The following is a 56898-nucleotide window of genomic DNA, read 5'->3' as shown; positions in this document are numbered from 1 at the left end:
TCGGCGATCACCTCGTTCTTCTCGTTGTCCTTGAGGACAAAGCGGCCGCTCTGCTCCGAGAGCACGGAGACGTCGGCATCCATGCCGACCTTGAGCGCACCGATCTCCCCGCTGCGGCCGAGCATCTTTGCGGGATTGGAGGTGACCATCGGCACCACCTGCTCCAGCGACAGGCCGAGCGCCATCATCGAGCTCATCGCCTGGACCAGGCTGAACTTGGCCTGGCCGGCGAAGGGATGGTTCTCCTCGTCCTCGTGCTGATCCGGCGTTCCCGCCGGCGCGGGCACATGGGTGTTGTAACCGTGAATGTCGGCGCCGAGCGTGGTCGGAACGATGCCGGCGGCGATCGCCTTCTTGGCCAGCCGGTAGGAGAAATGGCTGCCGTGACCGACATCGACCTTCAGGCCGCGGTCGAGCGCTGCCTGGATCACCGGATGCACCTCACCCTCACGATTGACGAAACCGCCGGGATGGCGCGTGAACGGATGGGCCAGGATGTCGCCCTCGCGCAGAAGCGGGATCACGCGCGTCAGGATCGTATCGGCATCCTCGCCGTTGGCGCCGCTCTCGGGCAGGCCCCAGAGCTGGCCGAAATGCACATAGACCGGCAGATCGGCGCGCTTGCCGATCTCAGCCGCCATCTCGATGACGCGGATGCCCCAGCGCGCGAAGCCGCCGATCTCGGCATGCGCCTTGATGCCGCGCACGATGTCGAGATTGGTCGTCGCCGCCTTGACGGTCGCGTCGATGTCGACGCCGTCGGGGCTGTAGAGCTGCGGATAGAAATGCCCCTCGAGGCCGCCAACGAGATAGGCGGACAGGAACGCGTAGACGCGCGAGGCGGCGGACTCCGCGATGAAGTGACGGAAGCCGGGCAGCGTCATGCAGGACGGACCACCCTGATCGACCAGCGTCGTTACACCCGACTGCACGCCGACCATGTCGGGATTCATGCCGAAGCGGCCGGAGACATATTGATAGACATGGGCGTGCGTATCGATCAGCCCGGGCAGCACCAGCTTGCCGCCGACGTCGACGACGTCCCTGGCGCTGGTCGGCAGAATGTCGGACGCGACCGCCGCAATCTTGCCGTTGCGGATCGCGACATCCTTGATGCCATCGACGCCGGAGGCCGGACAAATCACGCGACCGCCTCGCAGCAGAAGGTCGAAGCTGGCAGTGACGGACATGACGCTCTCCTCTTCTTGCGAGGGCGACGGCTTCGTCCCCTCGAATTACGAAGCATGCTTCGCATTTTGACATTACGAAGCATGCTTCGCATTTTGACAAAAGCAAGCATCGTGCCATGATCCCGATGTGGCAGGCGCACTCGAATCGAGCTAAGCGCGGCAGGGTTTCGGCTTGGGAGAGTGTGCATTGCGGCAGGCGAAGACACGGCGCGGCGGGACGAGGCACCGCCCCTGGCCCTTGTCGGAACGGCCCGGCTATCTGATCCGCCGGCTGCACCAGATCCACGTCGCGCTGTTTCAGGAAGCCTGCGGCGAATTCGAGGTCACGCCGCTGCAATACAGCCTGCTCTCGGCGCTGGCGGTGCGTGAAACCGCCGATCAGACCACTTTGGCGGCCGATATCGCCCTCGATCGCACCACGACGACCGGCGCCCTGAAGCGGCTCGCCGCCCGAAACCTGGTCGAGCGTGCGGTGAACAAGGACGATCGCCGGGCCCGGCTGTGCCGACTGACACCGGCCGGAGCCGCGCTGCTGGTTAGAATCGAGGGTGCGGCGCGGCGGGCGCATCGTGCGACGCTCGGCGATCTGAGCCAGCGGGAGCAGGCGCTTTTCATCGAAATGATGCAGCGCATCGTGGCCGGCCATCCCAGTCGCGACAGCGCTACTGCCGTATTCGATTAGGAGCCAGTGCTGCGCTTTTGAGTTGGGCTGCTCAATTTATCATCGTACCGCTGCCCGGCCGAGCAACATCGCCCGCCTCTCGCCGGCGCGGCAGACGTGCCGAAGCGTACTCACGCGCAACATCGGCCAGCGCTTGAAAACGCAATCGCATCCGGCGCGATGCGCATGACCTCCGCATCGACGCCCGCCCGCCCGGCTGCCCCGCTATTCCATGGCACGATTTATGCTGCGGTGATGCGAAGTGTGCTTCGTATCGGGGGATGTCATGACGGATTCCGAACTTCGCGCTGATCTTCACAGCATCGAGCCAATTCCCGACGCGGACCGGGACTCCAGCGGGCCGCAGCAGATGTGGATCTGGGCCGGCGCCAACATCGCGCCGGTGAACTGGGCGCTCGGCGCGCTCGGCATCATCCTCAAGCTCGGCCTGATGGAGACGATCGCGGTCATCGTGCTCGGCAACATCGTGGGCTGCGCGATCTTCGCGACCTTCACGGTGATGGGACACAAGACCGGCGTCAACCAGATGGTGCTGAGCCGGTCCGCCTTCGGCGTGCGCGGCGCCTACCTGCCGAGCATCCTGATGTTCCTGATGACGCTGGGCTGGATCGGCGTCAACACCTACTTCCCGGTGAAGGTCTCGATGGGCATCCTCGACCAGTTCGGCGTGCCCGACACATGGCTGATCGAGATGATCGTCATCACGCTGGTGATGGCGGTGCAGGTGCTGATCGGGATCTACGGCTTCTACGCGATCCGCACCTTCGAGAAATACACGGTGCCGCCGACCATCGCCATCATGGTGCTGATGAGCGTGCTGGCCTGGACGCGGCCCGGCGTCGTCAACTGGAGCTTGACCACCTCGCTGCCGCCCGGCGCGCATCTGGCGATGCTGACGATGCTGATGACCGCAATCGGCGTCGGCTGGGGGATCTCCTGGGTCACCTGGGCCTCCGACTATTCGCGCTTCGTGCCGCGCTCCACGCCATCGAAGGCCGTGTTCTGGTACAGCTATATCGGCATGTTCGTGCCGACGGTCTGGCTCGGCATTCTCGGCGCGACCATTGCCTCGACGACGCTGGACACCGACCCCGCCAAGATGGTCAGCGCGGTGTTTGGCGGTCCGGTCAGCATCCTCGTGCTCTTGATGGTGCTGCATGGCCCGATCGCGACCAACATCCTCAACGTCTATTCGGCGACGCTGGCGGCGCTGAGCGCGGGACTGAAACTCTCGCGCTTCTGGCTCACCGTCATCGTCGGCGTCGCCGGCTATCTGGTCACCCTCTACTTCATCTTCGCGCCGTCCTTCGCGAAGGCGTTCGACCATTGGATGATCAGCCTGCTGTTGTGGATGAGCCCGTGGGCCGGCGTGGTGCTCGCCGACTTCTTCATCAAGCGCAAGGGCAAGATCGAGGTGGCCGAGCTCTATCGCGCGCCGGAGAGCAGCGCCTATGGCGACATCAACTGGGCCGGCATGATTGCGTTCTTCGCCGGCCTCGTTGCCGGATGGCTGGTGCAGGACGGCCTCGTCAGCGCGCTGCAGGGACCGATTTCGACCTACCTGCTGGGCGGCGCCGATCTGAGCTGGCTGTTCGGAATTGGCGTGGCGGGCCTCGTCTATCTCGGGCTCGGCAAGCTCGTGACCTCGCCCTCCTCGATCGTTGCGAGCAGCACAGGCAGGTAGTGGGATCACGTCCTGCGCTCCACGCCCGGGAACGTCCAGTGGGGATTTTGGGACGGGCGACTGAAGCCGGTGCTCCGGATCGCATCCGGAGACCGGGTCACCATCGAGACGCTCTCGGGCGAGCCGGACGATCTGCCAGATCCCTCGCTCGGCTTTGAGGTGGTGCCTGGACATGCGGAGGTGCTGGCAAGCGCCTTCCGCGGTCCGGGCCCGCATCTTCTCACCGGGCCGATCCACATCGAGGGCGCGGAGCCGGGCGACGTGCTAGAAGTGCGCGTCTTGCGCATCGAGCTGCGCTGCGATTGGGGCTGGAATTTGCAGGTGCCGACGCTCGGCACCCTGCCCGAGGACTTTCCGGAATTCCGCCGCATCCACATTCCGCTGGACCGCGCGCGCAATGTCGCAAAGCTTCCCTGGGGCCAGGAGCTGCCGCTCTCCCCCTTCTTCGGCAATTTTGGCGTGGCGCCGCCGCTCGCCTGGGGCCGGCTGTCCTCGAAGGAGCCGCGCACGTTCGGCGGCAACATGGACAACAAGGAGCTCGTGGCCGGCAGCACGCTGTATTTTCCGGTGTTCGTACCGGGCGCGCTGTTCTCCGCCGGAGACGGCCATGCGCTCCAGGGCGATGGCGAGGTCTGCCTGACCGCGATAGAGGCCGCGCTCACCGGCACTTTCGAATTCCATATCCGCCGCGATTTTCGTCTCGCCTCGCCGCGTGCCGAGACGGCATCCGACTGGATCACCATGGGGTTCGACGAGGATCTCGACGACGCGGCCAAGGCGGCGCTGCGCGACATGATCGCGCTAATCCGCGAGAAGAGCGGCCTCAGCGCGCAGGACGCCTACACGCTCTGCTCGATCGCCGCCGACCTCAGGATCACGCAGATGGTCGATGGCAACAAGGGCGTCCACTGTGTCCTGACAAAATCCCGCATGCCCTGACCGCGCCCTTCTCTGGACCAGGCGCCACGCGAGCTGCGCCTGATCAGACCAGGCTCGACTTGCCGCGGCTCAGCACCTCGCCTGCGCCCTTGTCGCCGACGATCTTGCCGCGTTCGTACACGACGCGCCCCCGCGCAATGGTGGTGACGGGCCAGCCGGTGACGTCAAAACCTTCCCAGGGCGTGTAGTCCGCGCCGTGGTGCAGGTCAGCCTGCTGGATTTTCCTCCTCAGCTTCGGGTCCCACAGCACGACATCGGCATCGAAGCCAACGCCGATCGAGCCCTTGCGCGGATACAGGCCGTAGATTCTGGGCGTGGTTGGTCGCGGTCAGCTCGACGAACTTCTGCAAGCTGATGCGTCCCTTCGAGACGCCCTCGGAGAACAGGATCGGCAGCCGCGTCTCGACGCCGGGAATACCGTTCGGCACCCAGCGGAACGAGGTGCGGGCGTTCGGCGTCAGCTTGCCCTTGGGATCGTCGTAGCGGAACGGGCAGTGATCGGACGAGAAGGTCTGGAACACGCCTGTGGTGATGCCCTCCCAGATCGCCTGCTGGCTCTCGGCATCGCGTGGCGGCGGCGAGCATACATATTTGGCGCCTGTGATGTCCATGTTCAGGCCCTTCATGTCGTCGGCCGTCAGCGTGATGTATTGCGGGCAAGTCTCCGCATGAACAGGCAGGCCGCGCTGCTGCGCCCAGCGCACCTGCTCCATCGCCTCGCGCCCGGAGACGTGCACGATCATGATGGGCACGCCGATCACCTCGGCATGACTGATGGCGCGATGCGTCGCCTCGCGCTCGACCGCCTGCGGTCGCGACACGCCGTGATAATGAGGCGCGATGTGGCCCTCGCGCTCGAGCTTCGAGGTCAGGAAGCGGATGGCATCGTAGCCCTCGCAATGGACCATGACCAGCGCCTCCTCGCGGCGCGCGACCTCGAACACCTCGAGCAGCTGCTTGTCGCTGAGCACGAGGTCGTCATAGGTCATGAACACCTTGAAGGAGGTGTAGCCGTCCTTGACCAGGGCCGGCAGCTCCTGCCCGAGCACGACCGCGGTCGGATCGGAGATGATGAGGTGGAACGCAGTGTCGATATAGCATTCCCCTTCCGCGAGTTTGCGGTAGTTCTCCACGCACGTGCGCAGCGAGCTGCCCTTCTCCTGCAGCGCGAACGGCAGCACCATGGTGTTGCCGCCGGCCGCTGCTGCGCGCGTGGCCGAGGCGAAATCGTCGGCCATCACGACATCGGGGCCGGAGGGCTGGGAGATGTGGACATGGCTGTCGATGCCGCCCGGTAGTGCCAGCAGGCCGGTCGCGTCGATCTCGCGCGCAGCACCTTCGAGATGATCGGCAATGCTGACGATGCGACCGTCGCGAATGCCGATGTCAGCGCGAAACTCGTCGCTGGCCGTCACGATGGTGCCGCCCCGAATGGCGAGGTCGAGCTGGGTCACAGGCGCCTCCGTTACTTGATGACCGCTGGTGTCTGGAAGATCCGGCCCCACTGCGCAAGAGCGGAGATGTCCCCTCCGGCCAGCTCAAGGGCTCGCCACAACGTCACCGCGACCGAATCGAGGACGGCGATGTTCAATTCCCGTTCGAGCGAAGCCGCAAGCGCGGCCCCGTCGAGATTGGTGCAAAGGATAACAATCGCGTCGGCACCTTCCACCGCCACCGCGCAGATCATGTCCGCGATGGTCGCAGGCGCAACCTCGCCGAAGGAAAAATTGTCGCGCAAGCCCAGATGCCGCTCGGCGTAGGGGGCAACGCCTTCCTCGGACCAGACATCGCCGATCCGCCGCTGCACGTCATCGGTATAGGGCGAGACCAAACCGATGCGTCTCGCACCGAGCGCGCGCGCGGCATCGATGCAGGCGAGCGTGGATGTCGTCGCGGGCACGCCCGTGCGCGCCGTGATCGCCTCGCACAGGGTCCGGTCGCGGCCGATGCCGAGCCAGCTCGCGGAGGTGCCGTTCCAGGCGATGGCATCGACTTTTGCGTCGGCCAACAAATCCGCCGCCGGCAGCATGACCGAGGCGTCGAACTGGTTCAGCGCGGCGGCATCGAGCGCGATCTCGGTGACGCGGAAGCGCGAGAAATGCGCGGTGACATCCGTCACGCCAGCGAGCATCGCGCTGGTGACGGGCTCGAGCACCGAGTTCGACGACGGCGTGATCATGCCGAGACGCTTGCGCATGGTCCTACTCTACGACGCCTGGGCAAGCCGCGTCGACTCCTCCCGGATCAGGGACAGGATGTGGCGCTTGGCGTCGTTGAATTCGGGACTGGTGATGTCACGAGGGCGCGGCAGGTCGAAATTAAGGTCCTCGCGGATCCGGCCGGGCCGCTTCGTCATCACCACAATCTTGTTGCCGAGCACCAGCGCCTCGTCGACGCTGTGGGTGACGAACACGATGGTGCAGCGGCGCTTCTGCCAGATCGCGACCAGTTCTTCCTGCATTTCCAGCTTGGTCTGGGCGTCCAGCGCCGCAAACGGTTCGTCCATCAGGATGACGCTGGGGTTCATGAGCAGCGCACGGGCGATGCCGACGCGCTGGTTCATGCCGCCGGACATTTCCGAGGGATGATGATGCTCGAAACCGCGCAGGCCCACGAGATCGACGAACTCCATCGCCCTGTCGTGCCGCTCGGCTTTCGCAACGCCCTTGAGCTTGAGATGAAAGGCGATGTTGTCGATCGCGGTCAGCCACGGCATCAGCGTCGGCTGCTGGAAGACGACACCGCGGTCGGAGCCGGGCCGCTCCACCTGCTTGCCGTCCACCAGCGTGCGGCCGGAGGTCGCGTGCTCGAAGCCGGCGATGATGTTCAGCAGCGTGGACTTGCCGCAACCGGACGGGCCGAGCAGGCAGACGAAATCATTGGCCTCGATGTCGAGATTGATGTTGTCGAGCGTCAAGAGGTCACGGCCACGCCGCTTGTCGGAAAACACCTTGACGATGTTGCGAAGCACGATGGCCGCCATCAGCCTGCCCTGCCCTGTACGGTGGTTGTCTGCTGCCAGCGCAGCGTGCGCGCCATGACCGCCTTGAGCCCGAGGTCGGAGAGATAGCCGAGCAGTCCGATCGAGATCATCGCGGCGAGTACGATGTCGTAGCGCAGGAAGTAGTAAGAATCCCATAAGACGTAGCCGAGGCCGCTCTTGACCGCGACCATTTCGGCCGTGACCGTCAGCATCCAGGCCGAGCCGATCGCAATACGGAGGCCGGCGAAGATCGAGGGCAGCGCCGCCGGGAGCACGATGTCCGTCAGCATCTGCCGCTGGCTCGCGCCCATCATCGCACCGGCGCGGACGAGGTTGTGATCCACCGTCTTCACCCCGTGAATGCTGTTCATCAACACCGGAAAGAAGGCGCCGAGGAAGACGAGGAAGATCGCCGGCTTGTCCGCGATGCCGAACCAGATGATCGCCAGGGGAATCCATGAGACCGGCGGGATCGGCCGTAACATTTGCAGCGTCGGTTCCAGCGTCTTCTCGAACAGGCGCGACCAGCCGATGGCGACACCGGCGAGAATGCCGAGCAGGCTCGCCAACGCAAAGCCGCCGAACACGCGCGAGGCGCTGGCGAGCGCGTCGCGCAGCCAGTGTCCGGAATAGGTCTGGGTGGTCTCGTCGAAGCCGAACACCCAGTCGCCGAGCGCATGCAGCACGGCGCTGGGCGCCGGCAGCAGCGCGGGCGGCAACATGCCGCTGCGAGCAAACGCCTCCCAGCCCGCGACCAGCAGCGCCGGCACGACAAAGCGTTCGAGCCCTTGAAGCGCCCGCGTCAGCCGAAACGCCGGCCTGGCCGGAGCCGTGTCAGTAACCGAGGTCATTCTTGGCCTTTCCGGTGGCCTGCTCCAGGAACGAATAGTCCATATTCTTCTCCGCCTCCGCGGAGACGTCCTTGGAGATATACTTGAGGTCGCGCATCATCGCGGCGATGGCAAGCGTCTGGGCACGGTGGATCGCCGGATCGGGCGAAGCGTTTTTCAACGCCTCGGTCGCTACCGCCTTGTCGAGGCCGGTGAGCTTGTTGATGACCTCGATCCACGGCGCCTTGTCGGCGATCAGCTTGTTGTCGAGTTCGACCACAGCGCTGACGACACCCTGGACGCCGTCGCGCCGGCTGGCGATCACGTCGGAACGGGTGACGATCAAATTGGTCAGATTGCTCGCGGCCTGGTCGTACGGCAGCACGAAGTGCTTGCCGGCACCGGCGAGCCGGATCTGCGAGGCGAATGGCTCGACCGAGCAGATCATGTCGACCTCGCCGCGCTGCAGCGCCGCGAGATGGTCGGACGGATTGGGGATATTGATGAACTGGATGTCCTTGTTGGGGTCGACGCCCTGCTTGAGAAACGCGCCGCGCATGTGGATGTCCTGCGCGTTGCCGCGGGAGGCCGCAACCTTCAACGGCTGACCATCGCTTTTGCCCTTGGCAACGACGGCCTTGAATGCGGTCCAATCATCGGGCGGCAGATTCAGTTTCGCGGAGGAGAGACATTCCGAGCCGCCGTTGATCTGGCCGGACACGGCGACGACGTCAAAGCCCTTGTCGAGCGCGGTGATGTAATGGAGGTAAGTAACCTGCGCGACGTCGATGCTCTTTGAGATCAGGGCCGTGAGCACGTCGTTGCCCGAGTTGAAGCCGGTGGCCTCGACCTCAACGCCCTTCGCCATGCCCGGGATCAGCGACATCGGCAGGCAGTGCGCGCATTTCGCATAGCCGAGCTTGATCTTCGCAGTCTGCGCAATGGCGAGTTCGCCCCCGCCGAACACCGCCGCCATCACCACGAGACCCACTCGCAAACTCGTCCGCATCGCTCACTCCGTTTCGAAGGCGCTAGACCTCGCGCGTCTCGGGAGATCATCGGTCGGCCTTTGCGGCAGCGCAACGGGGATTCTGCATGCTGCATACAATTTGCGCGCTATGCCATTGTTTTCAGCGGCATGCGTCGGTATTTTGGGCAAGCCAAGCGGCCGGAAACGGCTAGGATGAACTGAAGCAACGAGGCACGCGTGCAGCAGAAGTCGGAAACCCCGAAGGGCCGAAAATCGCCCAAACTCAAGAGGATGGGCTTGCATGAGCGCGCCGCCGCGCGGATGCGGACGATGATCATTCGCGGCGAGCTGGCGCCGGGCTCGCAGACCCAGGAGACCAAGCTGTCGAAGGAGCTGGGCGTGTCCCGTACTCCCCTTCGTGAGGCCATGAAGGTGCTCGCGGCCGAAGGGTTGATCGAGCTTCGCCCCAACCGTAGCCCGCGCATCGCCGACATCGCGATCGCCGGCATCTCGGAGTTGTTCGAAGCGCTCGCGGGGATCGAACGGCTGGCCGCAGAGCTTGCCGCCGAGCGCGCGACCGAACGCGACCTCGCCCGCCTGCGGACGCTTCAGACCCGGATGGAGGGGCATCACCGCAACGGCAAGCTCGACGATTATTTTGCCATCAACGGCGAAATCCACAGCACGATCGTCCGGATGGCGCGCAACGCGCCGCTCCGCGAAGCGCACGAGACACTGATCTCCCGCGCCGAGCGTGCACGCTATCTGGCACTGGGTGCCGACAAGCGCTGGAGCAATTCGGTCGACGAACACGCCGGTATCCTCGCCGCGCTCGAGGCGCGTGACAGCGAGGCGGCAGGACGCCTGCTCGGCGCCCATGTCCGCCAGACCGGCACCGCACTGCTCGAAACGCTCGCGCCCAAGGCAAAGCTGACGGCAGCCTGACCATGAAGCTGCTGCTGCTCAATCCCAACACCAGCGCAGGGGTCACCCAGTTGATGAGCGATGTCGGGCAGCGCGCGGCCGCGCCCGACACCGAGATCATCCCCTGCACCGCGACACGCGGCGTGCCCTATATCGCGACGCGAACCGAGGCGCAGATCGGCGGCGCGATCGCGCTGGAGATGCTGGCCGAGCAGCACACCAAGGTCGATGCTGCGATCATTGCAGCGTTCGGCGATCCCGGCCTGTTCGCTGCGCGCGAGACTTTTGACATTCCCGTGGTGGGCATGGCCGAAGCCGCGATGCTGAGCGCCTGTATGACCGGACGGCGCTTTGGCATTGTCACCTTCGCCCAGGCACTCGGGCCCTGGTACGAAGAGTGCGTCCGCGACCACGGCCTGCGGGAGCGCTGCGCCGGCATCCGCATGCTCGATACGCCGTTCAAGGCGATTTCGGAGGTCGGCAGCGAGAAGGAAGATCTACTCGTCGACCTCGCGCACCGCGCCATCGTCGAAGACGAGGCCGATGTCCTGATCTTCGCAGGCGCGCCGCTCTCGGGCCTTGCCGAACGCGTCGCTGAGCGGATCCCCGTTCCCGTCGTCGACCAGGTCGTCGCCGCCGTGAAGCAGGCCGAGGCTCTGGTCGCGTTGCGCCTGCGCAAGGCCACGGCGGGCACGTACCGCCGGCCCGCTGCCAAACCCACCATCGGTCTTGCCGGTGCGCTCGCCGCCCGGCTCGAGCATCGCGACAGCTAGGGGAGCTTCGGCCGGCGATGCGAAAAGCCCAATTCCTTTTCGATGGCACGGCCGAAGGCAAACAGGCGAGATTCGCAGCCGGGCGGCGCGATGATCTGGACGCCGAAGGGCAGCTCATTCTCCCCTCGCCGCATCGGCAAGGTCAGGACCGGAAAGCCGACCAGCGAGACGATGAAGGTGATGGCGAGATAGTCGATCGGGGTTTCCAGGGCTGCGCCATCGATCGCCGCGACGTCACTAACCTCGTTCGGCCAGGGGAAGACCGACGCCGCCGGCGCAATCAGGAAATCGGCGCGCGCGAACAGCTCGCGAAAGCTGCGGTAGATCGCGGTGCGCCGCCGTTCGGCGTTGAGGTAATCCTCCGCCGAGAGCCTGGCGCCCGCCTCAATGTTCCAGATCACGGTGGGTGTGAGTTCGTCGCGGCGCGTCCTCAGCAGTTCGCCGTAGCTGTTGGCGATGTGGGCGGCACGAAGAGTGCGGAAGGTCTCGACCGCGCCGCTGCAATCGGGCGAGGATGGGACGATTTCGGCAACACGCGCGAGCGCTTCGCAAGCATCAGCGAAACACGCGCGAATATTGCGTCCGACCGGCGCAACCCCAAAATCGGGGGTCACTGCGATCCGGGGGCGCCCTGCAAGGGGCCGATCGTCATTGCCTACGCCGATCGACATCGGATCATTCGCGTCGCTACCAGCGCAGACCGACAACACCAGTTCGAGATCATCGACGCTGCGGGCAAGAAAACCGTGGCTGGCCAGCATGTCCCACCCGAGTGGCCGGCGCGGCGACGGGATGCGGCCGGGCGTCGGCCGGATCGAGGCGACGCCGCAGAAGCTGGCGGGCGTGCGCACCGAGCCGCCGAAATCGGTGCCGTGCGCGAGCGGCACCATGCCGGCAGCAACCGCAACGGCGGAGCCGCCGGACGATCCGCCGGAGGTCAACGCGCGATTGAAGGGATTGCGCGTCGGCCCGCACAATTTGTTGGTGCAGACCGCGCCGAAACCGAACTCCGGCGTGTTGGTCTTGCCCATGATGATCGCTCCAGCGTGCCGCAGCCGTACCACCACGAGATCGTCCTCGGCCGGCACGTGGTTGCGAAACAGAACCGAACCGTAGGTGGTCGCAAGCCCCGCAGTGTCGGTGAGATCCTTGATCGCGACCGGCACCCCATGCAGCGGGCCAGCTGGCGCAGTCGCCGCGTCGCAGATGTCCGCCGCACGGCGGGCACCGTCCGCATCAACCGTCACGAACGCCGCCAATTGCGCATCCTGATCCGTGATCCGCGCCAGATGCACCTCGACGACCTCGCGCGAGGACAGCTCGCCCTTTGCAATGGCGCTCGCGAGGGTCGTGGCGGTGAGGTCGCAAATCGATCGATCCGAGGTCATCGGACAACAATGCCAAAATGCGCCGAAAAAAGCGACCGCGCCGGGCACGAGACTTGCTTTCTCCTCTGGGGCAACGGGAGGCAACACCATGGCTGAAGCGCAAGGCGGACGTTCGCTTGTCGTCGACGCCGTCACCCACCGCTACCCGAGCGGCGCGCTCGCGGTCGAGAACATCAATCTCGACATCAAGGGCGGGGAGATCATCGCCCTGCTCGGACCGTCCGGCTGCGGCAAGACCACGCTGCTGCGGATCATCGCCGGCTTCATTGCGCAGAGCCAGGGGCGGATCATCATCGGCGACGACATCGTCGACATGCTGCCACCGAACCGCCGCGCTGTCGGCATCGTGTTCCAGAACTACGCGCTATTCCCGCACCTCTCGATCAGCGAAAACGTGGCCTACGGGCTAGCTGCCCGCGGCATCGACAAGGCAACGCGCCAGCGCGAGGCGCAGCGCCTGCTGGAGCTGGTGCAATTGCCGACCATGGCCGAACGCCTGCCGCGGCAGCTCTCCGGCGGCCAGCAGCAGCGCGTCGCGCTCGCCCGCGCGCTCGCGATCAAGCCGTCGATCCTGCTGCTCGACGAGCCCTTTGCTGCACTCGACAAGAATCTGCGCCTCGACATGCAGATCGAGGTCAAGCGGCTGCAGCGCGTCTCCGGCATCACCACGCTGATCGTGACGCACGACCAGGAAGAGGCACTGTCGATGGCCGACCGCGTTGCCGTGCTCAGCCACGGCAAGCTCGAGCAGTTCGGTACGCCGTCGGACGTCTACGACCGGCCGCAGACGCTATTTGTGAATACCTTTGTCGGCTCGACCAATCGCATGCCCGGAATCGTGGTCTCGGCGGATCGCACCGCGGCAAAGATACGCCTCGATGCCGGCGCGGAGATCATCGCGCGGCCGGCCGCCGGCGCCCTCACCGAGGGCGGCCGCGTCACCGTGTGCATCCGGCCGGAGCATCTGCAATTCGTCGGCGACGAGACCGGCTTTGCCGGCGTGGTCGGCATGTCCTTGCCGCTCGGGGCCACCGTCGTGCACGAGGTCACGACAGCAGACGGCTCCGGCGTCAAGATCTCCCAGGCGCGTATCGGCGAGACGCGCGCGCTGGAGAGCGGCGCCGCCGTGCGGCTCGCACCACTCGCCCCTTCGCTCGCCAACGCATTTCCCGCAACGCTTTAGTTCCTGTCCGAAACGCTTTTGATCCAGTTCACACGGAGTTCGACATGATCCTCAATCGCCGCAGCCTGATGACGACGGCCCTCACGCTCGGGGCCATGAAGGCGTTTCCCGGACTGAGCTTCGCTCAGGCCCGTCCGCTGGTGTTTGCGACCTTCACCGGAAGCTGGGAGGAAGCGCACAAGGCCGTGCTGGTGCCGGCTTTCCGCAAGGCCAACGCCGATGCCGCGATCGTTCTCGATCCCATGCTCTCGGTCGACCAGATCGCCAAGGTCAATGCCGCAAAGGCCAATCCGCCGATCGACGTCATGCTGCACGATCCCGGCCCTGCCCTCGTCGCCATCGGCCAGGACTTGGTCGAGCCCTATCCGGTCGAGAAGAGCGCCTATTACAAGGATCTGATCGCCGAGGCGCAGGAGCCGATGGGCCCTGCCCCGTTCTTCCAGGTCGTCGGCCTCACCTACAACCCGGAAGCCGTTAAGACGCCGCCGACGTCATGGGCCGATCTCTGGAAGCCCGAGTTCAAGGGCCGCGTCGGCATCACCAACCTCAACTCCACGCTCGGCACCGGCTGGCTGGTCGAGATCGCCAAGATGCGCGGCGGCTCGGAAGTCAATATCGATCCTGGGTTCAAGGCGCTGGAGGAACTCAAGCCCAATCTCGCCGCGGTGGCCGCCAATCCCGGCGCGCTCGCGACCCTGTTCCAACAGGGCCAGATCGACATCTCACCGGGCAATTTCAACGCCATCCAGATCCTCAAAGCCCGCGGCGTGCCGGTCGAATTCGTGGCGCCGAAGGAAGGTGCCATTGCCTTCAAGACCACCATCCACATCGTCAAGAACTCGCCGAACCGCGAGCTTGCCTTCAAGCTGATCGAGGCGGCGCTGACACCGGAAGTGCAGACCACGCTGATGAACCCGCCTTATCTGATCGTGCCAACCAACTCCAAGGTGACGATGGGCGGCGAGATCGCGCGCGTGCTCGCCAAGGACACCGCGGAGCTGAAGAAGAAGTTCGTGTTCCAGGACTGGAAGAAGATCAACGAGCAGCGCTCGGCCTGGATCGAGCGCTTCAACCGCGAGATCAAGATCTAGCGCAGAGACCGGACGATGGGCGCAGCACCGGCATCACGAGACGTCACGTCCTACGGGATGGGATTGGCAGCGCCGCTGGCGGTGTTCTTCCTGCTGTTCTTCGTCGCGCCCCTGCTGCAACTGTTCTGGCTCTCGCTGCACAACGACACGGCCGGGCTCCATTGGGGGCTCGGCCAGTACCTGCACTTCCTCACCGACCCCTTCAGCCTCAGCGTGCTCGGCTCGACGCTGCTGCTGGGGGCCGAGGTAACGGCCGTCTGTCTCGTGCTCGGCTTTCCGATCGCCTGGCTCTATCAGCGGGTCGGACCGAAGTTTCAGACCGTCATCATCCTGATCGTGCTGCTGCCGCTCCTGACCAGCGTGGTGGTGCGCACCTTCGCCTGGATCGTCATCCTGGGCCGCCAGGGCATCATCAACGCGACGCTGCAATCCCTGGGGCTCATCGATACGCCCCTGAAGCTGCTCTACACCCAATTCGGCGTCGTGATCGCGCTGGCGCAGGTGCAGATGCCGCTCATGACGCTGCCGCTGATCACCGCGCTCGGCCGCATCGATCCCAATCTCGACGATGCCTCCTGCTCGCTCGGCGCCGGAAGCTGGCGCACCTTCTTCCTCGTCGTGCTGCCGCTGTCGCTGCCCGGTGTGATCGCCGGCTGCACGTTGACTTATGCCGCTGCCATCACGGCCTTCATCACCCAGTCGCTGGTCGGCGGCGGGCAGATGCTGTTCATGCCGATGTATCTATATCAGCAGGCCTCGACGCTGCAGAACTGGCCGTTCGCGTCGGCGATCTCGATCATCTTCCTGCTGGCCGTGCTCGCGGTCGTCTCGGTCTTCACCACGCTCGGCCGCCTGTCGCGCGGCTATGGAGGGGCATGATGAGCGGACGCAAGCGCACCCTGGAGGCGCTCGGCTTCGAGCTGGTCATGACATTGGTCGCAATTATCGCGCTGATGCTGATCATCGCGCCGTCACTCGTCGTCCTGATCGTCTCCTTCACCAGCGGCTTCTCGCTGAAATTCCCGCCGCCGGGCTATTCGTTGCGCTGGTACGCCGAACTCTGGGATGCCTGGCAGCTGCACTTCGCGGCGAAGAACAGTCTGATCGTCGCACTGTGGGCGACGGGTTTGTCCGTGGTGCTCGGTGTCGCCGCGGCGCTCGCGATCTCGCGCTCGCAGACGCTGTCGGCGCGGCTGCTCGATTCCCTGTTCATGTCACCGCTGGTCCTGCCTGCGCTGGCTTTTGGCCTCGCCGCCCTCATGCTGTTCTCGCTGGTCGGCCTGCCGGTATCGCCGCTGACGCTGGTGATCGGCCACACCGTGGTCTGCGTCCCTTACGTCGTGCGCAATACGGTCGCTGCGCTGGCCCAGCTGGAGCCGACCCTGCTGGAAAGCTCCGCGGTGCTCGGCGCGAGCCGCCTCTACACGTTCCGGCGCATCGTGCTGCCGCTGATCCGACCCGGCATCATCGCCGGCGCCTTCATCGCCTTCATGTCATCGTTCGACAATGTGCCGGTCTCGCTGTTCCTGCGCGACGCCGCCACCGACATGCTGCCGATCCGGATGTGGCAGGACCTCGAGGGCAAGCTCGACGTCACCATCGCCGCGCTGTCGGGCGTCCTGATCATTGCGACCGTGGCGCTGGTCGCGGTGATGGAGCGTGTCACGGGCTTGTCGCGGCGGCTGACCAACTGATCAGGCCCCGCGGAACAGCGAATAGCCCCAGCGCGTGAATTTCAGCGGCAGATGAAAATGTTCATCGACGTGCTTGATGCGAAAGCGGAACGGCGCCACGGTCAGGAAACCGTCGCTATCGCCGAAGAACTCGCCGAGATGAAACAGCACTTCATAGTCGCCAGCCGTCACGCCCGCGCCTTGCGCGATCGCGTGATCCAGCACGCCGTTGGCCCCCAGCCGCCCGTCGGCGATGCGCAGCGAGTCCGGATCGATCCGCCAGATCTCGACGCGCAGACCCTGCGCCGGCCGGCCGCTCGCGACATCGACTGCGTGAATGGAAATGCCGCCTGCCATCATGCTTCTCCCTCGAGTTCGACTGCATGGTAGACGGAAACACAGTCGCCAGGCCAGCGCCCGCGCTGCTGCCGGCCCTGGGGGCGATGACCTCGCTCCAGGCCCTGGTGGCGCTCGCGCTGTTCGCGCCGGGTGTAGTCGCGCCCCGCGCCCATATCGAGGTTTGGCAGCTCTCGATGTTCTCCTGCGCGGTGTTCGCCGTCGGCATCCCCGCCTCGTTCTGGGGCGGCGGCTTCATCGCGCGGCTGGGCTCGCTCCGGATCGCCAGCCTCTGCGCGGCGGCCGTCGTCGTCAGCACGACACTGGCCTCGCTCGGCACGACAGCGGCCCTGCTCGCTGCGGGCCTCTGTCTCGGCCTTGCCTTCGGGCCGGAGACGCCGGCCAGCGCGGCGCTGCTGGCGCGCCTCGTCACCGCCGAGCGGCGCGCCTTCGTGTTCTCGGTGCGCCAGACCGGCAACCAGATCGGCGCCGTCTGCGGCTCGCTGGTGCTGCCGGCCATTGCCGTCTCGCTCGGACCCGCCTGGTGCTATGCAGCTGTGGGTGCCTGTGCAGTGCTCGCGATCCTGCTGTTCGAGCGGCTGCGGCCGGCCTATGCCGACAAGGCCGTCCCTGCGCCGGAACTCGGTCTCCTCGCCCGGCTGGCGCTCGTCACCGCCGACCGGCGCATCGCGATGCTGGCGCTGGCCTCGATGCCGTACAGCGCGATGCAAGTGTCACTCAACACGGTCTTCGTCACGCTGGGCACGCGCGAACTCGGGCTCAGCCATATCGAGGCCGGGATGGCGCTCGCTTGCGCGCAAGCCGGCGGCCTGGTCGGCCGGCTCGGCTGGGGCTTTGTCGCCATGCGGCTCAACGCCTCGCGCGCCGTCCTCGTCGTCATCGGCCTCGGTATGGCCTTCTGCGCCGCGCTGCTCGGCCTTGAGGGCGCTTCGCTTGGACGCACCTGGCAATTCGCGATGGCCGGGCTGTTCGGCCTGACCGCGTCGGGCTGGAACGGCGTCTTCGTCGCCGAGATCGCGCGCCTCGCGCCGCAGGACCGGATCGGCGAGACCACCGGTGCGGTGCTGACCGCGTCCTATGCCGGACTGCTGGCGGCGCCGGCCGTGGTTTCGCTCCTGGACGGCTTGGCCGGGCTCGGCGCGGCGTTCTTCGCCTTGGCGTGTCTCGCCCTCTGCGGCACAGTGGCGCTGATCTGGGGGGGCCATGACAAAGCGGACAAATAGCGCGCGCGAAATTGCTGCCGACGTCATCGCGGGGCGGACGACCGCTGTCGAGACCGCCAAGGCCGCTCTCGGACGCATCGAGGCCGCCAAGCCCTTAAACGCGGTGGTCACGGTCGATCCCGATCGCACGCTCGCCGATGCCGCCGCGGTCGATGCTCGCCTGCGCGCCGGCGAGACGATGCCGCTCGCCGGCGTCCCCGTCATCGTCAAGGACAACATCTGGGTCGGCGGCTGGCGCATCACACAGGGCTCGCGCCTGTTTGCCGATTTCATCGCGGCGCGCGATGCCATCGCGGTCGAGCGCCTGCGCGAGGCCGGAGCTGTTATCGTCGGCATCGGTGCGACCTCGGAATTCGCCTGCAAGGGTGTGACCACCTCGCCGCTGTATGGGCCAACGCGGCATCCCCTCGATCCCACGTTGACGCCCGGTGGCTCATCGGGCGGCCCGGCCGCCGCGGTTGCGGCCGGCCTGGTGCCGCTTGCGATCGGCACCGATGCGGGCGGCTCGAGCCGCAGGCCGCCGGCCCACGTCGGCGTCGCCGGGTTCAAGCCGTCCTATGGCGCGATCCCCTATGGGCCCGGCTTCGCTGAACCGTTCTTCGGCCTCTCCGTCATCGCGCCGATCGCCAATGACATTGCAGATATTGCGCTGGCGTTCGAGGCCATGGCCGGCACCGATCCGCGCGATCCGGATTCAGCCGGCATCGCTCAAGAGGTCAAAGACATCGCTGGCCTACGCATCGCGTTCTCGCCACGCCTTGGGCTCGACGTCGCGGTCGATGACGTTGTCGCCAACGGGCTGGTTTCCGCCATCGCGCGTCTCTCCGCCGCGGGCCTCAGCATCGCGCAGCGCGATCCTGTGTGGCCGGCGGGCGCGACGGAAGAGGCCATCATGCCGCTTCAGCACGCCGGCCTCGCCGCACTCTATCGAGACGCCTTCCGCGAGGATCCGACGGTCTTCGATCCTGATATCGCGAGGCAGATCGAACAAGGCCTATCGTGGTCGGGTGCCGACGTTGCCGGTGCACTGGTGGCAAGCGCCGCGATCGCCGATGCTTTCGCGGCATTCTTCACCGACATCAATCTGCTGCTGGCACCTACCGTCCCCTGCGTCGCCTGGCCATTCACCCAGCTCGGACCCGACATGATCGGTGGCCGCGCGGCGAGCCCGCGCGCGCATGCGATGTTAACGCCCTTTGTCAATCATGCCCGCCTGCCGGCAATTTCGCTGCCGTGCGGAACGGATCAGTGCGGACTTCCATTCGGCCTTCAGATCATCGCCGCGCGCGGACAGGACCGCACGCTGCTTGAAGCAGCACAAGAGATCGAGGCCACGTTGCGAACATAAATCCTGCCGTCAGTCGCAGTCGATGAAGCGGCACAAATTCGTGCATGAGCGTTTTCCGGTGGAGACCTTGCTCAAGTCCCGGGATAAGACGCTCGTTCCTCTTGCACTCACCTGCGCGCTGACGCCGCGCCATGTGCCAGGCGGCCATGACCCTCACGGCTCGGGCTCGCTCGGCCGCTGAGCTTGAACGCAAGATTCGATCCGAACGGATCGGCGCGCCGGCGCCCTCACTTCCGATACCGATGCGCCATCTCGACGATGCGTCGCCCTGCGGCCATCGCCGCGGTGTGATCTTGAGAGAAATTCAGCCTTATGTTGTTCGGACAAGGACCGAACTCCGTTCCAGCCGTCACGATAACGTCGGCCTGATGGCGCAACAACCGCACGAAGTCCTGGAGTCCGACCCCGAGCGGAGGCAACGTCGGAAACAGATAGCTGCCCGCCTGCGGCTCGCGGGTAGGCATGCTGCCATCACGAAGGACACCGAGAAGATCGTCGCGGATCGCTTGATGTCGAGCAATTCGCTCCTCAAGCCAACCTTTAGGCTCGCGAAACCAGGTACGAAGGACCGCCTGATTGTAGCCCGCGGCGCGCAGCGAGACGATTGCCTGCAGCTTTTCCATTCGCTCGATCACCGCAGGTGCGCCGAACGCGATGCCCAGTCGGTAGCCACTCAAGGATTCGGTCTTCGAGGGACCCATGATGGTGATGACGCGGTCCTCCGGCAAGCCGGCGGCGCGGATATGTGCGTAATTCTGGTTCGCATAAAGAAGCCGTGAGTAGAGCTGATCGGCGATGATCATCACGTCGAATGCGGCGGCAAAGCCGGGCGACCTCACCGATCTCCCGCCGGGAATAGACGGCTCCGGTCGGATTGTTCGGATTGGAGAAGAGAAATACCCGCGCGCCGGCTTTGAATGCGTCCTCGAGCTGCGCGAGGTCAAGTCCGAATCCGGCGACGTGCCCAGATAGTCCATCCTCACCGGGACGGGATACCTGCCGACGAATTCGACGAGCTTGCTATTGGCGAAGTAGTCCGGCTGGACGATCGCGACCTTATCGCATCCAGGTCAAGGTCAGGCAAGAGGCGGACGAAGCAGCGCGGCTGCGCGTCGCCGAGAAGGACCAGACCATCGAATCGATGACGCGCACTATTGAGGAGCTGAAGCGCAAGGCCGAGCAAGGTTCGCAACAGTCTCAGGGCGAAGTTCTGGAGCTCGAACTCGAAGAGCTTCTGCGCGGCAGATTTCCTACCGATACGATTGAGCCGGTCGGCAAAGGCGAGCTTGGCGCCGACGTGATTCAGCAGCCATCCTCGACGAGCCATCGGCAAATCGTATGCAACAAGATGGACACCGGTGCGGGCGGCGATAAGCCACGGGATGCGCCCGTCTAAGGCGCTCAAGGAGCGCAGCACGCAAGGCGCGCTCATAGAACAGAAGTGGGAAAACGCCGGCTATGTCGGGCGGCTCTGACCCAGAAACAACAAGAAAGCGGTTCTGTCGGGAGCCCCTCTAGTCGTCTTGGCCTCCGTCAAGACTCTTGGAGTAGATCACAATGCCGCGAGTGGACTCATCGGCTGGCCGCCAAAAAACACCGTTTGAAAAACCGTTTTGGTCCGGTCGTCTCAAACGGTTCGCGAGGGTAAGTCCTTGAAGAACTTGGTGGGCGCACCAGGGCTCGAACCTGGGACCCGCTGATTAAGAGTCAGCTGCTCTACCAACTGAGCTATGCGCCCGAAAAGGCCGGTCAAAGCCTTGCGAGGCCGGTCGTTTAGCAAAGCGATCCGGGTCTGGCAAGCGACCGGCCGCAAGTTTTCCAAGGTTCTTCCACAGCGCCGGAAAAGCGAAAAGCCGCTGGATTCCAGCGGCTTCGCCAGGGTTGATCCCAGGGGCTGATTCCCCGCAAAACCCACCTCGTTCAGAGCCGGCCCTCGCGGTCGCGGCCCTCGCCGGCGTCGCGGCCATGGTGGAAATGCTCCATGCCATGCCCCATCATGCGGTCCATGCCGCGCTCCATGAAGTGGCGGTGCCGCGGGCCGTCCTCGCCGCCACCGAACGGGCCGCGGTGGCGGGTCAGCACGGCGAGGCGCCGCTTCTGGCCCTCGTCCAGGGTCTTGTAGAGCGGATCGGCGGCGTCGGCGATCTTCTTCAGGGCCGCGGACGTCGCGCCCATGTCCTCGGCACGCTGGCGCAGACGGACGACCGGATCTTCCACCCTGTCGGCGTCCTTGCCGGCATCGCCGGGGCCGGCATTCATCCGCGCATTGGCGCGGTCGATGCGCAGCTTGGCGAACTCGCGCACGGCAGCCTCGACCGGCGGCCACAGCTTCTCCTGATCGGCGTTGAGCTTCAGCCCGGCATGGACGGCGGCGATCCGCGCATCGACCAGGGCGGCGCGATCCTCGGGGTTCATGCGCATGTGACGGACGTGCTCCATCCACGGGCGATGGTATTGGGCGTAGACCGCGCCTGAGCCGGCGATGCTGAGCACGGCGATGGCGGCGATGGTGAACTTCTTCATCCGAACCTCCTCTGGAAGGATGTTCATGAAGATGGGCGCGGTGCGGCTGACGCGCAACTTACAAGTTGGACAGGGAGCGCGTCCTTACCAAGATGTAACGAGCGATTTTACCGCCGCAATCGGAATCGTTCGCAACAAAAAGGCTTCCGTGCAGACCGCACGGAAGCCTTCGCTCGTCGTTATACGGATCAGTTGGTCGTGCTCTTGGCCTCTTTGAGGAATTCGTCGATCAGCGGCTGACCGATGCGGCTTGCGGCATCCTTGTAGACCGGCTCCATGGCCTTGCGCATCGCCTCGCTCTGCTCCGCCGTGAGCTTGATGATCTCGCTCTTGCCGCTCTTCTTGATTTCGGCAAGCGCGTCGTCGTTCTCCTTCTGCGACTGCGTGTTGCCGAAGTCGGTCGCTTCCTTCATCGCCTTGTTGAGCTGGTCGCGGATGTCGGCCGGCAGATCGTCCCAGAACTTCTTGTTCACGATCACGACGTAGCCGATATAGCCGTGATTGGTCTCGGTGATGTACTTCTGCACCTCGTGCATCTTCTGGGTATAGATGTTCGACCAGGTGTTCTCCTGGCCGTCAACCACGCCGGTCTGCAGCGCCTGATAGACTTCCGAGAACGCCATCACCTGCGGCAGCGAGCCGAGCGCCTTGAACTGGGCCTGCAGCACGCGCGAGGACTGGATGCGGAACTTGACGCCCTGATAGTCGGCGGGCGTGATCAGCTTCTTGTTGGCGCTCATCTGCTTGAAGCCGTTGTCCCAATAGGCAAGGCCGCTGATGCCCTTGGCATCCAGCAGCTTCAGCAGCCGCGCGCCGAGCGGCCCCTCCGTCACCTTCCGGAGCGTCTTGATGTCGGGCAGGATGTAGGGCAGATCGAACACCTCGAACTCGCGGATGCCGAGCGGTCCGAACTTGGAGTTGGAGGGCGCCAGCATCTGCACGCTGCCGAGCTGGAGCGCCTCGAGCTCTTCCTTGTCCTTGTACAGCGTCGAGTTCGGATAGACCTCGACCTTGACCTTGCCGCCGGTATATTTCTCGGCCAGCTCCTTGAACTTCTCCGCCGCCTTGCCCTTCGGCGTGTCGGTGGCGACGACGTGGCTGAACTTGATGATGATCGGCGATTGGGCCGATGCCGGCCCGGCCAGCCCGAGTGCCAATGCCGCGATGGACGCGGCGATCGCGAAGGTGCGCATAATCTCTCCCTGGTGCTATTTGGGCCGCCCAGCATGCGGGCGGCCAATCCTCTTGCCCGGCTGCATTCATACAGGCCGGCCTCGCCAGAGGCTATTGGCCGTTAGCAGGGCAGCCATCTCTCAGACGGTCATTCCGGGGCGATGCGAAGCATCGAACCCGGATCTCGAGATTCTCAGGTGCGCAATTGTGCACCATAGTTCGCCTCGCCGAGGCGCCCCGGAACGACAAGCTTCGCTTGTCAGCTCGCCGCGGCCGTCGTCACGGTGTCGCGCTGGCGCTTCATGACGATCTTGTTGAGCGCGCCGAGATAGGCCTTGGCCGAAGCCACCAGCGTATCCGGATCCGCCGCGCGCGCCGTCATCGAACGGCCGTCCTGCGACAGCCGCACCGACACTTCCGCCTGCGCGTCGGTGCCCTCGGTGACGGCGTGGACCTGGTACAGCTCCAGCTTGGCCTCGTGCGGCACCAGGCGCTTGATGCAGTTGAACACGGCATCGACCGGACCGTTGCCCTCGGCCTCCTCGATTCTGATCTGGCCGTCGACGTCGAGCTTCATGGTCGCGCGCTGCGGGCCGTGGGTGCCGGCGATCACGGTCAGCGAGGCCAGCTTGATGCGATCGTGCGAGGCCGCCATCTCCTCGTCGACCAGCGCCTCGATGTCCTCGTCGTAGATGTCCTTCTTGCGGTCGGCCAGCGCCTTCATCCGCGTGAAGGCATCCTCCAGCTGGTTCGGGCCGAGCTTGTAGCCCATCTCCTCCAGCTTGTGCACGAAGGCATGGCGGCCCGAATGCTTGCCCAGCACCAGCGAGGACTGCTTCAGGCCGACCATCTCCGGCCGCATGATCTCGTAGGTCGAGGCGTCCTTCAGCACGCCATCCTGATGGATGCCGCTCTCATGCGCGAACGCGTTCCGGCCGACGATGGCCTTGTTGTACTGCACGGGAAACGAGGTCGCCGCCGAGACCAGCTTCGAGGCGCGGGTGAGCTGGGTGGTGTCGATCTTGTTCCAGTAGGGGAATTTGTCGTTGCGCACGTTGATCGCCATCACGATCTCTTCGAGCGCGGCGTTGCCGGCACGCTCGCCGATGCCGTTGATGGTGCACTCGACCTGACGCGCGCCGCCGACGATACCGGCCAGCGAGTTCGCGACCGCCATGCCGAGATCGTTATGGCAGTGCACGGAGAACACCGCCTTGTCCGAGTTCGGCACGCGCTCGATCAGCGTCTTCATGAAGTGGGTGTATTCCTCCGGCACCGTGTAGCCGACGGTGTCGGGGATGTTCACCGTGGTGGCGCCGGCCTTGATCACGGCCTCGACGATGCGGCACAGGAAGTCCATCTCGCTGCGGGTGCCGTCCTCGGCCGACCATTCGACGTCGTCAATCTGGTTGCGGGCGCGCGCGACCATGGCGACCGAGGTCCTCGAGCACTTCTTCCGGCGTCTTGTTCAATTTCACCCGCATGTGCAACGGCGAGGTCGCGATCACGGTATGGACGCGGCCGCGCTTGGCGAACTTCACCGCCTCGGCGCAGCGGTCGATGTCGGCCGGATGGGCGCGCGACAGGCCGGCGATCACGGAATTCTTGGAGCGGCGGGCGATCTCGCTCACCGCTTCGAAGTCACCCTGCGAGGTGATGGGGAAGCCGGCTTCGATGACGTCGACGCCCATATCGTCCAGCAGCTCGGCGACCTCGAGCTTTTCCTCGAAGGTCATGGTGGCGCCGGGGCACTGCTCGCCGTCGCGCAGGGTGGTGTCGAAAATGATGACGCGGTCCTTCTCGGACTTGTTCACGGTGGCCATTTCAGATTTCCTTTTGAGCTTTTGCGCCGTTCAGGCCGTCTTGGTCCCTGGCGCTTGAGGTGTCCGGTGATCTCGACCAACCCCTGAGCGCCCAGGCGCATGGCGCCCAGCCGGCCCTCAGGGGCAGCTAAGAAGCCCGCCAATAAGCAGGGTGGGCAGCAGCGCGGCCGGGATCGTGGCGGCGGCCAGAGCCACCTCCCCCGAAATCCCCTCGATTTGGCCGCGAATCAGCATTGCCGGACCCTTTGAGCCCTCAAATCCTCGGTCAAAACCGTTGACGGTTGGTTGCCGGGGGGCTCACTGGCCCGTTTCTAGACGAGAAATGGCCGCAACTGCAACGCCAAAAGATGGTCAAGGGAGCTGACCTGGTTGGGGCGCAGGTCCCCATGTCCCGGACACACCGCAACGCAAAACCGTTGCGGTGCAGAGCCGGGACCCAGGGGCGCCACGTCACCATGCGGATGGATGGGCCCGGCTCCGCAGCGGCATTGCTCTTTCGGCTACATCTCGCTTGCAGATATGTCTTATCGTTGTCGCGGCGGATCCCGCCCGAGCTTTGCAGCATCTTCGTCCCTCTCGATCCAAGAGGGCGCAGGGAAGGCCGGGTGCTGACCTCGCACCCGCGGTCCGCTGCGCGAAATGCACACGCAGAAAGAACCGCACAGCAGCATACAGGTGGTGCCAATCACTCGGCCTTCCCTGCGCGATGGTCGGACGGCTTATGCCGTGCTCTCCCGGGAGCCGAACTTTCCTTCTGGCCTCCCTCGCCCCGCGAATTGACGATGCGGTCTACCCGGTTGGGCTCGCTCGCATCTTCGAAAAGCTTGACCGTAGCAACGACGGCCAGGACCACACGGTTTTGCCGTACGCGTTCAGCGCCGCTCGTCTGCACGCGGGGTTCGGGCTCACAGGGACGACCCGCCCTGCCCGTCCCATCTCGTGCCGTCGCTGCCGCGTCCACCGCAACCCGGCTCGCGATCAAGACGACGACGAGATCGCCCCTCCTGGTGAGCCGGGATGCGCAACACATACGCCGAAACCGAATTTCGGTAAAGTGGAATATTTTTGCGCGGGTGGATTGACAGGGGGCGACACAGACGAGGTTGCGTAGGGTGGGCAAAGCGAAGCGTGCCCAGGTATCTTTCGCGACCGAGAGAGATCGTGGGCACGGCGCAAGTGCGCCTTTGCCCACCCTACGAGAACCTCCGAATTCCCCTATCCCGCGCGGCGGGCGCGGGCCCTGGTTTCCCAACGGTTCAGCATCTGGCCGAGCTCGCCCGTGACCACGGGGATGGCCGTGATGGCGCTGGTGATCTCGTTGGTGTTAGCGGGCGCGCTTGCGGGCAGCCAATCCGGCTCGGTGTATTCGCGCCAGCGGCGGGCTTCCGCGCGCCGTTTGTTTGAGATGTGGTCACGCGTGAAATAGCCGGCCGCGAATGCGATCCCCAGCAACACGATCAATACGATGACGCCAGCCACGTTCAACTCCGTTCATCGCCCCCGGACGGGGTCTGCAGGGCAATGCGCGCGAAATCATGGCTTGAACCGGGCCGAATGCGTTGCATGCCGCGCTGCCGCAAGCAAAATTTTCCTCGAGCCTGCGGAACATTTTCGAGCCCTGCACACGGCGCAAGGCGGACGCAAAGCGCACCCGCTCCAAACGCATTCGAGTATGACGGGATTGCGGCCCCCGACATCGTGCGAGAGTAATTCCATCCTCGCAACGAGCGCCGGACCGCATTAACCTCCGCCTGCTTGGCCGGATCAACCGGCCGGTCGAACGATATTGGGAGGACGCGATGACACGCCAAGAACAGCGTGAGCAGGAGCTTGCGCTTTCACGACGAACACTTGTCCGGGGGCTTGCGCTTGGCGCCGCCGCTACCGTCGCCGGCCCCGCGCTGGCCCAGACCGGACCCGCCGCACCGCCGACCACCATCACCACCCCGCCGCGCGATTTCGACCGCACGGCGCGCCGACCACTTATTTCTGGGACCCCGACATCATCGCGGTCGATCCCTCCTTCAACGATCTCGCGCAGCCCAACACCGCGATCAAGCGTCTCTACACCGGCTTGCTGTGGGCCGAGGGCCCGGCATGGAGCGCGCAAGGACGATATCTGTTGTGGAGCGACATTCCCAACAACCGGCAAATGCGCTGGAGCGAAGACGACGGCCGGGTCAGCGTGTTTCGAACCCCGTCCAACAATTCCAACGGCAACTCGTTCGACTTCCAGGGCCGCCAGCTCTCCTGCGAGCATCTGACCCGCCGGGTGACGCGCTACGAGCATGACGGCACCGCCACGGTGCTGGCCGACTCCTATCAGGGCAAGAAGCTGAACTCGCCGAACGATGTCGCCGCGCATCCCGACGGCAGCTACTGGTTCACCGATCCGCCCTATGGCGGCCAGCTCTATGAAGGCGAGCCCGACGTCGCGGGCGGCCCGAGCAATGCGGGCGGCAAGCTCAATCCGCGGATCGGGCAGCCGGCCGGCTTCACACCGGGCAGGCGCGAGCTGCCGACCAATTGCTATCGCATCGATCCCTCGGGCCGCGTCGACCTCGTCGTCACCGAGGAGCAGGTGCCAGATCCGAACGGCCTCTGCTTCTCGCCCGACTACAAGAAGCTCTACATTGCCTCCACCGGCAAGGGACCGGGCGATACCGGCCCCGGCGGCAAGGGCGAAATCTTCGTGTTCGACGTCGGCAGCGACAACAAGCTGTCCAATCTCAAGAAGTTCAGCGATTGCGTGGTCGACGGCGTGAAGTGCGGGCCGGACGGCCTGCGCTGCGACGTCAACGGCAATCTATGGGCCTCGAGCAATGCCGGCCGCGCTGTCGGCTATAGCGGCGTGACGGTGTGGTCGCCCGAGGGCAAGCTGCTCGGCCGCATCCGCCTGCCGGAAGTGTGCGGCAACGTCTGCTTCGGCGGCCCCAAGCGCAACCGCCTGTTCATGGCCGCGAGCCAGTCGCTCTACGCGGTGTTCACGGCGACGCAAGGCGCAGGGCCGGGCTGAGCGGCACAGGCATGGTGACGACACGGCGCCGGCGTATCCCGCTGGCGCCGCATTGTCCCGACGGTCGTCCCACTGCATCGACGGGACCATGGAGGTGACTCCCGGACAGAGCGCGTGATAATTGAGCCATGGCAGACAAGATTCGCGTCGTTGTTCTCTATGGTGGCAGGTCAGGTGAGCATGAGGTCTCGCTGAAATCCGCCGCCTCCGTGCTCAGGCATCTCGACCGCTCGCGCTTCGAGATCATTCCCGTTTCCATCGACAAGGCAGGACGGTGGCAATGGAACGATCTGCATGCGATCGATCAGGCGCAGGCGGCGTCCTTGCCGATCCTGTCCGACGCACCGGAGATACGCCTCGCCCGAAGACCCGACGGACGCTGCGCGCTCATGAGGATCTCGGAAAGCGGAGCTGACGCGCTCGATATCGACGTGGTCTTTCCGGTGCTCCACGGGCCGCTCTGCGAGGACGGCGCCGTGCAGGGCCTCCTCGAACTGGCTGAGGTTGCCTATGTCGGGTCGGGCGTTCTAGCCTCCGCCGTCAGCATGGACAAGGATGTCGCCAAACGCCTCGCCGGATTGGCCGGCATTCCGGTCGCGCCCTATCGCGTGCTGACCCGCAAGGCCTTCGCCCGGGACCGCGCCGCGTCGGTCACCAAGGCGACCGAGGACCTGGCGCTCCCGGTCTTCGTCAAGCCTTGCAACATGGGCTCCAGCGTCGGCATCCACAAGGTCAAGACGTGGGATGCGCTCGGCGCGGCGCTCGACGATGCGTTCCGCTATGACGTCAAGGTGCTGGTCGAACAGGGGATAGACGCCCGAGAGATCGAGGTCGCGGTGCTCGATGGCGAGACGCCGTTCGCGAGCGTCGCCAGCGAGCTCAATCCCAACGCCCATCACGAATTCTACTCGTATGAGGCCAAGTATCTGGACCCCGACGGCGCCCGGGTCGACCTTCCGGCCAAGCTCGACGCCGCCCAGATGGCGCGCGTGCGCATGCTCGCGGTGCAGGTCTTCGCGGCCCTCGAATGCAGCGACCTCGCGCGCGTCGACTTCTTCCTCGACCGGCACTCCGGTGAATTCTATTTCAACGAGATCAACACCCTGCCCGGCTTCACGTCGATCAGCATGTACCCGAAGATGATGGAAGCCTCCGGCGTACCCTATGGCGAACTGCTGACTCGTCTCGTCAACCTGGCACTGGATCGGCACCTGCAGCGTCGATCGCTGGAACGCACCTACGCAAGCTAGGTTATCTGTCGGCACAGGCGACACCTGATCGCCGCGCGAAGCATGCGACGCGCGGAGCCGCTCCCGCCGCGGCCGGAGGATCCAGATGGATGATCGATCAGAACCGACCGGCAGCCTGATGCAGGACGATGGCTTCGTCCGGGTGCGGGGCGCACGCGAGCACAATCTCAGGAACGTCGATGTTCGCATTCCCCGCAACGCGCTCGTGGTATTCACGGGCGTGTCGGGCTCCGGCAAATCCTCGCTCGCCTTTGGAACGATCTACGCCGAGGCGCAGCGGCGCTATCTGGAGTCGGTATCGCCCTACGCGCGTCGGCTCTTCCACCAGATGCAAGTCCCTGAGGTCGACGACATCGAGGGCCTGCCGCCCGCGGTCGCGCTTCAGCAGCAGCGTGGAGCGCCGACAACGCGGTCGTCGGTCGGCAGCGTCACCACCATCTCGAACCTGCTGCGAATGCTCTATTCCCGCGCCGGCGACTATCCGCGGGGACAATCGATGCTCTACGCGGAGGCGTTCTCGCCAAACACGCCGGAGGGCGCCTGCCCGACCTGCCACGGTATCGGCCGGATGCTCGATGTGACCGAAAAGTCTATGGTGCCCGACGACACCAAGACGATCCGCGAGCGAGCGGTCGCGGCCTGGCCGAGCGCTTGGCAAGGACAGAACCTCCGGGACATCCTGACGACTCTCGGCTACGACGTCGACAAGCCCTGGCGCGAGATCCCGAAGAAGGACCGCGACTGGATCCTGTTTACCGAGGAGCAGCCGACCGTTCCGGTCTATGCCGGCTACGACGCAGCCGAGGTCAGACGCGCCCTGCGCCGCAAGGAAGAGCCGAGCTATCAAGGGACGTTCACCGGCGCCAAGCGCTACGTGATGCAGACCTACGCCAAGTCCGAGAGCGCGATGATGAAGCGCCGCGTCGCGCAATTCATGATCACGCGCGACTGCCCGACCTGCCATGGCACAAGGTTGAAGCCCGAGGCCCTCAAGGTCAGGTTCGCCGGACTCAACATCGCCGAAATGTCGCACCTGCCGCTCTCGCAGCTGCACCGGCTCATTCAGCCGTTTGCAGGAGCATCTGCGGACAGGTCGGAGAAGGCCGTTGTCGCCAGACGCATCTGCGACGATCTTTCGGCCCGGCTCGCCGTCTTGCTCGACCTCGGCCTCGGCTATCTCGCCTGCGAGCGCAGCACGCCGACGCTGTCGCCGGGCGAGCTGCAACGGTTGCGGCTTGCAACCCAGGTCCGCTCCAACCTGTTCGGCGTCGTCTACGTGCTCGACGAGCCTTCCGCGGGCCTGCATCCCGCCGACACCGAGGCGCTGCTGCGGGCTCTGGACCGGCTGAAGCACGCCGGCAACTCGATCTTCGTGGTCGAGCACGAGATCGAGGTGATCCGGCACGCCGACTGGCTGGTGGACGTCGGGCCCGACGCCGGCGAAGGCGGTGGCCTCATCCTCTACAGCGGGCCGCCGGCAGGGCTCGGTGACATCGAGCAATCGCGAACGGCCCATTATCTCTCGCGACCAAGAAAGCCCCTGCCGGCCGTTCGTCGCAAACCGAAAGGGCATCTGAAGATCAGGGTGTGGTCCGCAACAATCTCCGCGGCCTCGACGTCGACATTCCCTTGGGCGTCATCGCTGGCATCACCGGCGTATCAGGGTCCGGCAAATCCAGCCTGATCAGCCAATTCCTCGTCGACACCGTCGCTGCGCATCTCGGCCACACGCTTGCTGCCGATTCCGACGACGACAGTCTGGCCGCGACGGTCGAGACATTGGGCGGCAGGATCGTTTCCGGCCTCGACCAGGTGAACCGTCTCGTCGTGGTCGACCAGAAGCCGATCGGCCGCACGCCGCGGTCCAACCTTGCGACCTATACCGGCCTGTTCGACCATGTGCGGCGGTTGTTCGCGGCAACGCCTCAGGCAAAGTCCCGCCGCTACGATGCCGGACGCTTCTCCTTCAACGTCGCCAAGGGCCGCTGTGCGACCTGCGAGGGCGAGGGTTTCGTCTGCGTCGAGCTGCTGTTCCTGCCCAGCGTCTACACGCCCTGCCCGACCTGCAAGGGCGCGCGCTACAACGACAAGACGCTCGAGGTGAAGATCCGCGGGCGATCGATCGCGGATGTGCTGGCGATGCGCGTCGACGACGCCTTCGCGTTCTTCCAAGGCGATGCCACGCTGAAGCGCTCGCTCTCGGTCGTGCGCGAGGTCGGCCTCGGCTATATCCGCCTCGGCCAGTCCGCCACCGAATTGTCCGGCGGCGAAGCCCAGCGCATCAAGCTCGCGACCGAGCTGATGCGTCCGCAGCGCGGGCACACGCTCTATGTGCTGGACGAGCCCACCACCGGCCTGCACCCGCGCGACGTCGAACGGCTGATCGCCCAGCTCGAGCGGATCGTCGACGCCGGCAGCAGCGTGATCGTGGTCGAGCACGACATGGACGTCGTGGCCCACAGCGACTGGATCATCGATCTCGGCCCCGGCGCCGGTGACGAGGGCGGCCGCATCGTCGCGGCGGGAACGCCTGAACAGGTCGCCAAGGCCGGCAGTAAGACCGCGCGCTATCTGGCCCGGCGCTTGACCCGGTGATCACGCGTCATCGCCCGCCTCGCCGTCATTTCGCATTTGCGTTCCATGCCGCGGGCGACTGCCCTCGACTTTCGCGATGTTGACTTTCCGTCGGCGCGCTCCCCATACTTCGCAAAAAGATAACAAGACCATACGACGGTTTTGAGGGAGGATAGGATGCCGACTTCACGCAGGCAGCTGCTGAAGGGTACGGCGGCTGCCGCCGCCACGCTCAGCCTCGATTGGACCCGGGCCCAGGCGCAGGCCGAGAATTTGCGCATCGGCCTGATCTACGATCTCACCGGCCCGTTCGCCGCCGGCGGCTCGGTCGCCTCCTCGGTCGGCGCGCAGATCGCCATCGACCTCGTCAACGAGAAGGGCGGCGTCGGCGGCAAATACAAGGTCGCTCCCGTTGCCGCGGATTCCCAGAGCAAACCCGACGTCGCGATCAACGAGGCCGAGCGGCTGATCAGCCAGGAGAAGATCGACATTCTCAACGGCGTCTATGCGAGCTCGCACGCGGTGCCGCTCGCGGCCAAGGTCGAGCAGCAGAAGAAGATCCTCTGGATCACGACCGCGGTCTCGACCGCCGTGTTCAAGGACAAGAACCTGCAATACGTGTTTCGCGCGCAGATTCACTCGGATCAGTACGGACAGGCCTTCGCCGCCTTCCTCACCGAGCACGCCAAGGCCAAGCTCGGCGTGGAGCCGGGCGAGGTGAAGGTCGCGCTGATCCACGAGGACGGCCCCTACGGCGTCGGCGTCGCCGCCGCTGACGAGGCCTACGCCAAGCAGGCCGGCATCCAGGTCGTGCTGCGTGAAGGCTATTCGGCTTCCGCGCCCGACTTGTCGGTGCTCGTCACCAAGATCAAGCGCGCCAGGGCGGACGTGATCTCGCACGCGGGCTACAACCCCGACATCACCCTGTTCCTGCGCCAGGCCCGCGAGAGCGGATTGCGCTTCAAGATGCTGTTCGGCGCCGGCGCGGGCTACAGCCAGCTCGACAAGCTGCGCGCGACGTTTGGGACCGACATCGACAATTTCTGCAACATCGACCCGGTGCCGGCGCAGCTGCTCGATCCCGCCAAGCTCGCGCCGGGCATGGGCGAACTGATCAAGACCATGGTCTCGCGCTATCAGGCCAAGACCGGCGCCACCGACGTGCCGCCGCATTGCTCGATGGGTTTCAACCAGACCTGGGTGCTGCTCAACAACGTGCTGCCGGTCGCCAAGGAGAAGTACGGCAGCTTCGAGCCCGAGGCCATTCGCAAAGCCGCGCTCGACGTCGACATTCCCGCCGGCGGCACCATCCAGGGCTACGGCGTGAAATTCTTCCCGCCGGGCACGCCGCTCTCCGGCCAGAACGAGCGCTCGACCCCGGTGGTGATGCAGAACGCCGGCGAGCACATCTCGGTGGTGTGGCCGACCGACATCCGCACGCGGGACCCGGTGTTCCCGCTGCCGAAGGGCTCGACCTACGGGACGTGAGGGGCGCACTCCCACCCTCCCCGGAGGGGAGGGTCGCTTCACATCGAGCGAAGCGAGAGGTGAAGCGGGGTGGGGTGATCTCTCCACATGCGCACTGCCCGATTGGAGAGATCACCCCACCCCGCTCGCGCTGCGCGCGACCGATCCTCCCCTCCAGGGGAGGATCAGAGAGCAACTCCGCGATCCCGTCGCGGCAACGAGCTCCCCTACAACACCACCCGTCGTCCCTCCTCCGCCGCCCAATACCCCGCATAGTTCACCTTGATCGTCTCATACGCGAGCGCGAGGTCCGACAGCGGCTGTCGTCCGGTCGCAGCGCATTCCATGAAGTCCTGGATCTCCTGCAGATAGCCGCGCGTCCACTCCTCCTCGAGGCAGACATATTGCCAGCCGGTCTTGCGGTCGACTTTCTCGGTGATGTAAACGCCCGCGAGCTTTTCCTCGCTGGTCTGGTAGCTCATCAGATGATTGTTGGGGGTGATGTTGGCGAACAGCGAGCCGCCGGACGTGTAGGTCTCGATCAGATTGCGCACGCCGCCCATGATCATGTCGCCGGAGAACACGGTGGCCTTGGTGCCGTCGGAGAAGGTCGCGGTGAGGGTGCCCCAGTCCTCGACGTCGACGGGATTGGCCTTGATGTAGGTGCGCTCCTCGGGCTTGAGGCCGGCGGCGACGTTGCCGACGTCACAGGTGACGCTGGCGACGCGGATGGTCTCGCCGCGCGCCTTGGCCTCGATCTGCTTGAGATAAAGCACGGCCGAGAGCGGGTGGCAGCCCATGCGGATCAGCGAGCCGCCGCCGGTCATCGCCCATTGCGCGGCATGGGCCGCATGCGAGCCGGAATGGCTCTCCTCGCCCTTCATGAACAGGATCTTGTCCTTGGTCGCCCTGATGATCTCCGCCATCTTGGTCACCGCGGGCGCATAGACCCAGTCCTCGGCATACATGAAGAGTTTGCCGGTGCGCTCGATCGCCGCGCGCGTGTTGTCCATCTCCTCCAGCACGCGCTGGTACATCAGCGCCTTCGGCACGTGCTTGCCGATCGGCTGGGTGTCGCCGTCGCGGCCGAAATAGCCGGCGAAAGGCTTTTCGCAGATCACGTGCTTGCCGGCCTGCATCGCCGCAACGGTCATTTCCGCATGAAGATTGGGCGGGGTGCAGATGTCGACGACGTCGATCGCGTCGTCCGCGATCAAATCGGCGAAGCTGCGATAGACCCGTGCAATGTTGTGGCGGCTGGCGAATTCGATGACAGGGTCACCCCGCGCGGCAACCGCGGCAACCTCGACATCGACGCCATAGACGCGCCGGAACGCGTACATGTGCAGCTCCGCCACGAAGCCGCAGCCGACGAGCCCCACCCTGATCCCAGCCATAGCCCCTCACCTTTGCTTTCGGCGGCACTATAGCGCGCGGGCCGGCCTATTCCACGGAGACCCGCACCACGCCGGCGCTCATCATGCCGAGCGCACGGGCGGCCGGCACCGAGAGATCGACGATCCGGCCGCGAATGAAGGGGCCGCGATCATTGACGCGGCACTGGATCGAGCGGCTGCCATAGGACACCCTGAGCACGCTGCCGAACGGGCGCGTGCGGTGCGCGCAGGTCAGCTCGCCGCCCTTGCCGGCTTTCCCATAGCCGTAATACGAGGCAAGCCCACTTTCGGCCTGGGCAACGGACATTGCAGAAAGCGAAAAGCTGGCCAGAGAGAAGAATAGCGTGGTTTGCGCGCGCACGGCACCGCTCCCGGTTGGCCCCGCCCGGCGCTGCAAACGTCGCTTGTTCCCTCCGGTTCCAAGAAGACTGCCGCGCAAGGCGCGGCCGCGCCATCACAGATTATTTCCGTCTGCGAAGATCCGCTTGTACTGCATGTGACGTCCGGGCGCTCAACCGAAGAGGGCGGCGGGGATGCACGGACTTTGCCTCAAAGCCGCCCCGCCCTATCTCGCCACGATCGTGCTCATGCAGTTCGCCTGCATGAGCCGATCGCCTGGCTCTCCCGCCACCCTACGCGACACTCACCAATATCGGCGGTAATAGTGACGGTGATAGACCCGATACGGCCGGTAATAGCCATAGCCGTAGTACGGACGGTAGGGCCGGTAATAGCGCGGATAGGCATAGACCGGCGCGTAGCCGTAGCCGTAATAGGCGGGGGCATAACCATAGCCATAGCCGTAGCCTGGATAGCCGTAGCCGCCGTAATAATAGGGTCTGCCGTAATAGCCATACGGCGCGCCGCCGGCGATGGCGCCGCCGATGATTGCACCTGCCGCGAGGCCACCAAGGGCCAATCCCCATCCACCGCCACGCCAATGCACCGGCGTGACGTCGTCGCCGACCGCGGCCTTCATGGTCGCGACGTTGGTCGGCAGCGGGGCCGCCGCCGCCTGCTGGAGTTGACCCGCGATGACCACGCCGGCCAGCGAACAGGCAATTGCCGTTTTCCAGAACCTCATCGTCTCAGCTCCTGTTTGACGTTTCGCTTGGAAAAGGATCGCAGCGGCATGATCGGTCATCGTTGCGCTAAGTCAAAGCCCGGGTCTTCGAGCCGGAATTTGCGTGCGGCGCACAAGTCCCATTCATACCTCCTTGCGAGAAGGCCGCCGGCATGCGAAGCGCCCGAACCACCCGCCGCCCGGCGTCGCCGCCGCGATGCCGGAGCCCGGCGGGCAGAGCATTAAGCTTCCCGCGTTCGCAACCAACAACCTACTTCACGATTTACTATGCGTACCGTTACTATCTGTTCCAAGGGCGCGGGGCTTCTCGCGACAAATGGCCTCGACCTGCGCGGGGCGTGAGTGGGAGGATGACATGAGTGCCGTCGGTAATGAGCCGCTCGCCCGTCAGGCGCTGGCGTTCGTCCTGGCTGGTGGACGCGGCAGCCGGCTCCTGGAGCTGACTGACCGGCGCGCCAAGCCCGCCGTCTATTTCGGCGGCAAGTCCCGCATCATCGATTTCGCGCTGTCGAATGCCGTCAATTCAGGCATCCGCCGCATCGCAGTCGCCACCCAATACAAGGCACACAGCCTGATCCGGCATCTTCAGATGGGCTGGAACTTCTTCCGCCCCGAGCGCAACGAGAGTTTCGACATCCTCCCGGCGAGCCAGCGCGTCTCCGAGAACATGTGGTATGTCGGCACGGCGGATGCGGTCTACCAGAATATCGACATCATCGAATCCCACGCCTGCCGCTTCATCGTGGTGCTCGCAGGCGACCACATCTATAAGATGGACTACGAGGTGATGCTGCGCCAGCACGTCGAGAGCGGCGCCGACGTCACAGTCGGCTGCCTCGAGATGCCGCGGACGGAATCCTCCGGCTTCGGCATCATGCATGTCGACGAGAACGGCTGGATTCAGGAGTTTCTGGAGAAGCCGAAGGATCCGCCGCCGATGCCGGGCAAGCCGGACGTCTCGCTCGCCAGCATGGGCATCTACGTCTTCGACGCAAGATTCCTGTTCGACCAGCTCAGGCGCGACGCCGAGGACCCGGACTCCAACCACGATTTCGGCAAGGACATCATTCCCTACCTCGTCAAGAACGGCCGCGCCATCGCGCACCAGTTCTCGACCTCCTGCGTCCGCTCCAGCCGCAACAACACCGCCTATTGGCGTGACGTCGGCACCGTCGACGCCTACTGGTCCGCCAATATCGATCTCACCGACGTGGTGCCGGAGCTCGATCTGTTCGACCGCGCCTGGCCGATCTGGTCCTATTCGGAGATCACGCCGCCGGCGAAATTCGTCCATGACGAGGAAAGCCGGCGCGGCCAGGCGGTGAGCTCGCTGGTCTCCGGCGGCTGCATCATCTCCGGCGCCTCGCTGCGCCGCTCGCTGCTGTTCACCGGCGTGCGCATCAACTCCTACGCCAATGTCGAGAACGCGGTGATCATGCCCTATGTGAATGTCGGCCGCGGGGCCCGCTTGAAGAACGTCGTGATCGATCGCGGCGTCGAGATTCCTGAAGGCCTCGTCGTCGGCGAGGATCCCGAGTTCGACGCAAAGCGATTCCGTACCACCGAACAGGGTATCTCCCTGATCACCCAGCCGATGATCGACGGGCTCAATAAATGATGCCTGTTCGCGTCCTCGCGGTCGCTTCGGAAGTCTATCCCATCGTCAAGACCGGCGGCCTCGCCGACGTCGCCGGCGCGCTGCCGATCGCACTGAAGGCGCATGGCGTCGAGATGCGCACCTTGATGCCGGGCTATCCCGACGTGATGCGACTAATATCCGGCGCAGCGGAGATCCGCAGCTGGCCGGATTATTTCGGCGGTCGCGGACGGCTGCTCGCAGGCTTCCACGAGGGGCTCGACCTGTTCGTGCTCGACGTGCCCCACCTCTATGCGCGGCCGGGCAATCCCTACGTCACCCCTGAAGGCGTCGACTGGCCCGACAATGGCGTGCGCTTCGCAGCGCTGTCGCGCGTCGCAGCCGATATCGGCCGCGGCCTCGTGCCCGCGTTCGTGCCCGACGTCGTGCACGCCCACGACTGGCAGGCCGGGCTTGCGCCCGCCTATCTGCACTATGACAATCGCCCGCGGCCCGCCACCGTGATGACCATCCACAACATGGCCTATCAGGGCAAGTTCGCGCCCGATCTGATCGGATCGATCGGCCTGCCCTGGCACTCCTTCAACGTCAATGAGCTCGAATATTTCGGCGGCATCAGCTTCCTCAAGGCCGGCCTGCAATTCGCCGACCGCATCACCACGGTGTCGCCGACCTATGCGCGGGAGATCCAGAGCGACGAGGGCGGCATGGGATTCGGCGGCCTGTTGCGCGCACGCGCAAGCGTGCTGAGCGGCATCCTCAACGGCATCGACATCTCGGTTTGGAATCCGCAGGACGATCCCCACATCGCCTACCGTTACGGCGCCGAGGACCTCGCGTTCCGGGCCGCGAATAAGGCGGTGCTGCAGCAGCAGTTCAACCTCGATTCCTCGGACGAGGCGCCGCTCCTCGGCGTCATCAGCCGGCTGTCGTGGCAGAAGGGGCTCGATCTCCTGCTCGAGGCGATCCCGACCATTTTGCGCGAAGGCATGCAGCTCGCGCTGCTCGGCAGCGGCGACCGCGATCTGCAGGACCGCTATCAGGCCGTGGCCCGCGCCAATCCCGGCCGCATCGGCGTCGTGATCGGCTATGACGAAATCCTGGCGCATCTGCTCCAGGCCGGCTCGGACGCGCTGATCGTGCCCTCGCGCTTCGAGCCATGCGGCCTCACCCAGCTCTGCGCGCTACGCTATGGCGCCGTCCCGATCGTCTCGCGCGTCGGCGGGCCTCGAGGACACCATCGTCGATGTGGACGAGGCCGCCGCCTCCGGCCGCAAGGCCACCGGTTTCAAGTTCGCACCCGTGACGGCGGAGGCCCTCGCCGGCAGCTTACGCAAGGCCAACGCCGCCTTCCACGACAAGCAGACCTGGCGCCGGCTGCAACGAAACGGCCTTGCGACCGACGTCTCCTGGCGTGGCCGCGCCGGCGACTATGCCGCACTGTATCGTGATCTGATGGCGGCGCGCGCCTGAAGATGACCATCGGCGAATCCATGTTATAGAGCCGGCATGGACCCCTTCGTCATCAAGCTGATCGGCTTTGCCGCCGCCACCTGCACCACCGTGGCCTACGCGCCGCAAGCCATCAAGGTGTGGAAGACCCGCTCCACCGGCGACATCTCGCTCGGCATGTTCCTGGTCATGGTGCTCGGCCTCGCGCTCTGGCTGATCTACGGCCTGCTCTCGGGCGATGGGCCGCTGATTGCCTCGAACGCCGTCACCATGCTGCTCGCCGGCGGCATCCTGGTGATGAAGCTGCGATACGGGTGAGGTTGCAGCTGCGTAGGGTGGATTAGTCGAAGGCGTAGTCCACCACCTCAATTGCGGCCCGACGGTGGATTACGCTTCGCTAGTCCACCCTACGAACTCACCCAAACACATACGACGCCATCGCGACACCCGCGACCTCGTCGACGAAGACGCGCCTGCCGACATCGCTGCCGGCGGCCCCGGCGGCCACCATCAGCGGCAGCAGATGATCTTCGCGCGGATGCGCCAGGCGCGCACTTGGTGCGTGCTCCCAATCAACCAGCATCGCGTTACGGCGGCCCGGATCCGGGTTGCTGATCGCCTCGTTCAGATAGGCCTCGAAATCGTAGGAGACCGGCTTGGACTCCGGCCGGTTGAAGCCGCGCATGTTGTGATAGGTCAGCCCGCTGCCGACGATCAGGATGCCTTCGTCGCGGAGCGAGGCGATGGCTTCGCCGACCTTGATGTGCTCGGCCGCATCGTAAGCAGACTTCAGCGACAGCAGCACGATCGGCATGTCGGCGTTCGGATACATCAAGCCGAGCGGCACGAAGGTGCCGTGATCAAACCCCTGATTGGGATCTTCCCGGCAATCGAGGCCGGCTCGCATCAGCAGCGCCTTCACTTGCGCGGCGAGCTCCGGCCTGCCCGGCGCCGGATATTTGAGGTGGTAGGTATGCTCGGGGAAACCGTAATAATCGTACACCATCGGCGGCTGCGCCGAGGTCGACACGGTGAAGGCGTCGGCCTCCCAATGGCCGGTGATGACGAGCACGGCCTTCGGCCTTTCCGGGAGCAGCTGCGGCAGCCGGCCGAACTCCGCGGCGGTCTTGGCATATTGCACCCGCCTGTCCTCCATGAACGGCCAGGGGCCGCCGCCATGCGACAGGAAGAGCGTCGGAAATCGCGTCATGTTCGTCTCATCGGCAATATGCGCGCCGGTGCCGGCGCGACCGGCGGCGAGCATAGGCAAACCGGCATGGTTAGCAAGTCGTTAACGATTTGCCGCCCAAAATCTCAGGCGTGGCCGAAGCAGTCGGCCCGAAGACAAGTGGGACGTGAGATGAGGAAGTTTGCGCTGGGGGACGTCGTCAACAGTGACAAGGGCCGCCGCGGCATCGTGCGCGCCGCCTTCAAGTCGCGCGAAGGCCAGCAATTCTACGCCGTCGAGAAGGACGGCGCGATGGATTATCTGGAGGAAGACCGGCTGACGCCGGCACCGCGCGTCGAGCTCGCCGCTTAATTCCACTGCATCTCATCGCGCTAGCGCGTGAGCCGGTCCAGACGCTCCGCGGCGGGATCGTCCCCGCTCGCGATGCGATCGTTGGCGATCAGCAACAGACGATCGCGACCGGCCTCCGCGTCCCAGTGCGGCAGACCGGGACCGTTGGGATCGCCGCTCCTGGCGAAGTTGATCCAATAGGACCGCATGCGGCTTGCGACCTCGCGATCGCCTCGCGCGAAGATGCCAGCTCCGGGCACGCCTTCCGCACCGAAAATGAACTGCAACTCGCGCCCGTGCCCGCCCTCCGGGCTGGCACGCCGGGCCTCCGGCACATAGGCGAAGCGATAGCGAAAGGTCGCTGCGCCGCTTGCGGCATGCAGGCGCGCCAGTAGCCTTGCGGGCTCGGAAAAGACCTTGTCGGTATAGAACCTTGCCGCAAGCTCTGACGGCTGGACGAGACCCGGATAGAGCTCGCGCAGCTCATCGCTCGTGAGGCCTGACGATGCGACCTCCTCCTTGATATCGGACTCGCTGTCGAAACCCGTCTCGTCATCGTTCGAGCCGATGATGAGGGGAATGCGGCTTTGATGTCTGGCCGCAAAGCCGGCGGCAATATCCTCTGTCACCAGACTTCCATCTCTCATCGGCGCGAAGCTGCGCCGCGAGGTCTGCAACAGACGGCTTTGGGCGGCAAGCAGGCGTCGCGGTTCGACGGCGCGCAGATCCGCCTGCGATCCCAGCGCCGCCGCGAACTGCCGGCCGACGGCCTCGGCCTCCTGCGCCGGGCGCAGATGCGCGCGGGCGGGGATCGATTGCAGAATGGCTTTCTGAAAGAGACCACGCGCTTGCGCGGACAGCATCAGAAGCGCGATCGACGTCGCACCGGCGCCGCTGCCGAACAAGGTGAGGTTGCCAGGATCGCCGCCGAAGGCCGCGATGTTGTCGTGAACCCAATGCAGCGCGGCGATCTGGTCCATCAGGCCGTAATTGCCGGAGCCGCCATCCGACAGCGCGGGATGAGCAAGCCAGCCGAGCGCGCCGAGGCGATAATTGGCGGTCACGACGATGAGGCCGGCCTGCGCCAGCCTGGCACCGTCGAACAACGGCTCGTTCGCGGTGCCGCTGACGAAGCCGCCGCCATGGATGAACATCATCACCGGCAGCGGACCGTCGACCCCGAAGGGGCGGAACACGTTCAGCGTGAGACAATCCTCGCTCGCCTCCGGCAAAGCGGGCTGAAGACACGCCGCGCCGTAGGCGTAGGCGGTGTGCATCTCCGAGCTTTCGGGCGTCGGCTGCGGCGGACGCCAGCGCAACGCGCCGACCGGCGGCGCCGCGTAGGCCAGTCCCTTGAACGATGCCACCTCGCCTTCGACGGCACCGAGCATCTGCCCTTCGCGCGTCAGCGCGAATGGAAACTGCCCGACCGGCTGAGCCACGGCCGAGCCGGCAAGCCAGAGCAATGCGGAAGCCGCAATGAGCGCAAGCAGGGATCGCATCTTCCGGGCATCTCGATGCGCAGACGGGTTCGCGCGAGGTTATGTCCGCGGCGCGCCAGCAGGCAAGCCTCGCGGCTCACTCACCGCGCTTGGCGAGAATCTCCGCCAGCGCGCGCCGCGCGACGATGCCGAGTTCGCCGAGCGTGGAGTGCCCGGCTTGCGCGGCCTCGATCAGGCGCTCGGCGATGAATCTGCGGCTGTCGTGATCGCCGCCATGCGGCAATTGCCGGCACGTCTGCTCCAGGACGACATCCATGTTCGCTTTGGTGCGCTCACTCAACTCTGGCATGACGCTCGGTCGCTACGCGTGGCTTGTAACCGCAAGCATACACAGGCAGATCGGGCATGATTAGCCCGGGTAATCACGGCCATTGTGCATCGCGATGCGTGTAGCCCCCGCGACATTCGCGCGGCCACGATGCGCCGCAAACGACCACCGAAGATTGCACTTGCTCTGATGACAAGCTGAACCTGCGGCGCTAGCCTGCCGGCAAAACGAAACACACGGGAGGAATGCCATGTCTGACGCGATGGTTGCTACACGTGCCTCCGAGGAACGCGGAACCGCTCAGCAGGTCGACGTCGCCGTGGTCGGGGCCGGCTTTGCCGGCCTCTATCTCCTGCACCGCCTGCGCAAGGCCGGCTTCAAGGTCGTCGCCCTCGAAGAGGCCGGCGACGTCGGCGGCACCTGGTATTGGAACCGCTATCCCGGAGCGCGCTGCGACATCCAGACCATCGACTACAGCTACACCTTCGATCCCGAGCTTGAGACCGCCTGGACCTGGTCGGAGAAATACGCGACTCAGCCCGAAATCCTGCGCTATCTCGGCTTCGTCGCCGACCGCTACGATCTCAGGCGCGACATCCGCTTCGGAACAAAGGTCACCGAAGCCAGATGGGACGAGACGGCGGAGCGCTGGCTGCTCACCACCGACAATGGCGACCCGGTCTCCTGCCGCCATTACATCATGGCCACCGGCTGCCTCTCGGCGCCGAAGCCGCCGGAGATCGACGGCGTCAAGGATTTCAAGGGCGAGGTCTATTTCACCGGACGCTGGCCGCATGGCGGCGTCAATCTCGCAGGCAAGCGCGTCGCCGTGATCGGCACCGGCTCGTCGGCGATCCAGTCGATCCCGCTGATCGCCGAGCAGGCCGCCCATCTGACCGTGTTCCAGCGCACGCCGAACTTCGCACTGCCGGCGCATAACGGCCCGGCCCCGTCGGACCGCATGAGCCTGCTGCAAAGCGACCGCGCCGCCTATCGCGAGCAGGCGCGCCAGTCGATGGCCGGCGTGCCCTATCCGCAGCAGACGGTCGTGAGCTGGCAATTGAGCGATGCCGAGCGCCGTGAGCGGTTCGAACGCGCCTGGGCAGCCGGCGACCTCGTCCACATCCTGACCCAGCTCTGGGCCGACCAGGCGGTCGACGTCGACGGCAACAAGATCGTCCAGGACCTGATCCGCGAGAAAATCTCGGCAGCGGTGAAGGATCCCGAAACGGCCGCAGCACTTATGCCGGACGATCACCCGTTCGGCGCCAAGCGTCCCTGCCTCGAGACCAATTATTACGCCACCTACAACCGGCCGAATGTCACGCTGGTCAATCTACGGCAGGAGCCGATCAAGGCGATCACCGACAGCGGCATCACGACGGCGAAACGCAGCTTCGACCTCGACGTCATCGTGTTCGCGACCGGGTTCGACGCCATGACCGGCGCGATCCGCGCCGTGCATCCGATCACCGGGCGCGGCGGCAAGTCGCTCACCGATGTCTGGGCGCAGGGGCCGCAGACCTATCTCGGCCTCACCGTCGCGGGCTTCCCGAACTTCTTCATGATCACCGGACCGGGCAGCCCATCGGTGCTGTCGAACATGGCGGTCTCGATCGAGCAGCATGTCGACTGGGTGGTCGACCGCCTGGCCGCGCTGCGCGATGCCGGCCTCACCACGATCGAGCCGACCGAGACGGCGCAGGCCGGCTGGAACAGGCACATGGCCGATTGTTCGATGCTGACGCTGCACCGGCTCGCCAACACCTGGTACACGGGCGCCAACGTGCCCGGCAAGGTGCAGGGCCTGATGCCCTATACCGGCGGCGTCGGCCCTTATCGCAGCATCTGCGACGAGGTGGTGAGCCGGGGCATGCTCGGCTTCAAGCTCACCGGCCCTGATGGCGCCGCGCAATGCAATGACGGCGAGGTGGTGCGGCTGCAGCCGGACGTGCGGCTGGTGCTCAACCTGCTGGCGTCGCTGAACCTGCCGCCGATCGAGTCGATGGGCGCGGAAGGCGCGCGTGCGTTCGTGAACGAGTTCAACAAGAGCCGGCCTGCGGGACGGCCGATCGGCGACATCGTCGACGGCACCCTGCCCGTCACGGGCGGCACGTTGCCTTACCGCGTCTACAAGCCGGCCACGGCGGGACCGCATCCGGTCGTGGTGTATTTCCACGGCGGCGGCTGGGTGCTCGGCGACGAGCAGTCGGACGAGCCGTTCTGCCGCGACATGGTGCGGCGGACCGGCATGATGTTCGTCAGCGTCGGCTATCGTCACGCCCCGGAGCATCGCTTCCCGACCGCGGCCGAAGACGGCTATGCGGCAACACGCTGGATCGCCGAGCACGCCGAAGAGTTCGGTGGCAAAGCGGGCCCGGTGCTGGTCGCCGGCTGGAGTGCCGGCGGCAACGTCGCTGCCGTCACCTGCCAGCTCGCACGCGACCGTGGCGGGCCCGAGATCGCCGGCCAGCTCCTGATCTGCCCGGTCACCGATTGCAGCTTCGATCGTCCCTCCTACAACGACAATGCGACCGGCTACTTCCTGACGCGCTCGCTGATGTACTGGTTCTGGGACCTCTATTGCTCGCCGGCCGACCGCACCGATCCGCGCGTCTCGCCACTGCGCGGCAAGGTCGCCGGCCTGCCGCCCGCCTTCGTGGTAACCTGCGAGTTCGATCCGTTGCGCGACGAAGGAATCGCCTATGCTGAGGCGATGTCGGCCGCAGGCGTCCCGGTCGAGCAGCTGAAGGCGCATGGCCATTTCCACTCCTCCTTCACCATGGTCGATGTGGTGATCACGGGCGTACCGGGCCGGGTGCAGATGGCGGAGGCCTTGCGTCGTTTCGCCGGGCAGGCCAGCCCGGGGCACAAGATCGCGGCGGCGGCGAGCTGATCAGGAAAAGCGACCGGGAACCTTTTCCCGGCTGCTGCATTAAGGCGTCGTGGCATTGAGATGCAGCGACAGGTGTAGGCCCCGGCACGCATATTTGGTGCTGGGGCGTTTTTTGCGTGAGGCGGGACGATGGGGGACGTTGTCGGGGAGTCAAAGGTCAATTTCGGTGCGCTTGCGGTGCTGAACAAATGGCCGTCGCTGGCCAATCAGCGTCAGCCGGACCGGGAGCCCTATCAGGTCATCGAAGGCACGCTCGACGATTGCATCTCGGCGTTCATGGACAAGCCGGTGGCGACCCGTCACCTCTATGAGATCCGCACCGTGGCGCAGCCGCCGCTGGTCACCGAGGTCCTCTCGCCCGAGCACGTCGTCGAGCTCTGGCGCCTCCGAGAGTTTCTCTGACGGCACTTCACGAAATCGCGCAGGAACCTTCTTCCGGTTTTTCCCGTTAATGGGTCCTAAAGACAAGTCCTAAGCCAAGTCGCGAGTGCCTGAGGATGCTTGAAGCTGGCGTATCATCATCGATCGTGCCCTACGGGGCGGACCAGACCTTGTTCGTGGTGGTCGATCGCCGCGACGAGAACACCGAAATCCGCGTCGAACGCAACGACCTCGAAGCCACGATCGGCGAACTCGTCGCCGGCTGCTTCAACGATCCCATCAAGGTGATCTCCTTCAACACGCTCGAGCATTGGATGAAGGACATCTCGACCGACGTCGCCGGCGAGATCCGTGCGCGCTGCGAGATCGACGGAATGGAGCTGCCTGATTATCTCAGCGACTTCGTGGAAAGCCATTCCTGAAAGCGCTCTGCTTGCCCGAACTCGAAAAGCTCCGCATCCGCGGCGCATTTGGCGGTCACCTCGGTGGTGCCATCGCTCAGGACATGGATTTGTGAAGGGTCTAAGCGCGCCGGTACTTGCCGGTGATTACCTCGATCTCGCGGCGGCGTTCGTCGGCAAAGGCCAGCAGCTTTTCGATCGTCAGGGTATCCGTGATCCGTCTGGCGAGCCGCTCGGCGCGCGCGGCCTGATCTTCGAGATACTGGATCGTGTTCAAGCGTCCCTCTCCCCACTGCCCCAAATTGCCCGGACGCCCATGGTACTCGAGGAAGCCGCTAACACCCGGTTAAGCGCCGCGTCTTGTGTTGCCGAGCGCCCTATTGCACGACCTCGAGCCGAACATTGGTGATGCCCTTGTCGACCATGCCGAGCGCCTCGGCCGCGGACGGCGTGATGTCGACCACGCGTCCGCGAACATAGGGCCCGCGATCGTTCACCCTGACCGTGACGAAGCGGCCAGAATTGGTGTCGGTGACTCGCAACTTGGTTCCGAACGGCAGGGTGGGATGCGCCGCGGTCAACTCGTTCTTGTCGAACCGCTCGCCGCTCGCGGTCTCCGTATCCGAATAGAAGCTGGCAAGGCCGTGCGACACGGTCTGCTTTGCGTCCGCGTCGGGAGCGCGCGCCCGGCTGATCGGGCGTCGATGCAGTGCCGCCACACGATGCGGGCGCTCGACCGCGGCCTGCCGGCTGGCGCCGGCGAGATCGGCCTTCTGGCGGCCGACCGGCGCTTGCGCGCAGGCGGCAAGCGAGGCGGCGCCGACGACGGCAAGCAACAACCGGCACGAGGTCGCGAAGGAAAGCCGGGAAGCTTCGGCACGTGCAATGCGAGACATGATACGCCCTCCGAACGGGGGCGATTTTCGGTCGGCAATGAGGGCAGAACCTTGTCGGAACAAAAGCAGGCGTGCGGCCGCCGCCATTTCGCGTCAGCTGTGACGATTCCACCACAGTGACGCGTCCTGAATCGGGACAGCCGCCAGACGAGGGCCGGCCAACCCAGTGGGTCAGTAATGCGGCTCGTACATCTGGGACTGGACCAGGGCCTTGACGTCGTTGGGCGCCGGTCCGGCCGCCAGCCCGCGCTGATAGGCGACATCGGCAACGGCCGCGGCGATGCGGACCGAGACCTCACGGATGCGCGGCAACGCCGGATAGAGACTGCCCTGCGCGAGGTCCTCCTTGCCGACGCAATCGGCAAGCGTATGGGCCGCCGCCATGAACATTTCGTCGGTCACGAGGCGCGAGCCGCTGGCGATGACGCCGAGGCCGACGCCGGGGAAGATGTAGGAATTGTTGCCCTGGCGGGGCACGAAGCTGCGACCGTTGAGCTTGACCGGATCATACGGGCTGCCGCAGGCGAACAGCGCCCGGCCCCCGGTGTAGCGATAGGCATCCTCGGCTGAGCATTCCGCCTTCGAGGTCGGGTTGGAGAGCGCGAACACGATGGGCTGTTCGTTGAGCTCGGCCATGGTCTTGAGCACCTCCGGCGTGAAGGCGCCGCCGACCGCGGCGACGCCGATGATCGCCGTCGGCTTCAGCGTCCTGATCGCGGTGAGGAAGTCGGAGATCGGCGCCTGGCCGGCATGTGCATAGCGCAGCTTGTGGCCTGACAGACCATCGCGGCCGCCGACGACGAGGCCGCGGGAATCCACCAGCCAGTTGCGCCGGAGCGCGTCCGCTTCGCTGGCGCCCTCCGCCATCATGGCCGACACCACGAGATCGGCGATGCCGGTCGCCGCCTCGCCCGCGCCGAGGAACAGGATGCGCTGATCCCTGAGCTTGCCGCCGGAGATGCGCAGAGCCGAGAACAGTCCGGCCAGCGCCACCGCCGCGGTGCCCTGGATGTCGTCGTTGAAGACGCAGGCTTCGTCGCGATATTTGTGCAGCAGCTTGAACGCCGAATGATTGGCGAAATCCTCGAACTGGATCAGCACGCCCGGAAAGGTCTTTCGCGCAGCCTGCATGAACTCGTCGACGAAGCTGTCATAGGCTTCGCCCGTGAGCCGCCGCTCGCGCAGGCCGAGATAATAGGGATCGTTCAGCAGCTCTTCGTTGTTGGTGCCGACGTCGAGCACGATCGGCAAGCACGATTCCGGATGCACGCCGGCGCAGGCCGAATAGAGCGAGAGCTTGCCGACCGGGATGCCCATGCCGTTGGCGCCGAGATCGCCAAGCCCCAGAATGCGCTCGCCGTCGGTGACGACGATCAGCTTGGCCTGGTAGGGCCAGTTCTTCAGCAGCTCGGCGATCTGGCCGCGATCGCGCGAGGAGATAAACATGCCGCGCGGCCGCTGGAAGATCAGGCCATATTTCTGGCAGGCGAGCCCGACCGTCGGCGTGTAGATGATCGGCTGGATCTCGTCGATATGGTCGACGACGAGGCGGAAGAACAGCGCCTCGTTGCGGTCATGCAGCGCGTTCAGCGCGACATATTTTTCCAGATCGGTCGGCAGCGTGCGCAGATTGGTGAGGACGCGCTGCGCCTGCGTCTCCATCGTCAGCACGCAAGGCGGCAGCAGGCCGCGCAGGCCGAGTGCGGCGCGCTCGGATTCCGTGAAGGCGGTGCCTTTGTTGAGCAGCGGATCGCGCAGCAGCGCCATGCCTTGCGGCGGATTTGACGACGTCGATTGGGCAACGACCCGAGCAGGTCTATTCACGAATTCCCCCAAGGAGCTTCACATTGAACAGCGGACATTGTCGGCCAGCGCCCGATCGAGATCAAGGACGTAGAGACCGAGGCGCCGATTGTGATCTCGCACCGCAGCGAGATTGCCGCGAACGACTGGCCGTTGTGCGAAGAGGTTTACGCAGCGAGACTGTTTGCCCTCATGGTGAGGAGGCGCGTGAGCGCCGTCTCGAACCATGAAAGGCCCAAGTCTCGCCCGCGGCACATCCTTCGAGACGCCCGCTACGCGGCCTCCTCAGGATGAGGAGCAGTGCTTGTTGCAGCTATTCCGGCTTGATGTTCGCCGCCTTCACGATCGGCCACCATTTCGCGGTTTCGGCCTTCTGGAAAGCCGCGAGCGCCGCAGGCGTCTGCTGGTCGGGCGGCGGTATCTCCTGACCCAATTCGGCAAAGCGCCGCTTGACCGCGGCATCGGCAAGCACGGCGACGATGGCTGCGTTGAGCTTGGCCACGATCTCCTTCGGCGTGGTTTTCGGTGCCCAGATGCCGTGCCAGTAGGAAATATAGAGCCCCGGCAGGCCCGCCTCGTCGACGGTCGGAATGTCGGGAGCGGAGGCAAGCCGGGTCGGCGACGTCACGGCGAACGCCTTGATCGCGCCGCTCTTGACGTGTGCCAGCGAGTTCGCCGCCTGGTCGAACATGATGTCGATCTGCCCGGCGACGAGATCGATCATGGCGGGCCCTGCACCGCGATAGGGCACGAACTGGAAGTCGGTGCCGGTCTTGTCCTTGAAGAAGACGGCGGCGACGTGGGCTCCCGTGCCCGCCCCCGAGGTCCCCGCGGTGGCCTTGCCGGAATTGGCCTTCAGCCAGGCGATTAGCCCTTTGAGATCGTTCGCCTCGAGCGACGTCCGGCCGACGATGAGTTGCGTACCCATCGCGATCATTGCGACCGGCTCGAAGTCGTCCACGACGTCATAAGGCAGCTTGAGGATCGCGCCGTTCAGCACATGCGTGCCCCAATGACCGATCGTGATCGTGGTGCCGTCAGGCGTCGCGCGGGCGACGCGGGCGCCGGCAATGCTGCCGGAGGCACCGGCGACGTTCTCGACCACGACCGTGGTGTGCAGCTCCGCGGCAATCCGCTCGGACAGGATCCGAGCCAGCGTATCGGTCGGGCCGCCGGCCGCGAACGGCACGATGAGCGTGATCGGACGCGAGGGAAACGGCTGCGCGACGGCTTGGGCAGACCAGGCCGCACATCCCATCAACGCGGCCATGACGATCGCAACGCCGCGCAATCCGGCCCACAACAGCCCCCGCATCGGTCCCTCCCCGTCTTGCCGCCCGCATGTGGCAGCGGGTTGGAAGCAGAGTGAACGCTGCCGGCTGGACGGAGGCAAGCTGGAAATTCCCGCCGGGCGACTAACCGGCCGCCCGTCTTGGCGTCGGACTCGCGGCACCGTCTGCCGGCGGCGCGATGTGCATCAGGATGGTCTGGGTGGCGGATGCGACGTTGATGCCGTTCTGCTGGAAGCGCAGCTTCATGCGGCGGTTGAATTCGCGTTGGACCGGCCAGCGCCCGGCCTCGGTGCAACGAATCTGGCCGACGATCGACACCATCGCGCCGTCCACCTTGTCGATGCCCCAAAGATCGAGGTCGCCGCGGATCAGCGCGCGGAATTCGGGTTCGCGGCGCATCTCGTCGACGATGTCCTTGAGGATCTGGCCGGCGCGGTCGGTGTCTTCCCTGTAGGCGACGTTGACGCTGACCGAGGCATTGCCGGCGCCGCGGCTGGCATTGGTGATGGTCGTGACCGCGCTGAACGGCACGATGTGCACCGCGCCGTCGCCCGCGCGCAGGCGGATGGTACGGATCGAGACGTTCTCGACCGTCCCGGAAAGCCCGGACACGCTGACATTGTCGCCGACCTGCACCGTGTTCTCCAGCAACAGGAACAGACCCGTGATGAGATCCTGCACCAGCTTCTGCGAGCCGAAGCCGATGGCGATGCCGACGATGCCGGCGCCCGCCAGCAGCGGCGCGACATTGACGCCGATCTCGCTCAGCGCGGTGAGGCCGACGATCGTGGCGATCAGGCAGAGCAGCGCGGTGCGCAGCATCGGCTGAAAGGTGCGCAGGCGCGCGGCGCGGGCATAGTGCCCATCGCGCGACAGCGTGTTGATCTGGCGGTCCAGCAGCGCGTTGCTGGCTTCCCAGATCGCGGCTGCGATGAAGACGGCGAGACCGATCGTCACCAAGGCGGAGATCAGCCGGCTGCCGATCTGGCCGCCGTAGAACCAGACGACGGCGTCCACACCCCAGACTTCGAGCACCGCCACCAGGCCGATGAAGACGATCACGCCGGATACGATCTTGCGCAGCAGCGGCAAATAGCGGTTGGCGCGGATCTCGAGGCCCGGAAAGCGCTGGAGAATCTCCGGCTGAATGCGGAAGCCGCGGTCGATCAGGCTCAGCGTCAGCATGACGGCGAGCCGCGTGATCACGGCGACCACGATGGTGCCGACGAAATATTGCAGCAGCAGCGAATAGCCGTTGCGGATGTTGAGCGCCCACACCGCCCACAGCGCGAGATCCAGGGCGATGGCGAGATAGTGCCAGCCGCCGGCGATGCGGTTGCGCAGGCGGGCTGCGATTCCCTGCCGGTCGGCCGGCGCGCGGATGGCCTCGGCAACCTGCCGCCGGCATTGCAGGATGATAACAACGACGAAGAGGTGCACGATCAGCATCACCATGCGCATCAGCGCGGCATAGCCGGCGCGGTGCAGACCGAGCAGCAGCGCGACATTGGCAAAGGCGATGCCGGCGACGCCGACGCCGACGATGCGGCGCGCCCAGATCTCGACATAGGCCGCCGTCTCGGCCCGCACCGGAAACAGGCCGAACGGCCCCGCCAGCGCCCGGACCATGCAGATGAGCCCGCGCGAGAACGCATAGGCGTTGACGACGGCGAGGATCACGAGGCGGACCGTGGTGGGCTGGCCGATCTCGGTGCCGAGCAGCGCCGTCGCGACGCCTACGAAGACGAGAACGGGAAGCAGTTCGAGGACGAGGCGGCCGAGCACGGGCGGCAGCCGCAGCATGACCTGCCAGACGCGCGCGAGGCTGTGACGGCGCTTGTGCAGCTCGGGCGCGGGGGCGACATCGGCGACCGAAGACGGCGGATCGGCCATCGGCAGCGCCTGCGCCGGCAGATGCGCGGCTTGCGGCACCCGTCCTTCCAGGAAGGCAACCGGGCGGCGGATCAGGCGGAACAGCACCCACTCGGCCACCAGCGCGCAACCGAGCACCAATGCAAGCTTCCAGGCGATCTCGATCAGAAGGTTATAGGCCGCGGGATCGTTGGCCGTCCGCACGATCCAGTAATAGAACGCCGGGAAGTGCGTGATCGTCCGCGCCACGCTGGCGATCTCGCTCGAGATCTCGCCGATCTCCTCGGACACGGTGAGCAGGAGCTGCGCACCGAGGCCGTCGGCCGAGAGCGGAATCGGCGACGTCTGCGCGGGCGCGGGCGTCGCGGGCTGCTGCGGACCGGACGCATTGGCGATCGCGCGCAGCGTGTCGATCATCTGGGCGCGTTTCTTGTCGTCCTGGAGCGTCTCAAGCGCGCGCCTGGCCTCCTCGGGCGACAACACCGCGGCATTGGTCGTCGCCGGCTGAGCCTGCTCGGCGCGAACGCTGGGGAAGGAGAGCGCGAGGAAGAGAACGGCGAGGAAGGCCTGGGCAAGCTTCTGCGACACGAGGATTCCCTGAAAAAAATGCATGCGCCGGCGGCATCGGGACCACCGAAACACATGCGTCATGTCGGATTGCCGTTATTCGCCCCTCGCCTGTGTCGGAAATTGGCCTTCGAGACGACATTCTCTTGGCATTTGTCGCAATGCGAGATGAGGGAACTCAGTGGAGCCCGACGTCAACGCGAGCCGCCTTTCCGTGGGAATTCCCGCAGCTGGCGGGAAGTCGTCATGCCCGGGCCTGTCCCGGGCATGCGCGTTCTTCGTGCCCTGCAGCAAGGCGTGGATGGCTGGGACAAGCCTGCCATGACGGCGTGGGGACAGAGCTAGCCCGCATGCAGTTACTCCCTCATTCCGGGAGGTGGCCGGAATGATAGCGAGGAGGAAGAGAGCAAGCGGGATGTCAGAAGGAGACAGGCGCGCGGCCTCGTCACGGCCGTCAGCACGATCGATGTGATGCAAAATACAGCGCCGGGAAGGTAGGGGCTCTGCCTCACTGATGCAGCCCGCTAAACCTTGACCCGGCGTGCCGTTCGCGGTTTTTGCCGCTATGCGATAGTCCGAACGAGCTCCATCGCACTTAACGCGGCTGGATTTGCGGAGGTGGAGTCATAGACCTCCCCTTGCTCATGAGGTGGACGTTGCGCGTCGCTTGTTTGCGACCGTCGGCATGGTCCTCCTGTGACACAAAACTGTCAAGCGGGATCAGCCGGGGTGCGACATCACAATTGAGCCGCCGGTTCCGCAGGGCGCGCCGAGCGTCTGTTTTGCCCGACGCGTCAAAATTCGCAAATTCAGAACGCTTTCCCGGCCGCCCAAGCCATTGATTTTGCTGCCACCGGCTACTGTGCATGGGGTTGTTTTCGCGATTTTTTTGTATTGCCTCTGTTTTCTTCCTGCTCCAGCGCCTTGCGCACCTCGTCGAACTCGCGCAGCGAGGCCTTGTCGGCGCGAGGAAAGCGCAAGTCGAGCTTTTCGAGCGTCGCATTGATCACTGAGCCGATCACGACGCGCGCAAACCATTTGTGGTCGGCCGGCACGACGTACCAAGGCGCATGAGACGTCGCCGTGTGCCGGACGATATCCTGGTAGACTGCCTGGTAGCGCGGCCACAGCGCGCGCTCCTCGATGTCGCCCATCGAGAATTTCCACTGCTTGGCCGGATCCTGCAGCCGATCGAGGAAGCGCTCGCGCTGCTCGTCCTTGGAGACGTTGAGGAAGAACTTCAGCACCACGGTGCCGTTGCGGCAGAGATAGCGCTCCCATGCGGAGATGTCTTCGAACCGCTCCTTCCAGATGTTCTTGGTGAGGAGCCTCTGCGGCAGCTTCTCCTTGGCGAGGAGCTCCGGGTGCACGCGCGTCACCAGGCATTCCTCGTAATGGGAGCGGTTGAAGATGCCGATTCGGCCGCGTTCGGGCAGCGCGATCACATGGCGCCAGAGGAAGTCGTGGTCGAGCTCCTTGCTGCTCGGCGCCTTGAAGGCATGGACCTCGCAGCCCTGCGGGTTGATGCCTTCGAAGATCGCCTTGATCGCACTATCCTTGCCGCCGGCGTCCATGGCCTGGAACACGATCAGCAGCGACCAGCGGTCCTGCGCGTAGAGCTTCTCCTGAAACTCGGTCAGCCGCTTCTTGTTGGCGTCGAGAATCGCCTGCGCCGCCTCCTTGTCGAGACCGCCCTTCTCGCTGGTCTTGTGATCCTTGAGATGAAACTTGCCCGAACCGTCATAGCGGAACGGCGTGATGTAGCGGTCAAGCTCCTGGGCGAGCGGCTTGGACGGTTTCTTGCTCATGAGCGCGGGGCACCTTGCGTTGCGGCTTCAGTCGGTCGAGCAGGCTACCAAGGACGCCCTTGGGAAGGAATATGATGAAAAGCACGAGCAGCACGCCGTAGACGAGATTGTCCCAGCCGACCGCCTTGGTGCCGAAGCCGATGCGCAGGCTCTCGGCCAGCAGAATGGTGATGATGGCGCCGAAGGTTGGGCCGAGCGAGACGAACAGGCCGCCGACGATGGCCGCGAACACCATCTGCAGCGACACCGCGATGCCGCTGACGGTGTCGGGCGTGATGAACATCTGGTACTGGCAGTAGATCGCGCCCGCGAGCGCCGTCATCAACGCGCTGAGCAGCGTGATCTTCAACTTCTCTGCGGTGACGTCGACGCCGGCGGCGGCCGCCGCGTCCTCGTCCTCCGAGATCGCCTCCAGCGCATAGCGGGCCATGCTGCGGTCGACCCAGTGCCAGATCACGATGCCGAACAGCCAGACCCCGAGCGCGATCAGGTACCAGGTCGTCTTGTCGTCGAATTGCAGCGCCAGCAGCTTGTTGCCCGAGGTCCGGTTCGGCGTATAGCCCAGCGAGCCGCCGGTGTAGTCGCGCGTCGCGGTGATGACCTGGAGCACGATGCCCGACAGCGCCAGCGTCACCAGCACGAAATAATGCCCGGTGATGCGGAAGCGGAAGCAGGGGTAGCCGACGATCAGCGCCAGCGCGCCGGCCGCGATCATGCTGATGGGAATCCCGATCCAGGGCGAAAGGCCCAGGTGATTCCACAGCAGCGCGGTGACATAGGCACCGATCCCCATGAAGCCGCCGTGCCCGAGCGAGACCAGGCCGAACCGTCCCATCACCGACCAGGAGGTGTAGGCGAACGACCAGATCAGGATCAGCACCAGGATGTGCAGATGATAGGGATCGCGATAGACGAACGGCAGCGCGACCAGCGCCGCCAGGCCTATTCCCCATGCCGCAAGCCGCCCCTGCCCCGTCATCGGCGCCTCGCCAGGAGGCCCGCGGGCCGGATGAACATCATGACGATGAAGAAGGCGAAGGCGAGCACGTAGCCCCATTCGAGGTCGGAGAACAGGCCGCCGAGGGAGATGATCTCGGCAAAGACGAAGGCGGCAATGAAGCCGCCGATGAAATTGCCCAGGCCCCCGAGCACGCAAATGAGGAAGGTGATCGGTCCGAACGACAGGCCGACGAAGGGGTGCACGTCATACTGCAACACCAGAAGGCAGGCGGCGAGCCCGGCGAGTGCGCCGCCGAGCGCGGAGGTGACGAGATAGATCCGCCTGGTGTCGACGCCCATCAGCGCCATAATCTGGCGGTCCTGCGAGATGGCACGGATCGCGGTGCCGGTGAAGGTGCGCGTCATGAACAGGTAGACCGCGACCATGCCGACCAGCGCGGCCAGAAACGACAGCAGCCGCGCATAGCTGAAATTCATGTCGCCGAAGGCGAGCACCGGCAGGCGGATGCCGAGATTGCGGAAGTCGATGCCGAAGGCGACGGTGGCAAAGCTCTGCAGCACGAACAGAACGCCGCCGGTCGCGAGCAGCTGGTTGATCGGCGGCGCGGTCAGTAGCGGCGCGATCACGAGGTAATGCAGCGCCGCGCCAAGCGCGGCGACCAGCAGGATGGTGAGCGGTGCGGCAACGAAATAGCTGACGCCGTAAACCTGCACCAAGAAATACATGCCGTACATGCCGATCATCACGAGCTCGGCGTAGCAGATCCAGGTCACGTCGATGACGCCGAAGATCAGGTTGAGCCCGAGCGCGAGCAGCGCCAGCACGCCGCCGAGCAGGATGCCGTTGATCACGGCCTCCAGCAGGTAGATGTCGAAGACGTCGAGGAATCCCTGCATGCCCATCACACCCCGAGATACGCTTCCTTGACCGTGTCGCTCGCCAGCATCTCGGCCGCGGTGCCGGACGCCCTGATCGTGCCCGCCTCGATCAGATAGGCGCGATCGACCACTTTCAGCACCTGCTGCACGTTCTGCTCGACGATCAGCACCGTCAGCCCGCTGGCGCGGATCCGCTTCACCAGCTCGAACACCTGCTGCACCACGACCGGCGCAAGCCCGGCCGACGGCTCATCGAGCAGCAGCAGCTTCGGATTGGACATCATCGCACGGCCGATCGCGCACATCTGCTGCTCGCCGCCGGACATGGTGCCGGCCATCTGGTGCCGCCGCTCCTTCAGGCGCGGGAACAGGTCGAACACGACATCGAGCCGCTCGGCATAATGCCCGCGCGCCTCCTTCATGAAGGCACCCATCTTGAGATTGTCGTCGACCGTGAGCTGCGGAAACAGCCGCCGGTTCTCCGGCACATGCGCGATGCCGAGGCTGACGATCTTGTGCGGCGGCGTTGCCACGACGTCCACGCCTTCCATCCGGATCGAGCCGCGCGAGGGCCGGATCAGGCCGGAGATGACCCGCATCAGGGTGGTCTTGCCGGCGCCGTTGGGGCCGATGACGCCGACGGCTTCGCCGGCCTTCACATCGAGGCTGACGTCGAACAGCGCCTGGAACGTACCATAGCCGGCATTGACGGCGCGGAGCTCCAGCATCGGCTAGCCTCCCGCGCGGCGGCGCGCTTCGGCGGCCGCGGCCTGCGTGGTCTCGGCATCGGTGCCGAGATAGACCTCGATGACGCGCGGATCGCCGGCGACCGCGCTCGGCAGGCCTTCCGAGATCTTCTCGCCGTGATCGAGCACCATGACGCGATCGACGACGCGCATCAAGACGCCCATGATGTGCTCGACCCAGATGATGGTGATGCCGAGCTCGTCGCGGATGTTGCGCAGCATGTCGGCGGCCTGGTCCATCTCGGCCTCGTCGAGGCCGCCGAGGCTCTCGTCGGCCAGCAGCAGCTTCGGCGCGGTGGCGAGCGCCTTGGCGAGCTCGAGCTTCTTCAGGCCGGCGGCACCGAGACCGTCGACGCTGGCATGGCGATCGGTCGGCAGGCCGACCATCGCAAGCGAACGCTCGGCCGCCTCCTCGGCCCTGACGCGGCTGTGGCGGCCCTGCCCATAAAAGCCCGCGAGCGCAACGTTCTCGAAGATGGTCAGGCGGCGGAACGGCCGCGGAATCTGGAAGGTC

General features: G+C 65.3%; 46 protein-coding genes, 1 tRNA gene and 7 pseudogenes (2 of these 54 only partly in view). 23 read left to right on the top strand and 31 right to left on the bottom strand.

Translation table 11 applies throughout. From position 1 onward, the window contains the following. Positions 1-1190, bottom strand: partial view of an amidohydrolase/deacetylase family metallohydrolase gene (locus tag ACETMP_RS31645; protein ID WP_375159205.1) — the 5' portion only. Its footprint begins 88 nt before the window's first position; 1190 of the gene's 1278 nt are visible here — the first part of the coding sequence; it begins with the start codon at positions 1188-1190; its stop codon lies off the left edge, out of view. A 187-nt stretch (positions 1191-1377) separates the two neighbouring features. Here ACETMP_RS31645 and ACETMP_RS31640 point away from each other — a divergent pair, with 187 nt between their 5' ends. The 3 genes from ACETMP_RS31640 (at position 1378) to ACETMP_RS31630 (ending at position 4495) form a co-directional block, all read left to right on the top strand. Then, entirely contained in the window at positions 1378-1872 is a 495-nt protein-coding gene (locus tag ACETMP_RS31640; protein WP_375159204.1) for a MarR family winged helix-turn-helix transcriptional regulator, read from the top strand. Positions 1873-2137: 265 nt separating this feature from the next. Beyond that, on the top strand, positions 2138-3556 hold the full coding sequence (locus ACETMP_RS31635) for a cytosine permease (RefSeq protein ID WP_375159203.1): 1419 nt from the start codon (positions 2138-2140) through the stop codon (positions 3554-3556). Between the two features lie 60 nt (positions 3557-3616). Next, positions 3617-4495 (top strand): acetamidase/formamidase family protein, encoded by an 879-nt coding sequence (locus ACETMP_RS31630; protein WP_375162035.1) that lies wholly within the window; start codon positions 3617-3619, stop codon positions 4493-4495. Between the two features lie 43 nt (positions 4496-4538). Here the strand turns inward: ACETMP_RS31630 and hydA are convergent. The 5 genes and pseudogenes from hydA to ACETMP_RS31605 all read right to left on the bottom strand — a co-directional run bounded on the left by hydA (position 4539) and on the right by ACETMP_RS31605 (position 9317). Further along, positions 4539-5949 (bottom strand): annotated as a pseudogene (hydA, locus tag ACETMP_RS31625) (dihydropyrimidinase). 11 nt (positions 5950-5960) lie between these two features. Beyond that, entirely contained in the window at positions 5961-6692 is a 732-nt protein-coding gene (locus ACETMP_RS31620) for an aspartate/glutamate racemase family protein (protein ID WP_375159202.1), read from the bottom strand. Between the two features lie 9 nt (positions 6693-6701). Continuing rightward, a complete protein-coding gene (locus ACETMP_RS31615; RefSeq protein ID WP_375159201.1) occupies positions 6702-7478 on the bottom strand; it encodes an ABC transporter ATP-binding protein in 777 nt (258 codons plus the stop codon). After that, complete coding sequence (locus ACETMP_RS31610; protein WP_375159200.1) at positions 7478-8329, bottom strand: ABC transporter permease; 852 nt, start codon at positions 8327-8329, stop codon at positions 7478-7480. Before ACETMP_RS31610 ends, ACETMP_RS31615 begins: the two co-directional genes overlap by 1 nt. After that, complete coding sequence (locus tag ACETMP_RS31605) at positions 8313-9317, bottom strand: ABC transporter substrate-binding protein (RefSeq protein WP_375159199.1); 1005 nt, start codon at positions 9315-9317, stop codon at positions 8313-8315. Before ACETMP_RS31605 ends, ACETMP_RS31610 begins: the two co-directional genes overlap by 17 nt. Positions 9318-9515: 198 nt before the next feature. On the opposite strand from ACETMP_RS31605, the gene ACETMP_RS31600 reads away from it, so the two are divergent. Together ACETMP_RS31600 and ACETMP_RS31595 are read left to right on the top strand one after the other, a co-directional pair. Beyond that, positions 9516-10223, top strand: coding sequence for a GntR family transcriptional regulator (locus ACETMP_RS31600; protein ID WP_375159198.1), 708 nt, complete (start codon positions 9516-9518; stop codon positions 10221-10223). A 2-nt stretch (positions 10224-10225) separates the two neighbouring features. Continuing rightward, a complete protein-coding gene (locus ACETMP_RS31595; RefSeq protein WP_375159197.1) occupies positions 10226-10975 on the top strand; it encodes an aspartate/glutamate racemase family protein in 750 nt (249 codons plus the stop codon). Here ACETMP_RS31595 and ACETMP_RS31590 read toward each other — a convergent pair. Next, positions 10972-12363 (bottom strand): amidase, encoded by a 1392-nt coding sequence (locus ACETMP_RS31590; protein WP_375159196.1) that lies wholly within the window; start codon positions 12361-12363, stop codon positions 10972-10974. The two genes, ACETMP_RS31595 and ACETMP_RS31590, sit on opposite strands and share 4 nt — an antisense overlap. 88 nt (positions 12364-12451) lie before the next feature. On the opposite strand from ACETMP_RS31590, the gene ACETMP_RS31585 reads away from it, so the two are divergent. Genes ACETMP_RS31585 through ACETMP_RS31570 form a run of 4 tightly spaced genes read left to right on the top strand, consistent with a single transcriptional unit; the run spans position 12452 to position 16331 of the window. Next, positions 12452-13546 carry an ABC transporter ATP-binding protein gene (locus ACETMP_RS31585; RefSeq protein WP_375159195.1) on the top strand — a complete coding sequence of 365 codons (1095 nt, stop codon included), beginning with the start codon at positions 12452-12454 and terminating at the stop codon, positions 13544-13546. Positions 13547-13590: 44 nt separating this feature from the next. Continuing rightward, the gene (locus ACETMP_RS31580) at positions 13591-14637 is read left to right on the top strand and encodes an ABC transporter substrate-binding protein (protein ID WP_375159194.1); all 1047 of its coding nucleotides are present in this window, start codon (positions 13591-13593) and stop codon (positions 14635-14637) included. A 15-nt stretch (positions 14638-14652) separates the two neighbouring features. Continuing rightward, entirely contained in the window at positions 14653-15516 is an 864-nt protein-coding gene (locus tag ACETMP_RS31575) for an ABC transporter permease (protein WP_375159193.1), read from the top strand. Then, positions 15516-16331, top strand: coding sequence for an ABC transporter permease (locus tag ACETMP_RS31570; RefSeq protein WP_375159192.1), 816 nt, complete (start codon positions 15516-15518; stop codon positions 16329-16331). Before ACETMP_RS31575 ends, ACETMP_RS31570 begins: the two co-directional genes overlap by 1 nt. On the opposite strand, the gene ACETMP_RS31565 is transcribed toward ACETMP_RS31570, so the two are convergent. After that, positions 16332-16667, bottom strand: coding sequence for a hydroxyisourate hydrolase (locus ACETMP_RS31565; RefSeq protein ID WP_375159191.1), 336 nt, complete (start codon positions 16665-16667; stop codon positions 16332-16334). 26 nt (positions 16668-16693) lie between these two features. Here ACETMP_RS31565 and ACETMP_RS31560 point away from each other — a divergent pair, with 26 nt between their 5' ends. Next, positions 16694-17890, top strand: coding sequence for an MFS transporter (locus ACETMP_RS31560; RefSeq protein WP_375159190.1), 1197 nt, complete (start codon positions 16694-16696; stop codon positions 17888-17890). Further along, a complete protein-coding gene (locus ACETMP_RS31555) occupies positions 17871-19238 on the top strand; it encodes an amidase (RefSeq protein WP_375159189.1) in 1368 nt (455 codons plus the stop codon). The genes ACETMP_RS31560 and ACETMP_RS31555 overlap by 20 nt, the downstream gene beginning before the upstream one ends. Before the next feature lie 227 nt (positions 19239-19465). Here the strand turns inward: ACETMP_RS31555 and ACETMP_RS31550 are convergent, their stop codons facing one another. Beyond that, positions 19466-20077 carry an aminotransferase class I/II-fold pyridoxal phosphate-dependent enzyme gene (locus tag ACETMP_RS31550; protein ID WP_375159188.1) on the bottom strand — a complete coding sequence of 204 codons (612 nt, stop codon included), beginning with the start codon at positions 20075-20077 and terminating at the stop codon, positions 19466-19468. 43 nt (positions 20078-20120) lie between these two features. Beyond that, positions 20121-20246 (bottom strand): annotated as a pseudogene (locus ACETMP_RS31545) (hypothetical protein); the annotation flags it as partial. A 55-nt stretch (positions 20247-20301) separates the two neighbouring features. Between ACETMP_RS31545 and ACETMP_RS31540 the strand changes: the two are divergent. Further along, positions 20302-20556 (top strand): annotated as a pseudogene (locus ACETMP_RS31540) (DUF2130 domain-containing protein); the annotation flags it as partial. 344 nt (positions 20557-20900) lie between these two features. On the opposite strand, the gene ACETMP_RS31535 reads toward ACETMP_RS31540, so the two are convergent. The 5 genes and pseudogenes from ACETMP_RS31535 to ACETMP_RS31515 form a co-directional block, all read right to left on the bottom strand. Then, a tRNA-Lys gene (locus tag ACETMP_RS31535) sits at positions 20901-20976 on the bottom strand. A 182-nt stretch (positions 20977-21158) separates the two neighbouring features. After that, positions 21159-21761 (bottom strand): Spy/CpxP family protein refolding chaperone, encoded by a 603-nt coding sequence (locus ACETMP_RS31530; protein ID WP_375159187.1) that lies wholly within the window; start codon positions 21759-21761, stop codon positions 21159-21161. A 188-nt stretch (positions 21762-21949) separates the two neighbouring features. Further along, entirely contained in the window at positions 21950-22954 is a 1005-nt protein-coding gene (locus tag ACETMP_RS31525; RefSeq protein ID WP_375159186.1) for a TRAP transporter substrate-binding protein, read from the bottom strand. A gap of 239 nt (positions 22955-23193) precedes the next feature. Continuing rightward, positions 23194-24757: pseudogene (locus tag ACETMP_RS31520) on the bottom strand (2-isopropylmalate synthase). A gap of 1215 nt (positions 24758-25972) precedes the next feature. Next, complete coding sequence (locus tag ACETMP_RS31515; RefSeq protein ID WP_375159185.1) at positions 25973-26236, bottom strand: hypothetical protein; 264 nt, start codon at positions 26234-26236, stop codon at positions 25973-25975. 320 nt (positions 26237-26556) lie between these two features. Between ACETMP_RS31515 and ACETMP_RS31510 the strand changes: the two are divergent. The 4 genes and pseudogenes from ACETMP_RS31510 to ACETMP_RS31495 all read left to right on the top strand — a co-directional run bounded on the left by ACETMP_RS31510 (position 26557) and on the right by ACETMP_RS31495 (position 33085). Then, positions 26557-27773: pseudogene (locus tag ACETMP_RS31510) on the top strand (SMP-30/gluconolactonase/LRE family protein). A gap of 128 nt (positions 27774-27901) precedes the next feature. Then, positions 27902-29023 (top strand): D-alanine--D-alanine ligase family protein, encoded by a 1122-nt coding sequence (locus ACETMP_RS31505; protein WP_375159184.1) that lies wholly within the window; start codon positions 27902-27904, stop codon positions 29021-29023. Between the two features lie 118 nt (positions 29024-29141). Further along, positions 29142-31618: pseudogene (uvrA, locus tag ACETMP_RS31500) on the top strand (excinuclease ABC subunit UvrA). A 156-nt stretch (positions 31619-31774) separates the two neighbouring features. Next, a complete protein-coding gene (locus ACETMP_RS31495) occupies positions 31775-33085 on the top strand; it encodes an ABC transporter substrate-binding protein (RefSeq protein ID WP_375159183.1) in 1311 nt (436 codons plus the stop codon). Between the two features lie 206 nt (positions 33086-33291). Here ACETMP_RS31495 and ACETMP_RS31490 read toward each other — a convergent pair whose 3' ends face one another. The 3 genes from ACETMP_RS31490 to ACETMP_RS31480 all read right to left on the bottom strand — a co-directional run bounded on the left by ACETMP_RS31490 (position 33292) and on the right by ACETMP_RS31480 (position 35545). Then, a complete protein-coding gene (locus ACETMP_RS31490) occupies positions 33292-34461 on the bottom strand; it encodes a Gfo/Idh/MocA family protein (RefSeq protein ID WP_375159182.1) in 1170 nt (389 codons plus the stop codon). A 46-nt stretch (positions 34462-34507) separates the two neighbouring features. Then, positions 34508-34822 (bottom strand): septal ring lytic transglycosylase RlpA family protein, encoded by a 315-nt coding sequence (locus tag ACETMP_RS31485; protein WP_375159181.1) that lies wholly within the window; start codon positions 34820-34822, stop codon positions 34508-34510. 282 nt (positions 34823-35104) lie between these two features. Next, complete coding sequence (locus tag ACETMP_RS31480; RefSeq protein WP_375159180.1) at positions 35105-35545, bottom strand: hypothetical protein; 441 nt, start codon at positions 35543-35545, stop codon at positions 35105-35107. A gap of 355 nt (positions 35546-35900) precedes the next feature. Here ACETMP_RS31480 and glgC point away from each other — a divergent pair, with 355 nt between their 5' ends. From glgC to ACETMP_RS31465, 3 genes and pseudogenes are all read left to right on the top strand, one after another. Then, entirely contained in the window at positions 35901-37163 is a 1263-nt protein-coding gene (gene glgC / locus ACETMP_RS31475; protein ID WP_375159179.1) for a glucose-1-phosphate adenylyltransferase, read from the top strand. After that, positions 37160-38615: pseudogene (gene glgA, locus ACETMP_RS31470) on the top strand (glycogen synthase GlgA). Before glgC ends, glgA begins: the two are co-directional and overlap by 4 nt. A 36-nt stretch (positions 38616-38651) precedes the next feature. Continuing rightward, the gene (locus ACETMP_RS31465) at positions 38652-38912 is read left to right on the top strand and encodes a SemiSWEET transporter (protein ID WP_375159178.1); all 261 of its coding nucleotides are present in this window, start codon (positions 38652-38654) and stop codon (positions 38910-38912) included. A gap of 97 nt (positions 38913-39009) precedes the next feature. Here ACETMP_RS31465 and ACETMP_RS31460 read toward each other — a convergent pair whose 3' ends face one another. Continuing rightward, complete coding sequence (locus ACETMP_RS31460) at positions 39010-39804, bottom strand: DODA-type extradiol aromatic ring-opening family dioxygenase (RefSeq protein ID WP_375159177.1); 795 nt, start codon at positions 39802-39804, stop codon at positions 39010-39012. 150 nt (positions 39805-39954) lie between these two features. On the opposite strand from ACETMP_RS31460, the gene ACETMP_RS31455 reads away from it, so the two are divergent. Then, positions 39955-40134 (top strand): hypothetical protein, encoded by a 180-nt coding sequence (locus tag ACETMP_RS31455; RefSeq protein WP_126255372.1) that lies wholly within the window; start codon positions 39955-39957, stop codon positions 40132-40134. A 20-nt stretch (positions 40135-40154) separates the two neighbouring features. Here ACETMP_RS31455 and ACETMP_RS31450 read toward each other — a convergent pair whose 3' ends face one another. Continuing rightward, positions 40155-41615 carry a carboxylesterase/lipase family protein gene (locus ACETMP_RS31450; protein ID WP_375159176.1) on the bottom strand — a complete coding sequence of 487 codons (1461 nt, stop codon included), beginning with the start codon at positions 41613-41615 and terminating at the stop codon, positions 40155-40157. A 76-nt stretch (positions 41616-41691) separates the two neighbouring features. Continuing rightward, the gene (locus ACETMP_RS31445) at positions 41692-41904 is read right to left on the bottom strand and encodes a hypothetical protein (protein ID WP_028137961.1); all 213 of its coding nucleotides are present in this window, start codon (positions 41902-41904) and stop codon (positions 41692-41694) included. A gap of 229 nt (positions 41905-42133) precedes the next feature. Between ACETMP_RS31445 and ACETMP_RS31440 the strand changes: the two genes are divergently transcribed. From ACETMP_RS31440 to ACETMP_RS31430, 3 genes are all read left to right on the top strand, one after another. Beyond that, complete coding sequence (locus ACETMP_RS31440) at positions 42134-44779, top strand: alpha/beta hydrolase fold domain-containing protein (protein WP_375159175.1); 2646 nt, start codon at positions 42134-42136, stop codon at positions 44777-44779. A 129-nt stretch (positions 44780-44908) separates the two neighbouring features. After that, complete coding sequence (locus ACETMP_RS31435) at positions 44909-45181, top strand: hypothetical protein (RefSeq protein WP_375159174.1); 273 nt, start codon at positions 44909-44911, stop codon at positions 45179-45181. A gap of 95 nt (positions 45182-45276) precedes the next feature. Further along, on the top strand, positions 45277-45582 hold the full coding sequence (locus ACETMP_RS31430) for a hypothetical protein (RefSeq protein ID WP_375159173.1): 306 nt from the start codon (positions 45277-45279) through the stop codon (positions 45580-45582). Between the two features lie 100 nt (positions 45583-45682). On the opposite strand, the gene ACETMP_RS31425 is transcribed toward ACETMP_RS31430, so the two are convergent. From ACETMP_RS31425 to ACETMP_RS31380, 10 genes are all read right to left on the bottom strand, one after another. Then, complete coding sequence (locus ACETMP_RS31425) at positions 45683-45838, bottom strand: hypothetical protein (RefSeq protein ID WP_375159172.1); 156 nt, start codon at positions 45836-45838, stop codon at positions 45683-45685. A gap of 100 nt (positions 45839-45938) precedes the next feature. After that, the gene (locus ACETMP_RS31420) at positions 45939-46457 is read right to left on the bottom strand and encodes a septal ring lytic transglycosylase RlpA family protein (RefSeq protein ID WP_375159171.1); all 519 of its coding nucleotides are present in this window, start codon (positions 46455-46457) and stop codon (positions 45939-45941) included. A 171-nt stretch (positions 46458-46628) separates the two neighbouring features. After that, entirely contained in the window at positions 46629-48281 is a 1653-nt protein-coding gene (locus ACETMP_RS31415; protein ID WP_375159170.1) for an NAD-dependent malic enzyme, read from the bottom strand. 292 nt (positions 48282-48573) lie between these two features. After that, entirely contained in the window at positions 48574-49575 is a 1002-nt protein-coding gene (locus ACETMP_RS31410) for a Bug family tripartite tricarboxylate transporter substrate binding protein (RefSeq protein ID WP_375159169.1), read from the bottom strand. 100 nt (positions 49576-49675) lie between these two features. Continuing rightward, positions 49676-52012 carry a mechanosensitive ion channel domain-containing protein gene (locus ACETMP_RS31405; protein WP_375159168.1) on the bottom strand — a complete coding sequence of 779 codons (2337 nt, stop codon included), beginning with the start codon at positions 52010-52012 and terminating at the stop codon, positions 49676-49678. An 836-nt stretch (positions 52013-52848) separates the two neighbouring features. Further along, entirely contained in the window at positions 52849-53799 is a 951-nt protein-coding gene (locus ACETMP_RS31400) for a polyphosphate kinase 2 family protein (protein WP_028137969.1), read from the bottom strand. Continuing rightward, on the bottom strand, positions 53759-54778 hold the full coding sequence (locus ACETMP_RS31395) for a branched-chain amino acid ABC transporter permease (protein WP_375159167.1): 1020 nt from the start codon (positions 54776-54778) through the stop codon (positions 53759-53761). Before ACETMP_RS31395 ends, ACETMP_RS31400 begins: the two co-directional genes overlap by 41 nt. After that, positions 54775-55656: a branched-chain amino acid ABC transporter permease gene (locus ACETMP_RS31390; protein WP_375159166.1), complete on the bottom strand. Its 882-nt coding sequence runs from the start codon at positions 55654-55656 to the stop codon at positions 54775-54777. Before ACETMP_RS31390 ends, ACETMP_RS31395 begins: the two co-directional genes overlap by 4 nt. Positions 55657-55661: 5 nt before the next feature. Further along, entirely contained in the window at positions 55662-56366 is a 705-nt protein-coding gene (locus ACETMP_RS31385) for an ABC transporter ATP-binding protein (RefSeq protein ID WP_375159165.1), read from the bottom strand. A 3-nt stretch (positions 56367-56369) separates the two neighbouring features. After that, positions 56370-56898, bottom strand: partial view of an ABC transporter ATP-binding protein gene (locus tag ACETMP_RS31380; RefSeq protein WP_375159164.1) — the 3' portion only. Its footprint extends 239 nt past the window's final position; only the last 529 of its 768 coding nucleotides appear in the window; its start codon lies off the right edge, out of view — the gene reads right to left on this strand; the stop codon is at positions 56370-56372.

It is taken from the genome of Bradyrhizobium dasycarpum (assembly GCF_042019905.1).
Taxonomy (GTDB): Bacteria; Pseudomonadota; Alphaproteobacteria; order Rhizobiales; family Xanthobacteraceae; genus Bradyrhizobium; species Bradyrhizobium japonicum_B.
Note: the sequence above shows the minus strand (reverse complement) of the source record. Positions and strands in the feature narration are given on the sequence as shown.

Excerpts from the sequence above, each read along its gene's own strand:
- ACETMP_RS31635 (WP_375159203.1), top strand. The coding sequence starts at position 2,138 with ATGACGGATTCCGAACTTCGCGCTGATCTTCACAGCATCGAGCCAATT.
- ACETMP_RS31620 (WP_375159202.1), bottom strand. The coding sequence starts at position 6,692 with ATGCGCAAGCGTCTCGGCATGATCACGCCGTCGTCGAACTCGGTGCTC.
- ACETMP_RS31615 (WP_375159201.1), bottom strand. The coding sequence starts at position 7,478 with ATGGCGGCCATCGTGCTTCGCAACATCGTCAAGGTGTTTTCCGACAAG.
- ACETMP_RS31610 (WP_375159200.1), bottom strand. The coding sequence starts at position 8,329 with ATGACCTCGGTTACTGACACGGCTCCGGCCAGGCCGGCGTTTCGGCTG.
- ACETMP_RS31605 (WP_375159199.1), bottom strand. The coding sequence starts at position 9,317 with ATGCGGACGAGTTTGCGAGTGGGTCTCGTGGTGATGGCGGCGGTGTTC.
- ACETMP_RS31595 (WP_375159197.1), top strand. The coding sequence starts at position 10,226 with ATGAAGCTGCTGCTGCTCAATCCCAACACCAGCGCAGGGGTCACCCAG.
- ACETMP_RS31590 (WP_375159196.1), bottom strand. The coding sequence starts at position 12,363 with ATGACCTCGGATCGATCGATTTGCGACCTCACCGCCACGACCCTCGCG.
- ACETMP_RS31585 (WP_375159195.1), top strand. The coding sequence starts at position 12,452 with ATGGCTGAAGCGCAAGGCGGACGTTCGCTTGTCGTCGACGCCGTCACC.
- ACETMP_RS31580 (WP_375159194.1), top strand. The coding sequence starts at position 13,591 with ATGATCCTCAATCGCCGCAGCCTGATGACGACGGCCCTCACGCTCGGG.
- ACETMP_RS31575 (WP_375159193.1), top strand. The coding sequence starts at position 14,653 with ATGGGCGCAGCACCGGCATCACGAGACGTCACGTCCTACGGGATGGGA.
- ACETMP_RS31570 (WP_375159192.1), top strand. The coding sequence starts at position 15,516 with ATGAGCGGACGCAAGCGCACCCTGGAGGCGCTCGGCTTCGAGCTGGTC.
- ACETMP_RS31565 (WP_375159191.1), bottom strand. The coding sequence starts at position 16,667 with ATGGCAGGCGGCATTTCCATTCACGCAGTCGATGTCGCGAGCGGCCGG.
- ACETMP_RS31560 (WP_375159190.1), top strand. The coding sequence starts at position 16,694 with ATGGTAGACGGAAACACAGTCGCCAGGCCAGCGCCCGCGCTGCTGCCG.
- ACETMP_RS31555 (WP_375159189.1), top strand. The coding sequence starts at position 17,871 with ATGACAAAGCGGACAAATAGCGCGCGCGAAATTGCTGCCGACGTCATC.
- ACETMP_RS31530 (WP_375159187.1), bottom strand. The coding sequence starts at position 21,761 with ATGAAGAAGTTCACCATCGCCGCCATCGCCGTGCTCAGCATCGCCGGC.
- ACETMP_RS31525 (WP_375159186.1), bottom strand. The coding sequence starts at position 22,954 with ATGCGCACCTTCGCGATCGCCGCGTCCATCGCGGCATTGGCACTCGGG.
- ACETMP_RS31505 (WP_375159184.1), top strand. The coding sequence starts at position 27,902 with ATGGCAGACAAGATTCGCGTCGTTGTTCTCTATGGTGGCAGGTCAGGT.
- ACETMP_RS31495 (WP_375159183.1), top strand. The coding sequence starts at position 31,775 with ATGCCGACTTCACGCAGGCAGCTGCTGAAGGGTACGGCGGCTGCCGCC.
- ACETMP_RS31490 (WP_375159182.1), bottom strand. The coding sequence starts at position 34,461 with ATGGCTGGGATCAGGGTGGGGCTCGTCGGCTGCGGCTTCGTGGCGGAG.
- ACETMP_RS31480 (WP_375159180.1), bottom strand. The coding sequence starts at position 35,545 with ATGAGGTTCTGGAAAACGGCAATTGCCTGTTCGCTGGCCGGCGTGGTC.
- glgC (WP_375159179.1), top strand. The coding sequence starts at position 35,901 with ATGAGTGCCGTCGGTAATGAGCCGCTCGCCCGTCAGGCGCTGGCGTTC.
- ACETMP_RS31465 (WP_375159178.1), top strand. The coding sequence starts at position 38,652 with ATGGACCCCTTCGTCATCAAGCTGATCGGCTTTGCCGCCGCCACCTGC.
- ACETMP_RS31460 (WP_375159177.1), bottom strand. The coding sequence starts at position 39,804 with ATGACGCGATTTCCGACGCTCTTCCTGTCGCATGGCGGCGGCCCCTGG.
- ACETMP_RS31455 (WP_126255372.1), top strand. The coding sequence starts at position 39,955 with ATGAGGAAGTTTGCGCTGGGGGACGTCGTCAACAGTGACAAGGGCCGC.
- ACETMP_RS31450 (WP_375159176.1), bottom strand. The coding sequence starts at position 41,615 with ATGCGATCCCTGCTTGCGCTCATTGCGGCTTCCGCATTGCTCTGGCTT.
- ACETMP_RS31445 (WP_028137961.1), bottom strand. The coding sequence starts at position 41,904 with ATGCCAGAGTTGAGTGAGCGCACCAAAGCGAACATGGATGTCGTCCTG.
- ACETMP_RS31440 (WP_375159175.1), top strand. The coding sequence starts at position 42,134 with ATGTCTGACGCGATGGTTGCTACACGTGCCTCCGAGGAACGCGGAACC.
- ACETMP_RS31435 (WP_375159174.1), top strand. The coding sequence starts at position 44,909 with ATGGGGGACGTTGTCGGGGAGTCAAAGGTCAATTTCGGTGCGCTTGCG.
- ACETMP_RS31430 (WP_375159173.1), top strand. The coding sequence starts at position 45,277 with ATGCTTGAAGCTGGCGTATCATCATCGATCGTGCCCTACGGGGCGGAC.
- ACETMP_RS31420 (WP_375159171.1), bottom strand. The coding sequence starts at position 46,457 with ATGTCTCGCATTGCACGTGCCGAAGCTTCCCGGCTTTCCTTCGCGACC.
- ACETMP_RS31410 (WP_375159169.1), bottom strand. The coding sequence starts at position 49,575 with ATGCGGGGGCTGTTGTGGGCCGGATTGCGCGGCGTTGCGATCGTCATG.
- ACETMP_RS31400 (WP_028137969.1), bottom strand. The coding sequence starts at position 53,799 with ATGAGCAAGAAACCGTCCAAGCCGCTCGCCCAGGAGCTTGACCGCTAC.
- ACETMP_RS31395 (WP_375159167.1), bottom strand. The coding sequence starts at position 54,778 with ATGACGGGGCAGGGGCGGCTTGCGGCATGGGGAATAGGCCTGGCGGCG.
- ACETMP_RS31390 (WP_375159166.1), bottom strand. The coding sequence starts at position 55,656 with ATGCAGGGATTCCTCGACGTCTTCGACATCTACCTGCTGGAGGCCGTG.
- ACETMP_RS31385 (WP_375159165.1), bottom strand. The coding sequence starts at position 56,366 with ATGCTGGAGCTCCGCGCCGTCAATGCCGGCTATGGTACGTTCCAGGCG.